The 57061-nt window shown below is 62.1% G+C and carries 50 protein-coding genes, 1 tRNA gene and 1 other RNA gene (1 of these 52 cut by a window edge); 30 read left to right on the top strand and 22 right to left on the bottom strand.

What is annotated here, in order from left to right; genetic code table 11:
- The 3 genes from ACMO9O_RS08820 to ACMO9O_RS08810 form a co-directional block, all read right to left on the bottom strand.
- Window positions 1–820: the 5' portion of a hypothetical protein gene (locus ACMO9O_RS08820; protein WP_418983497.1), read on the bottom strand. 101 nt of this gene lie to the left of the window's left edge; only the first 820 of its 921 coding nucleotides appear in the window; the start codon lies at window positions 818–820; the stop codon falls past the left edge of the window.
- Between the two features lie 581 nt (window positions 821–1401).
- Window positions 1402–2811, bottom strand: coding sequence for a 23S rRNA (uracil(1939)-C(5))-methyltransferase RlmD (rlmD, locus tag ACMO9O_RS08815; RefSeq protein ID WP_418983496.1), 1410 nt, complete (start codon window positions 2809–2811; stop codon window positions 1402–1404).
- Window positions 2812–3082: 271 nt separating this feature from the next.
- Window positions 3083–4219 carry a hypothetical protein gene (locus ACMO9O_RS08810; protein ID WP_418983495.1) on the bottom strand — a complete coding sequence of 379 codons (1137 nt, stop codon included), beginning with the start codon at window positions 4217–4219 and terminating at the stop codon, window positions 3083–3085.
- A gap of 131 nt (window positions 4220–4350) precedes the next feature.
- On the opposite strand from ACMO9O_RS08810, the gene ACMO9O_RS08805 reads away from it, so the two are divergent.
- The 12 genes from ACMO9O_RS08805 to ACMO9O_RS08750 all read left to right on the top strand — a co-directional run bounded on the left by ACMO9O_RS08805 (window position 4351) and on the right by ACMO9O_RS08750 (window position 14411).
- Complete coding sequence (locus ACMO9O_RS08805; RefSeq protein ID WP_418983551.1) at window positions 4351–5019, top strand: MBL fold metallo-hydrolase; 669 nt, start codon at window positions 4351–4353, stop codon at window positions 5017–5019.
- Window positions 5020–5197: 178 nt separating this feature from the next.
- Entirely contained in the window at window positions 5198–5929 is a 732-nt protein-coding gene (locus ACMO9O_RS08800) for an FkbM family methyltransferase (RefSeq protein WP_418983494.1), read from the top strand.
- Window positions 5919–6593 (top strand): tRNA (guanosine(37)-N1)-methyltransferase TrmD, encoded by a 675-nt coding sequence (gene trmD / locus ACMO9O_RS08795; RefSeq protein ID WP_418983493.1) that lies wholly within the window; start codon window positions 5919–5921, stop codon window positions 6591–6593. Before ACMO9O_RS08800 ends, trmD begins: the two co-directional genes overlap by 11 nt.
- A 120-nt stretch (window positions 6594–6713) precedes the next feature.
- Window positions 6714–7841: a lipid-A-disaccharide synthase gene (lpxB, locus tag ACMO9O_RS08790; protein ID WP_418983492.1), complete on the top strand. Its 1128-nt coding sequence runs from the start codon at window positions 6714–6716 to the stop codon at window positions 7839–7841.
- A complete protein-coding gene (locus ACMO9O_RS08785; RefSeq protein ID WP_418983491.1) occupies window positions 7838–8158 on the top strand; it encodes a hypothetical protein in 321 nt (106 codons plus the stop codon). Before lpxB ends, ACMO9O_RS08785 begins: the two co-directional genes overlap by 4 nt.
- A gap of 4 nt (window positions 8159–8162) precedes the next feature.
- Entirely contained in the window at window positions 8163–8786 is a 624-nt protein-coding gene (locus ACMO9O_RS08780; RefSeq protein WP_418983490.1) for a fumarylacetoacetate hydrolase family protein, read from the top strand.
- Window position 8787: 1 nt separating this feature from the next.
- On the top strand, window positions 8788–9384 hold the full coding sequence (locus tag ACMO9O_RS08775) for a Maf family nucleotide pyrophosphatase (protein ID WP_418983489.1): 597 nt from the start codon (window positions 8788–8790) through the stop codon (window positions 9382–9384).
- Window positions 9381–10448 (top strand): hypothetical protein, encoded by a 1068-nt coding sequence (locus ACMO9O_RS08770; RefSeq protein WP_418983488.1) that lies wholly within the window; start codon window positions 9381–9383, stop codon window positions 10446–10448. Before ACMO9O_RS08775 ends, ACMO9O_RS08770 begins: the two co-directional genes overlap by 4 nt.
- Window positions 10449–10459: 11 nt before the next feature.
- Entirely contained in the window at window positions 10460–12448 is a 1989-nt protein-coding gene (locus ACMO9O_RS08765) for a S46 family peptidase (protein WP_418983487.1), read from the top strand.
- A gap of 193 nt (window positions 12449–12641) precedes the next feature.
- A tRNA-Leu gene (locus ACMO9O_RS08760) sits at window positions 12642–12725 on the top strand.
- A 190-nt stretch (window positions 12726–12915) separates the two neighbouring features.
- Window positions 12916–13668: a hypothetical protein gene (locus ACMO9O_RS08755; protein WP_418983486.1), complete on the top strand. Its 753-nt coding sequence runs from the start codon at window positions 12916–12918 to the stop codon at window positions 13666–13668.
- A 152-nt stretch (window positions 13669–13820) separates the two neighbouring features.
- The gene (locus tag ACMO9O_RS08750; RefSeq protein WP_418983485.1) at window positions 13821–14411 is read left to right on the top strand and encodes a hypothetical protein; all 591 of its coding nucleotides are present in this window, start codon (window positions 13821–13823) and stop codon (window positions 14409–14411) included.
- Window positions 14412–15008: 597 nt separating this feature from the next.
- Here the strand turns inward: ACMO9O_RS08750 and ACMO9O_RS08745 are convergent.
- Genes ACMO9O_RS08745 through ACMO9O_RS08715 form a run of 7 tightly spaced genes read right to left on the bottom strand, consistent with a single transcriptional unit; the run spans window position 15009 to window position 21670 of the window.
- Window positions 15009–16139, bottom strand: coding sequence for a glycosyltransferase family 2 protein (locus tag ACMO9O_RS08745; protein WP_418983484.1), 1131 nt, complete (start codon window positions 16137–16139; stop codon window positions 15009–15011).
- Complete coding sequence (locus ACMO9O_RS08740; protein WP_418983483.1) at window positions 16112–16729, bottom strand: lysophospholipid acyltransferase family protein; 618 nt, start codon at window positions 16727–16729, stop codon at window positions 16112–16114. The genes ACMO9O_RS08745 and ACMO9O_RS08740 overlap by 28 nt, the downstream gene beginning before the upstream one ends.
- The gene (locus tag ACMO9O_RS08735; protein WP_418983482.1) at window positions 16726–17388 is read right to left on the bottom strand and encodes a carotenoid biosynthesis protein; all 663 of its coding nucleotides are present in this window, start codon (window positions 17386–17388) and stop codon (window positions 16726–16728) included. The genes ACMO9O_RS08740 and ACMO9O_RS08735 overlap by 4 nt, the downstream gene beginning before the upstream one ends.
- Window positions 17385–18851, bottom strand: coding sequence for a phytoene desaturase family protein (locus tag ACMO9O_RS08730; protein WP_418983481.1), 1467 nt, complete (start codon window positions 18849–18851; stop codon window positions 17385–17387). The genes ACMO9O_RS08735 and ACMO9O_RS08730 overlap by 4 nt, the downstream gene beginning before the upstream one ends.
- Window positions 18848–19354 (bottom strand): isopentenyl-diphosphate Delta-isomerase, encoded by a 507-nt coding sequence (gene idi / locus ACMO9O_RS08725; RefSeq protein WP_418983480.1) that lies wholly within the window; start codon window positions 19352–19354, stop codon window positions 18848–18850. Before idi ends, ACMO9O_RS08730 begins: the two co-directional genes overlap by 4 nt.
- A complete protein-coding gene (locus ACMO9O_RS08720; RefSeq protein WP_418983479.1) occupies window positions 19348–20187 on the bottom strand; it encodes a phytoene/squalene synthase family protein in 840 nt (279 codons plus the stop codon). Before ACMO9O_RS08720 ends, idi begins: the two co-directional genes overlap by 7 nt.
- On the bottom strand, window positions 20168–21670 hold the full coding sequence (locus tag ACMO9O_RS08715; protein WP_418983478.1) for a phytoene desaturase family protein: 1503 nt from the start codon (window positions 21668–21670) through the stop codon (window positions 20168–20170). Before ACMO9O_RS08715 ends, ACMO9O_RS08720 begins: the two co-directional genes overlap by 20 nt.
- Window positions 21671–22323: 653 nt before the next feature.
- On the opposite strand from ACMO9O_RS08715, the gene ACMO9O_RS08710 reads away from it, so the two are divergent.
- Window positions 22324–22902: a GNAT family N-acetyltransferase gene (locus ACMO9O_RS08710; RefSeq protein WP_418983477.1), complete on the top strand. Its 579-nt coding sequence runs from the start codon at window positions 22324–22326 to the stop codon at window positions 22900–22902.
- On the opposite strand, the gene ACMO9O_RS08705 is transcribed toward ACMO9O_RS08710, so the two are convergent.
- The 3 genes from ACMO9O_RS08705 to ACMO9O_RS08695 all read right to left on the bottom strand — a co-directional run bounded on the left by ACMO9O_RS08705 (window position 22899) and on the right by ACMO9O_RS08695 (window position 26049).
- Window positions 22899–23975 (bottom strand): YeiH family protein, encoded by a 1077-nt coding sequence (locus ACMO9O_RS08705; protein ID WP_418983476.1) that lies wholly within the window; start codon window positions 23973–23975, stop codon window positions 22899–22901. The two genes, ACMO9O_RS08710 and ACMO9O_RS08705, sit on opposite strands and share 4 nt — an antisense overlap.
- A gap of 130 nt (window positions 23976–24105) precedes the next feature.
- Window positions 24106–24993 (bottom strand): LysR substrate-binding domain-containing protein, encoded by an 888-nt coding sequence (locus ACMO9O_RS08700; protein WP_418983475.1) that lies wholly within the window; start codon window positions 24991–24993, stop codon window positions 24106–24108.
- A gap of 24 nt (window positions 24994–25017) precedes the next feature.
- Window positions 25018–26049: a DHH family phosphoesterase gene (locus ACMO9O_RS08695; protein ID WP_418983474.1), complete on the bottom strand. Its 1032-nt coding sequence runs from the start codon at window positions 26047–26049 to the stop codon at window positions 25018–25020.
- 431 nt (window positions 26050–26480) lie between these two features.
- Between ACMO9O_RS08695 and ACMO9O_RS08690 the strand changes: the two genes are divergently transcribed.
- The 3 genes from ACMO9O_RS08690 to ACMO9O_RS08680 all read left to right on the top strand — a co-directional run bounded on the left by ACMO9O_RS08690 (window position 26481) and on the right by ACMO9O_RS08680 (window position 28327).
- Entirely contained in the window at window positions 26481–27074 is a 594-nt protein-coding gene (locus ACMO9O_RS08690) for a TetR/AcrR family transcriptional regulator (protein ID WP_418983473.1), read from the top strand.
- A gap of 108 nt (window positions 27075–27182) precedes the next feature.
- Window positions 27183–27896 (top strand): hypothetical protein, encoded by a 714-nt coding sequence (locus ACMO9O_RS08685; protein WP_418983472.1) that lies wholly within the window; start codon window positions 27183–27185, stop codon window positions 27894–27896.
- Window positions 27893–28327 carry a hypothetical protein gene (locus tag ACMO9O_RS08680; RefSeq protein ID WP_418983471.1) on the top strand — a complete coding sequence of 145 codons (435 nt, stop codon included), beginning with the start codon at window positions 27893–27895 and terminating at the stop codon, window positions 28325–28327. Before ACMO9O_RS08685 ends, ACMO9O_RS08680 begins: the two co-directional genes overlap by 4 nt.
- Before the next feature lie 148 nt (window positions 28328–28475).
- On the opposite strand, the gene ACMO9O_RS08675 is transcribed toward ACMO9O_RS08680, so the two are convergent.
- Window positions 28476–29330, bottom strand: coding sequence for an AraC family transcriptional regulator (locus ACMO9O_RS08675; RefSeq protein WP_418983470.1), 855 nt, complete (start codon window positions 29328–29330; stop codon window positions 28476–28478).
- Between the two features lie 121 nt (window positions 29331–29451).
- Between ACMO9O_RS08675 and ACMO9O_RS08670 the strand changes: the two genes are divergently transcribed.
- From ACMO9O_RS08670 to pulA, 3 genes are all read left to right on the top strand, one after another.
- On the top strand, window positions 29452–30081 hold the full coding sequence (locus ACMO9O_RS08670) for a nitroreductase family protein (protein WP_418983469.1): 630 nt from the start codon (window positions 29452–29454) through the stop codon (window positions 30079–30081).
- A 160-nt stretch (window positions 30082–30241) separates the two neighbouring features.
- Window positions 30242–31366, top strand: a complete 1125-nt coding sequence (locus ACMO9O_RS08665; protein WP_418983468.1) for a mechanosensitive ion channel family protein — start codon at window positions 30242–30244, stop codon at window positions 31364–31366.
- 7 nt (window positions 31367–31373) lie between these two features.
- Window positions 31374–33302, top strand: coding sequence for a type I pullulanase (gene pulA, locus ACMO9O_RS08660; protein WP_418983467.1), 1929 nt, complete (start codon window positions 31374–31376; stop codon window positions 33300–33302).
- 932 nt (window positions 33303–34234) lie between these two features.
- Here pulA and ACMO9O_RS08655 read toward each other — a convergent pair.
- The 3 genes from ACMO9O_RS08655 to ACMO9O_RS08645 are packed head-to-tail and all read right to left on the bottom strand — an operon-like array spanning window position 34235 to window position 39135.
- Window positions 34235–35704, bottom strand: a complete 1470-nt coding sequence (locus ACMO9O_RS08655; protein ID WP_418983466.1) for a S41 family peptidase — start codon at window positions 35702–35704, stop codon at window positions 34235–34237.
- A 15-nt stretch (window positions 35705–35719) separates the two neighbouring features.
- Window positions 35720–36451, bottom strand: a complete 732-nt coding sequence (gene nth / locus ACMO9O_RS08650; RefSeq protein ID WP_418983465.1) for an endonuclease III — start codon at window positions 36449–36451, stop codon at window positions 35720–35722.
- Window positions 36452–36498: 47 nt separating this feature from the next.
- Window positions 36499–39135, bottom strand: coding sequence for an ATP-dependent helicase (locus ACMO9O_RS08645; protein WP_418983464.1), 2637 nt, complete (start codon window positions 39133–39135; stop codon window positions 36499–36501).
- Window positions 39136–39239: 104 nt separating this feature from the next.
- On the opposite strand from ACMO9O_RS08645, the gene ACMO9O_RS08640 reads away from it, so the two are divergent.
- The 7 genes from ACMO9O_RS08640 (at window position 39240) to ACMO9O_RS08610 (ending at window position 46784) form a co-directional block, all read left to right on the top strand.
- Window positions 39240–40238, top strand: coding sequence for an AAA family ATPase (locus tag ACMO9O_RS08640; protein WP_418983463.1), 999 nt, complete (start codon window positions 39240–39242; stop codon window positions 40236–40238).
- A 5-nt stretch (window positions 40239–40243) separates the two neighbouring features.
- Entirely contained in the window at window positions 40244–41128 is an 885-nt protein-coding gene (locus ACMO9O_RS08635) for a DUF58 domain-containing protein (protein WP_418983462.1), read from the top strand.
- Window positions 41125–42099: a hypothetical protein gene (locus ACMO9O_RS08630; protein WP_418983461.1), complete on the top strand. Its 975-nt coding sequence runs from the start codon at window positions 41125–41127 to the stop codon at window positions 42097–42099. The genes ACMO9O_RS08635 and ACMO9O_RS08630 overlap by 4 nt, the downstream gene beginning before the upstream one ends.
- A gap of 1 nt (window position 42100) precedes the next feature.
- On the top strand, window positions 42101–42877 hold the full coding sequence (locus ACMO9O_RS08625; protein ID WP_418983460.1) for a tetratricopeptide repeat protein: 777 nt from the start codon (window positions 42101–42103) through the stop codon (window positions 42875–42877).
- A 277-nt stretch (window positions 42878–43154) separates the two neighbouring features.
- On the top strand, window positions 43155–44141 hold the full coding sequence (locus ACMO9O_RS08620) for a vWA domain-containing protein (RefSeq protein WP_418983459.1): 987 nt from the start codon (window positions 43155–43157) through the stop codon (window positions 44139–44141).
- A 13-nt stretch (window positions 44142–44154) separates the two neighbouring features.
- Entirely contained in the window at window positions 44155–45183 is a 1029-nt protein-coding gene (locus tag ACMO9O_RS08615) for a VWA domain-containing protein (protein ID WP_418983458.1), read from the top strand.
- Between the two features lie 161 nt (window positions 45184–45344).
- Window positions 45345–46784: an aldehyde dehydrogenase family protein gene (locus ACMO9O_RS08610; RefSeq protein WP_418983457.1), complete on the top strand. Its 1440-nt coding sequence runs from the start codon at window positions 45345–45347 to the stop codon at window positions 46782–46784.
- 10 nt (window positions 46785–46794) lie between these two features.
- Here the strand turns inward: ACMO9O_RS08610 and ACMO9O_RS08605 are convergent, their stop codons facing one another.
- Window positions 46795–49161, bottom strand: coding sequence for a TonB-dependent receptor (locus ACMO9O_RS08605; RefSeq protein WP_418983456.1), 2367 nt, complete (start codon window positions 49159–49161; stop codon window positions 46795–46797).
- A 483-nt stretch (window positions 49162–49644) separates the two neighbouring features.
- Here ACMO9O_RS08605 and rnpB point away from each other — a divergent pair.
- Both rnpB and ACMO9O_RS08595 read left to right on the top strand, forming a co-directional pair.
- Window positions 49645–50023: RNase P RNA component class A (gene rnpB, locus ACMO9O_RS08600), an RNA gene on the top strand.
- Between the two features lie 227 nt (window positions 50024–50250).
- Complete coding sequence (locus tag ACMO9O_RS08595) at window positions 50251–51714, top strand: MDR family MFS transporter (RefSeq protein WP_418983455.1); 1464 nt, start codon at window positions 50251–50253, stop codon at window positions 51712–51714.
- Here the strand turns inward: ACMO9O_RS08595 and ACMO9O_RS08590 are convergent.
- Window positions 51677–52939 (bottom strand): anaerobic sulfatase-maturation protein, encoded by a 1263-nt coding sequence (locus tag ACMO9O_RS08590; RefSeq protein ID WP_418983454.1) that lies wholly within the window; start codon window positions 52937–52939, stop codon window positions 51677–51679. The two genes, ACMO9O_RS08595 and ACMO9O_RS08590, sit on opposite strands and share 38 nt — an antisense overlap.
- 206 nt (window positions 52940–53145) lie before the next feature.
- Between ACMO9O_RS08590 and ACMO9O_RS08585 the strand changes: the two genes are divergently transcribed.
- Together ACMO9O_RS08585 and ACMO9O_RS08580 are read left to right on the top strand one after the other, a co-directional pair.
- A complete protein-coding gene (locus ACMO9O_RS08585; protein ID WP_418983550.1) occupies window positions 53146–54171 on the top strand; it encodes an acyltransferase family protein in 1026 nt (341 codons plus the stop codon).
- A gap of 124 nt (window positions 54172–54295) precedes the next feature.
- The gene (locus ACMO9O_RS08580) at window positions 54296–54829 is read left to right on the top strand and encodes an STM3941 family protein (protein ID WP_418983453.1); all 534 of its coding nucleotides are present in this window, start codon (window positions 54296–54298) and stop codon (window positions 54827–54829) included.
- Window positions 54830–54846: 17 nt separating this feature from the next.
- Here the strand turns inward: ACMO9O_RS08580 and ACMO9O_RS08575 are convergent, their stop codons facing one another.
- The 3 genes from ACMO9O_RS08575 to ACMO9O_RS08565 are packed head-to-tail and all read right to left on the bottom strand — an operon-like array spanning window position 54847 to window position 56878.
- The gene (locus ACMO9O_RS08575) at window positions 54847–55077 is read right to left on the bottom strand and encodes a hypothetical protein (protein WP_418983452.1); all 231 of its coding nucleotides are present in this window, start codon (window positions 55075–55077) and stop codon (window positions 54847–54849) included.
- Between the two features lie 43 nt (window positions 55078–55120).
- Window positions 55121–56380, bottom strand: coding sequence for a Y-family DNA polymerase (locus ACMO9O_RS08570; RefSeq protein ID WP_418983451.1), 1260 nt, complete (start codon window positions 56378–56380; stop codon window positions 55121–55123).
- Between the two features lie 60 nt (window positions 56381–56440).
- On the bottom strand, window positions 56441–56878 hold the full coding sequence (locus ACMO9O_RS08565) for a LexA family protein (protein ID WP_418983450.1): 438 nt from the start codon (window positions 56876–56878) through the stop codon (window positions 56441–56443).
- Window positions 56879–57061 lie beyond the last annotated feature (183 nt).

Below are 57061 nucleotides of genomic sequence, written 5' to 3'. Positions count from 1 at the left end.
CGGGAACGAGCGGTCCGGCCGTGGTCATGAAGCGGGGGAAAAGCCGGCGGCGAACGGCATAATCCCGCTCCCAGCTCCCGGCGGGATTGGTCTCCAGCCAGTGAACCTGCACCAAGAGCTTATAGTGCTCCCCGTCGACACTTCCGGCGAGCGCGAGCGGCGTCGAGGGGAAAACCTCGTCGCCCTCCTCCACCAGGATATGGTCGGGATCGAGCGTGATATACCAGGCTGTCGTACCGTCGGGATGCTCGACCTGCAGCGAAGTGTCTTCCGTGGTGAAGCTGGCGTCCGGCTGCCCTTTGCGCTGCTGCCGTTCGATCTGCGTGACCACTCCGCGGCGCATGGCATAGACCGTGTCGCCCTTCACCATCGGGAACATGAAGCCCAGACGCTCCTGTTCGGACTCCGCCTTGCGGTATTTGTCCAGCACATTGACGGTGCGGATCACCCGCTGCGGACGGAGCGTGGAGCAGGGCATGCGGTAGACGAAAGCCGTGTCCACCTCGGGGTCCAGCACCCCGTAGTAGTAGCGCCAGGAGTAGTTGTAACCCACGCCGTAACTCTCGTCGTCGGCCTTGAGGCTCAGAAACCGGTAAGCGTCGCTATAAACCTTGAATTTATGCAGCCCGACGGATACGTTGCGGCAGTTGTACAACTCCTTCAAATCGATCAGAACGGTCATCGTACCGGGACGATCCTTGTCTTCGAGGATGAAGTCGACGGACTTTCCGCCGGGTGCTTTTTCGACCCGGATACGCGGCTTGGCGGTCGATGCGGCGACCGCCAGCACGAAGAACAGACAGAGGTAAATTCGTTTCATATCGGTAGTTAAACGGTTAAAAATTTGTTTTTCGCGTGGAGAGGATTGTCTTGCGGCTCTTTGAGCGCGCGGGCCGCAGCCTCGGCTGGCGGAGGCCCGCTCTACGCGTGCACTCCGCAGGCTGCGTCCGAGTACTTTCCGCAAGCACGTCCCTGGCAGGCTGTCCAATCCTTTATTAACCCCTGCGGCGCAAAGCGCCGCACCCACTCGCGCACTTCTGAAAACGGCGGGACTTGCGGCCGGCCGACGCCGAGCGCCCGGAACGAGCGTGCGATATGCTTTAGCTTTCGTGCCCGTTCAGCGAGGAGGAGGACGGCCGACCGTCGTTTTCTGCGTGCGCGGTTCTTTCGCCCTTTCTTGTGAAGAAAGGGCAGGAATGTCCGGCTCGAAGAGCCGCGGGCCGCAGCCTCCGGGCGCGGAGGCCCGCTCAGCGCGTGCTCTCCGCTGGCTGCCGCCCGAAAACTTTCCGCAAGTGTATCCACGCAGGCTACCAGCCGAATCTACCTTTAATCAACCCCTGCGCGCAAAGCGCAGCACCAACCCGCGCACTTCTGGAAACGGCAGAACTTGCGGCCGCCCTTTCAGCGGCGGACGAGCTTCACGACATTCTCCACATGGTGCGTATGGGGGAACATATCCACCGGCTGCACCGCTTCGACCCGGTAATCGGCGTCCAAAAGCGCCAGATCGCGGGCCTGCGTCGCAGGGTTGCAGCTCACGTAGACGATCCGGCGGGGTGCGGCGCGGCGGATCACCTCCAGCACCGGCTCGTCCACGCCGGCACGCGGCGGATCGAGGATAATCACGTCGGGGCGTCCGTTCGCGGCCACGAAGTCGTCGTCGAGCACCGCTTTCATGTCGCCCGCAAAAAAAGTCGCATTGGCGATGCCGTTCAGCGCGGCGTTCGTCTTCGCATCGGCGATCGCCTCGGGAACGTACTCGATCCCCACCACGCGGGCGCAGCGTCCGGCGCAGAAGAGGGCGATCGTGCCCGTTCCCGTATAGAGGTCGTAGAGCACCTCGTCGGGGCGGAGGTCGGCGAACGTGCGGGCCACTTTATACAGTTCGTACGCCTGCGCCGAATTGGTCTGGTAAAACGATTTGGGTCCGATGCGGAAACGCAGCCCCTCCATCTCCTCCACGATGTGGTCGCGGCCCCGGTAGAGCACCGGAGAGAGGTCGCCGACCGAATCGTTGAACTTCTCGTTGACGATATAATAGAGCGACGTGATCTGCGGAAAACGGTCCGTCAGGTGGTCGAGCAGGGCTTCGATCTTCGCCCGGTCGTCCGCGCCGAAGATCACGACGACCATCACCTCGCCCGTGGAGGCCGTGCGCACGATCATGTTGCGCATCAGCCCCGTATGGTTGCGGGCATTGTGGAACGTATAGCCGTGCTCCAGGCAGAAGCGCTTGGTTTCGAGCCGGATGTCGTTCGACGGGTCGGGCTGAAGCCAGCATTTTCGGATGTCGAGCACCTTGTCGAATAGGTTGGGGATGTGGAAGCCGACGGCCGGTCCGGCCTCGAGATCGCTGCCCGCGGCCACCTCCTCGCGCGTAAGCCAGCGGCGGTCGGCAAAGGTGAATTCGAGCTTGTTGCGGTACAGCTGCGTGCGCGCAGAACCCAGACAGGGGACGATCGGAGGCAGCTCGATCTTCCCGATGCGCGCAAGCTGGTCGCGGACCTGTTCGGTCTTGAAGCGCAGCTGCTCCTCGTAGGGCAGGTTCTGCCACTTGCAGCCGCCGCAGACGCCGAAATGCTCGCAGAACGGCTCGGCGCGCAGGGGCGAGCGCTTCACGTAGCGGGTCACGTAGCCCTCCATGTAACGCCGCCGCTTGGAGCGGATCTGCACGTCGACTACGTCGCCCGGAACGGTCATCGGCACGAAGACCACCACGTCCTGCCAGCGCCCCATCGCCTTGCCCTCCGCGGCGAGCGTCGTTATTTCAAGCCCCTCCAGCAGGGGATAATTCGCTTTTTTTCTTGCCATAAGGTTGAGTTTGTAGCTCTGTTAAATTATTTATCCGATCTTGCTTGGGCCGGTCCCGCTCGCGGCCTCAGGCCGCGTTAACGATTCTGATCCCACCCCGCCCCTCCCGGGGAGGGGCGAAGAACCTCAGATACAAAAATTTCCCTTTCATGTCCGGTTTTGCGGCTCGAAAAGCCGGTCGGGCCGCAGCCTCCGGGTTGCACAGGTCCGCCGGTCGCGCCCCGCAGCAGGCCGCCGCCGCAAATCCGAAAGCAAATATAACTCTTTTTCGCTATTTTTCCGCCTTTTTCTCCTGCGCGCGCCGATGCACGCCGCCCAGCCAGAAGCCCAGCGCGAAGGGCACGCCCAGCAGCACGAGCATCCCCAGCACCAGGTAGAGCACCACGCGCCCGACCAATCCCGGCACGGCATCGAGAGCAGTCTGCACCAGTTCCCCGGCCGAGCGGCGCAGTTCGTCGACCAGCACCTCGCGTTCGCGTGACACGTAGCACTGCAACTCGCCCCGCTGGCGGTCGAAATCGGCGAACGCGTTGTCGACCGAAGCGTTGATCGCCCCGATCAGCTGCGACGCCTGCGCACCGAACTCGGAGAGCATCCGGTCCGAAATTTCGGGCAGGTGCTCGGCCACGACCACCAGCCGGTCGAACCCGCGCTCGAGCGAGTCGAGCTGCGCTCCGAGCCGCGTGCGCAGGCTGTCCTGCTGCCACTGCATCTCCAGCATATCCTTCGACCAGCCGACGCTGCTGGAGAGCTGCTGGGTCTGTCCGCTCAGCCGGTCGTTGACATCGGCGATCACCTCGGCGATCGAACCCGTCGCATAGGCGTGCTCCACCCCGTTGCGGTGGAGGAACTCCATCCACGCCAGGGTCGTATTGGCCGCCGCGTCGTCGGCTCCGGAGAGCGGATTGTCGCGGACATACTCCCCGACGAAGCGCTCCATAAGCGCATACCGCTGCGCATCGAGCACCTCGCGCGCCAGCTCCCCGGCCCGCCGGTCCAACCGTTCGGCAGCCGCCCTTGCCAGCGGGCTTTGCGCCCCGAACAGCAGCGAGTCGGGCATCACCGCGAAACCCTCGTGCATACGGCGGCAGAGAATCCACAGGTCGGCCAGCGCCACATCCGGAATCCCCTGCATGGCGGCCGTCACGCCGGCGCGCGTAGCCCGTATCTTCCAGCGCACGGCGGCCAGCCGCGTTTCGAGGCCGGGCGCAGCGGCGACGATCGAATCGGCCGTACGGGTTACTTGGGCGGCCATATCGTAATAGAATCCGCGGGTCATCACCCTTACGTTCATCTCCTGCGCGGAGAGCGGGTCCCCCGTAGCCACCGCGACCTTCAGCAGCGAACAACCCGTCAACGCCGCGGCCGCCAGCAGCGCCGCAGCCACCGCACACACATTCCTTCTCATCCTCTCTCTGTTTCAAAAGACCCGTCCGGGTCCGGTCATTTAACGTTTTTAACCGGCTAAAGGTAGGCAAAATCCGGCAAAAAAGCACTATCTTTGCCTCAACACGAATTTGACAAAACATACCTGCCATGCTGAAAATCGCCTGCCTTACCTTCAACCCCATCCAGGAAAACACCTATGTTGTTTGGGACGACACCCTGGAGTGCATCGTCATCGACGCCGGGAACAGCAACCCGCGCGAGGACGCCGCACTGGACAACTTCATCCTCGAGAAGGGGCTGAAACCTGTGCTGGCCGTCAATACGCACGGCCATTTCGACCATACGCTCGGCGTCGAGCACCTCAAGCAGCGTTACCATATCCCCTTCGCCCTCGCGGGCAAGGACCGCTTCCTGCTGGAGGGGGCTTCGGCGAGCGGCTCGGTCTTCGGCATCGCCGTCGGGAAACTGCCCGAACCGGAGATCGACCTGGACCGAACCGACGAAGTGCGTTTCGGGAAGACCATCCTGCGCGTGATCCGAACGCCGGGCCATACGCCGGGCCATGTGGCCCTCTACGAACCCGAATCCAAATCGCTCTTCACGGGCGACACGCTCTTCCGCGAGTCGATCGGCCGCACGGACCTGCCGGGCGGCGACTATTCGTGGATCATGCGCTCGATCCTCGAACAGATCGTCCCGCTGGGCGACGAGGTGAAGGTCTACCCCGGTCACGGCCCCGAAACCACGATCGGCCACGAGGTGATCTACAACCCCTTCGTCGTCGAAGTGCTGAACGAAGAGGTGAATTACCGGGAATAAACCCGTCATCGATGAAAAGGCTGCTTACCCCGATCTTTCGCTTCCGACCGCTGCCAGCGCGGCGTTCCGCCGCGTTTATAAGGCTGACCTACCCCCGCCTCAGGCAGGGGGTTTGCTCCGCTTGCAGCGGAGAATCGGGATTCGGAAGGTGTGCGAACTGTACCTCGATCCGCTTGATATGACAACCCTTATTCATAAACTGCTCTACCGAACGCTGCCGCTCGAGGGTTACCTGCGGGCCGTGAGCCGCCTGTTCTTCCTCTGGCAGCGGCTCGGCATCGGACGCCGCGCACCCGCCACGGAGTACGTCTACCACCTTGCGCGATTGGTGCGCAAGGGCGACGTTTGCATCGACATCGGTGCGAACCTGGGCTACTACGCCCGCACGCTGGCGCGGCTGGTCGGCCCCGCCGGCAAAGTCTATGCCGTGGAACCCGTGCCGCCGATCCTTCGGGTACTGCGCCGCAACCTGCGCCGCTGCCGCAACGTCGAGATTCTGCCCTATGCGCTCGGCGAGGAGGAGCGGACGATCACGATGGCCAACGACTCGGTCCGCGAAACGGGCTATTTCGGTACGGGCCGCAACTTCGTCGATGCGGACGGGACCGCCGAAGCCTTGCGCTTCGAAGCCCGCATGCGGCGCGGCAGCGAGTTGTTCGGCACCCTGGAGCGGCTCGATTTCATCAAGTGCGACATCGAGGGGTACGAGACGGTGGTCATGCAGCAGATGCGCCCCCTACTGGAGCGCTTCCGACCCACGGTGCTCATCGAGACGGGCGGCGCGAACCGGCCGCAGATCGTCGCGCTCTTCGAGCAGTTGGGCTACGCGGGATTCACCCTCGACGACGGCCGCGAAGTGCCGCTGAACGACGGCAACGAAAAAGACATTATTTTCCGCCATGCGCATTGATATTATCACGGTGGTTCCGGAGGTCGTCCGCTCGCCGCTCAGCGAGTCGATCCTCAAACGGGCCCAGGAGAAGGGGCTGGTCGAGATCGTCGTCCACAACCTGCACGACTACGCCCACGACAAACGCAAAACCACCGACGACTACCCCTTCGGGGGCGAAGCGGGGATGGTCCTCAAGTGCGAACCGGTGTTCGAAGTGATTGAAAAACTCCTTTCGGAACGGGACTACGACGAGGTGATCTACACCTCGCCCGACGGGGTCCGCTACGACCAGCACGAGGCCAACCGCCTCTCGACGCTCGGCAATATCATCATCCTCTGCGGCCACTACAAGGGCATCGACCACCGCATCCGCGAACACCTCATCACGCGCGAGCTGTCGGTGGGCGACTACGTGCTCACGGGGGGCGAACTGGCCGCCTGCATCATCGCCGACTCGGTGGTAAGGATCATCCCCGGAGCCATCGGCGACGAGGCTTCTGCGCTGACCGACTCGTTCCAGGACAACCTGCTCGCCCCGCCGGTCTACACGCGGCCTGCGGAGTTCCGCGGCTGGCGGGTTCCCGACGTGCTGCTCTCGGGCAACTTCGCCGAGATCGAGCGCTGGCAGGACGAGCAGGCGTGGGAGCGCACGAAGCGCCTGCGGCCGGATCTTTTAGAATGAAGAATTAAGAATTAGAATTCCGCATAAATCCGATTCTTGCGATCGATACGACGGAACCGGAAACGAGGCTCCGACCCGCGGAAGCGGTCCGGCCGAACCGAAAAGGAAAGACATACCTCTATGAAATACTACCTCATCGCCGGCGAGCCTTCGGGCGACCTGCACGGCGCCAACCTGATCGAAGGGCTGAAAAAGGCCGACCCCGAAGCGCAGTTCCGCTTCTGGGGCGGGGACCACATGGCCGCGGCGGGCGGTGCGGAGAACCTGCGCAAACACTACCGCGAAACCTCCTTTTTCGGAATCGTTCAGGTGCTCAGAAACCTCTGCACGATCCGCCGTCAGATGCGCGAATGCCAGCAGGACGTGGCGGCCTACGCCCCCGATGCGCTGATCCTGATCGACTACCCCGGGTTCAACATGAAGATGGCCCGCTGGGCGCACGACAACGGCATCCGAACCCTCTATTACATCGCCCCCAAAGTATGGGCATGGCGCGAGTGGCGCGTGAAGGCGATTCGCAGATACGTCGACCGGCTCTTCATCATCTTCCCCTTCGAACGGGACTACTTCCCCCGCCACGGCATCACGCCCGTTTTCGAGGGCAACCCGCTGGTCGACGCCATCGAGGCGCGGCGACCGGCGCTGCCGGCGGCTGAAGAGTTCCGCCGCCGCAACGGGCTGGACAAGCGGCCCATCATCGCCCTTTTGGCCGGCAGCCGCCGGGGTGAAATCCGCGACAACCTGCCGCTGATGGTCCTGCTGTCGAAGCGGTTCCCGGAGCACCAGTTCGTCGTGACCGCCGTGCCGTGGATCGACCGCACGCTCTACGACCGCTACCTCGACGGCAGCGGCATCCGCTGCGTCTCGGACCAGACCTACCAGACGCTTGCCGCCGCGGAGGCCGCCGTGGTGACCTCCGGCACGGCGACGCTCGAAACCGCCCTGCTGGGTGTTCCCGAAGTAGTGGTTTACCGTACGCTGTGGTTCCAGGTCAAGTTGCAGCCCTACGTACTGAAAGTGCCGTGGGTGTCGCTGGTGAATCTCAACCTCGGGCGCGAGGCGGTCGCCGAGATCATCCAGTCGGACCTCTCGGTCGGGCGCGCCGAACGCGAACTGCGCTCGATCCTGCCCGGCGGAGAGAAACGGACGCAGATGCTCGCCGACTTCGATGAGCTGCGCACGGTGATCGGCGAACCCGGAGCCAGCGACCGGTTCGCGCGCCGCATGGTCGAAGAGCTGAAACGATGAATCGATGGGGGGGGGTCCAGGCAGTTATCTCCGTCCTGCTGCTCGCATGCGCCGTTTACGTCTACCTGCGCCCGCAGCATATCTCGACGCTGAACGGCTATTCCGAGGAGCAGCTCCGGAACGTCGACCTGCGGAAAGTCCGCCGCACGGCGGGAGGAGGTCTCGCGCTGCTGGCCGTAGTGATCGGAGGCGGAAGCTGGCTGCTGTCCCGGGCGGGGGTCGCCGACGCGACACTCACCGTGCTGGGCATCATAGTGATTTTCGCAGGGGTTATCACCCTCATGGCCCGCGTCGAAACGTTCAACCGAAACAGATAATACCATGAAGATCATCTGCATAGGACGCAACTACGCCGCGCATGTCGCGGAGCTGCACGACGGCGGGACGATCCCGCCGGAACCGCTCTGGTTCCTCAAGCCCGACACGGCGCTGCTGCGCAACAACGACCCGTTCTACATTCCGGCCTTTTCGCAGGAGGTGCACTACGAATGCGAACTGGTGGTGCGCATCAACCGCGTGGGCAAGGCGATTGCCGAGCGATTCGCCCGCCGCTACTACGACGAGGTGGGCCTTGGCATCGACTTTACGGCCCGCGACCTGCAGCGGGAGGCGATCGCCGCAGGGCTGCCGTGGGAGCGGGCCAAGGCGTTCGACCACTCGGCGGCCATCGCCCCGCACTTCGTGCCGCTCGCCGAGCTGGGCGGCGACGTGCAGGCGTTGCACTTCGCACTCGCGGTGAACGGCGAACGGCGGCAGACGGGCGACACGGCGCAGATGCTCTTTACGGTCGACCGCCTGATCGCCTCCGTGTCGCAGTACATGACCCTGCGCATGGGCGACCTGCTCTTCACGGGAACGCCCTCGGGCGTGGGCGCGGTGCATCCGGGCGACAACCTGCGCGCCGAACTGGAAGGAAGAACCCTATTGGATTTCGACATTCGCTGATATGCTGCTCAAAGACAAACTCGAACCCTACCGCCTGCTGCTCGCCTCGCAGTCCCCGCGCCGGCGGGAGCTGATGACGGGCTGCGGCCTGCCCTACGTGATGGCCCCGAAATACGACTGCGCGGAGATTTACCCCGACAGCCTGCCCGCCGAAGAGGTTCCGTGCTACCTCTCGCGGCTTAAGAGCGAGGCCTGTCCCGAACCGCTCGGTGCGCGCGACATCCTGCTCACGGCCGATACGGTGGTCGTCTGCGACGGGGAGGTGTTCGGAAAACCCCGCGACCGGGCAGCGGCTGCGGCGATGCTCCGCCGCCTCTCCGGCCGGAGGCATACGGTCGTCTCGGGCGTCACGCTGCGCTCGCCGGAGCGGCTGCACACCTTCTCGGCCGAAAGCGGCGTCTTTTTCCGCGTGCTGACCGACGAGGAGATCGCCTACTACCTCGACAACTTCCGCCCTTACGACAAGGCGGGGTCGTACGGCATCCAGGAGTGGATCGGTTACGCCGCCATCGAGCGCATCGAAGGCTCGTTCTACAACGTGATGGGGCTGCCCATCCAGAAAGTATACGTCGAACTCGAAAAATTCTTAGACCGATGAAGAAACTCGCCGCACTCATTGCCGCCTGCTCGCTGGGCCTCGCCGCCGCGGCGCAGGAGGGATTCGTTCCGCTGGAAAAGTGGGACTATACGGCTTTCTGCTCCTATACCAACCTCCACCCCATGCAGGTGGTCGGGGCCGACAACAACTGGCAGATTATGTGGGCGCTGCGGACGGCCGGAACCTCGCGCGACCTTGCGGCGCAGGGCATCCCCTGCACCCGCAGCCAGCTGATGCTGCTCGCAACCCAGCGCCTGCTCACGCGCACGGAGGAGGGGACGCTGAAGACGGCCGTGCCGATCCTCGACAGCCTTGCGACCATGCGGCTGCGGCGCGCCGCGACGGCGACCGCCGCAGCGATGTACGAGGAGCTGGAACCCGAACTGCGGGCGTTCGCCGGGGAGCTGACCCGGGAGGGGTTCGGCGACAACACCTTTTCCGTCCTCTTCTCCCACGTGCTCGACGGCACGGTCTGGGAAGAGTTCGACCGGCGGAAAGTCGTGCATTACGACGGAGACGGATCGGGAGTGTGGAGCGGCTGCCTCTGGTTCTGCTATCCGCGCAGCGAGGCTTTCCGGCCCGGGACCAACACCCTCTCGTCCGACGGACAGTATGCGCTTCACGTCAACTGGGCGGACGGCGACCCCGCATTCGCAGGCCGCATCTACGCGGACGATGCGCAGCGCTTTTTCCGCCAGTCGCTCGCCCGCGAAGAGATCGACAGCGCGGCGACTGCCGTCGGGCGCGAACTGGGATTGCTCAAAGAGGGGCGGCTGGCCGTCCCCGTCATCCGGCGCAACGGTCCGCTCTCGAAGCGGGTCGAGCGGCTCACCCGCTCACTCTGCGAGGCGTTCCTGCGCCATACCGACCTGCGGCAGGTCCGGGAATCGACCGGATGCGATAGCGATGCGGACGCCGCACTGATCCTCTACCACGAAGTGATGTGGCAGCTGAGCGACCGCCTGCTCGCAAGCGGCGTCGTGCGTCTGCCGCACCTGTTCGCCGACCCGGCGCACGCCGTGCCGGGCGATATGTCCGCCGTATGTTTCATCACCGCCGAATAACTTTCAAAACCATGTTCAAACGTACCTTACTGACCCTCGTATTCGCCTTGTCGCTCTTCGCAGTGCGTGCCGACGAAGGCATGTGGCTGCCGAGCCTGATCGCCGAACGCATCGACGACATGCGCGCGAAAGGCTTCCGCCTGACGGCCGAAGACATCTACTCGATCAACCGCGCCTCGATGAAGGACGCCGTGGTGCTCTTCGACGGCGGCTGCACGGGCGAGCTGGTCTCCGCCGAGGGGCTGCTGCTGACCAACCACCACTGCGGCTACGACGCCATCCAGGCGCATTCGAGCGTCGAGCACGACTACCTCACCCACGGCTATTGGGCCCGTTCGCGCGCCGAGGAGCTGCCCAACAAGGGGCTTAACGTCCGCTTCCTGGTGCGCATGGAGGAGATCACCGACCGGCTGGCCGCGGGCGAGCAAAAGGAGGAGATCATCCGCGCCGCCGAAGCCGAAGCTCCCGGCTACAAGGCCTCCGTGGAGCAGATGTACTACGGCAACCAGCAGTTCCTGTTCGTCTACGAGCAGTTCGACGACGTGCGGCTGGTGGCCGCGCCGCCCTCGTCGATCGGCAAGTTCGGGGGCGACACCGACAACTGGATCTGGCCCCGCCACACGGGCGACTTCTCCGTCTTCCGCATCTACGCCTCGAAGGACAACCGTCCCGCGGCCTATTCGCCCGACAACGTGCCCTACCGTCCCAAGCGCCACTTCACGATCTCGACCAAAGGGGTAAAAGAGGGCGACTTCACGATGATCTACGGCTTCCCGGGCAACACGCAGGAGTACATTCTGTCGGACGCCGTGCGGTACATCGCCCAGCGCTCCGACCCGGCCAAGATCGCCATCCGCTCGGGCCGCCTCGACATCATCGCCGCGGCGCAGGCCGCCGACCCCGCGCTGCGCATCCACTACGCCGCCAAGCACGCCACGATCGCCAACGCCTGGAAGAAGTGGCAGGGCGAGGTGCTGGGCATCACCCGCCGCGGCACGATCGACGCCAAACAGGACTACCAGACGCGTTTCGGCATGTGGAGCGCCGAGCACCCCGAGTATGCCGTATTGCTGAAACTCCTATCCGAGTACACCCGGATCGAGGACGCCTACTTCGCCTACGAGATCACGCGCGAAACGCTCGGCACGCTGCCCGAGAGCTACACGCCCGAGGAGCGGGCCGAGGAGTGCTTCGCCCGACGCAAGCCCACCGAGCAGGCCCTCTGGCGACACGCATTCCGCGAGTACCTGCGTTGCACGCAAGTCTACCGCGTACCGGCTTTCATCGACGGCATGGTCCGCCACGGGTGGTCGCCGGAAGCATACGCCGACGAGCTTTTCGAGGCCGTCTGGGCCGGAACCGACAGCGTGGCCATGCAGGAGGCCACGCGGCTGCGACAGGACACCAAACGCATGCTCGACCATATCAAGTGGCTGCTGGGTGATGTTTCGCTGCGCAACCTCAACAGCAAGGTACTCAACGAGTACTACAAGACGTATGTGCGCGGCCTGCGCGAGTGGGACCGCGAACGGGCATTCTACCCCGACGCCAACCTGACGCTGCGCGTGGCCTACGGCTCGGTCGAAGGGTACGAATACGCCGACGGCGAGTACCACAAGCCGCAGACGACGCTCGACGGGATCATCGCCAAGGACAACCCCGAGATCTACGACTACGACATTCCGCAGGCGCTGCGCGACCTCTACGCCTCGAAAGAGTACGGACGCTGGGCAGTCACCGTCGACGGGCGCAAAACCGTTCCCGTCTGCTTCCTGGCCACGAACCACACCACGGGAGGCAACTCCGGATCGCCCGTGCTCAACGCGCAGGGCGAGCTGGTGGGCATCAACTTCGACCGCACGTGGCGCTCGACGATGAGCGACATCGCGTTCGACCCCGCGATCTGCCGCAACATCGCTGTGGACATCCGCTACGTGTTGTTCGTCATCGACCGCATCGGCGGCGCGGGGTATTTGATCGATGAAATGACGCTGCGCTGATCTGGGCGGATTCGACCGTTCCGATATATATTACCCGACCGGGCGCGGCTGTCGGCGATGGCTGCCGCGCCCGGTCTGTCTGAATAGTCGAGGTAAGCCGTGGCCGACAAATCGCGGATATTCTCCCGAAAAATTTGGCGGAATGAAATTTATCCGCTATATTTGCACACCCGAAATCCGAAAGGAGATCAAAGCCCAGGTGGTGAAATTGGTAGACACGCTACTTTGAGGGGGTAGTGAACATTAGTTCGTGCAAGTTCGAGTCTTGTCCTGGGCACTGAAGCAACTCGTTGGAGAAATCCGACGAGTTGCTTTTTTTACCCGAAGGGATTCAATATATTGTTCCTGTTTCCCATTTTGAAATCACATTATTCATAAATATTGCGCTAACTCGTAAACTTAACATTATCTTTATCCTTAGGATGGTATTTATTTTTGGGCGTTGCGAACATTTATTAAACTCTAAGATGAAAAAATTACTGTTCTGTCTTTTCGTATGCAGCTCTCTATACAGTTGTGGGTACTATACGAAAACAGCGGATGGAAAACGAAAGAAAATATCCAGACAAGAATATAAAATAAACAAATGGAGTGAATGCGTAACAAATAAAATCGAGGAACAGTTAGGTATAAACGAAATTCAAGATAGTCTCTTTTCGATTGTAATGGAAAAGAAAGATGATGAACGGACATTTTATCTCTTAGATTCTCTTGGCAGGTTGATTGATTCAGTGTATAAGGTTCAGTACATCGATCAAGATACGGTAGGGGCATCTAAGCTATTTTATTCCGTTTTCAGTAAGGAAATGCGAAAAGCGATCAGAGAATATGTTGACTGTCTGAAAATAGATGGATTCGGGCAAGTTTGGATTCTCTTTTATGAAAAAGACAGAATAAATTATTTTTATTTGATGTCCGGTCCCATTCTTCCGACGGACGCTGATGGATATGCATTGTATAACAATGAAATCCAGATAGCGGTTTTCGATCATAAAGAAGTAGCGAAAGAAGTGCTTCGGATAAAAAAGATGAAAAAATTCCCTTATAACAAATTTATCCAAATCTATTATTCAACAGATGCGGTATTCGATGGTCCCTTGGATGTGTATAGGATTGTTGATAAGGACTCTATCCAATTGATTGGTCGTGGATATTTGGATCGTGATAGAAATTTTTATCCTGCTGATGGTTCAAAACCCACGAAATCAACATCAGGATGATGCCAAAGGAAAAGTGTAGGTCGGACACCAACAGAGTTCATCATAATTTTGAGGTTGACCGCAGCCTGAAGAACAATGCGAAGCACGAACGGGTTATTCGTCAAAACGATCCGGATGCGATTTATGAGAAAGAAATATTAGACTATTGAGCCATGATAAACAGACGATTCACCTTTCTAAAGGCCGGTATCGATCAGGTAAAAGAGGCAATTTTATCCCGGTACAAAACAAGCCAACTTAATTACGAAGTATGCTACGCTCCTCTTACCTTCCAATTTAAAAAGAGGATTTCGTTCCGTGCCTCGGAAACCGAACTGATACTCTGGCAGCCGGAAAATGCTTGCGGGACGGCCATGTTCGGCAATCTTCAGGATGGCTTTGACACTTTGGGGTACAATATCAACCGTTGTTTTCATATCGAGTTGACTCGGATAAGTCTCTCGCTCGAGGATGAAACGGGAGAGTTCAATTATGCCCCGTTCTATAAATTTCAGCATTTTTATCCGGACGGAAGGGAGCGCTACGTGCGGGTCATGTGGGATAACCGTTGGGAATTCTGGGAAAAGGGAGAGCCGATGGCGTTCGAACAGACCGAGAAGTACAACGAGCGTATCCGTCGCAAACGATTGACGAACGATATGGTGCTGGACTATGTCAAAGCGCTTGGATGGGACCTTCGCGACCCTCGTTTCTGGACGTCCCAAAGAGATGCTTGTTTTATTAAAACTATGATGAATAAATGAGTGGGTACTTGGGTAAAATATACTAACGCTTGTGAATGATGAATTATGAAAATATCAATATTCTAATTAGTCGTAAGCTTTTTAAAGGCTTGCAACTCGAAACCTAAACAACCGACAACAGATAATGCTTCAATTTCTGATATCTAAGAACTTATACGGTTTTTGGGTTGGCATATTGACAGTCTTCCTGAATTTGACCATTCATCCCTTACAAAAAACAGTTTAGGGAGATGAAGATAAGACCTTGAATTGGTTTTCGATGAATTATAGTGTGGTAGAGAATTAGTGCTGTGCATGGAATCCAATCGGGTAAGTCCCGATACCCTCTGCCGAATTACAATTTTGTCAACTTTAATTTAAACATTCGGTATATCCGTGCGACAGCAGTACGGTAACGTCAAAGATTTACTTGATTCAACAATTCCATCCTTCTCTGATGGGGAATTATTCCTGAAATTGAAGCGTGTTAAGGATATATTAGTACAATTCGGGGTTAATGAAGATAAAAAGTTCCCTTTAGACACGAGGATTGGATTCTAAACTATATGCGTAACTGTCATAATACAATGATGCTACATTTATTTCGGTGCAATTCTCCTACCCCACCCGATAGATATTCCGCCCTTTCCAGAGCTGGCGCCGGCGGCGTTTGCGGTCGGAGGCCGTGAGGACGATCCATCCGAGAAAAAACTGCTGGGGAATCATGAGCATCAGGTTGGAGGCCACCGACTGGCGGCTCGCCGAACTGACGAAAACGCGGATCAATATGATAGTCAGCAGGTAAAGCAGGCCCGCGAAAACTCCCAATCCCGCGAAAACGACGAACGGAGCCGCCGTGGTTGCGGCAAGGAAGAGGTAACAGACGGTTTCGCTGCCGCCGAAGAAGCTGAAAACGCTCCGCGAAAGGCCCCCGACCGAGTCGCGCAGCCCCTCGTACATGGTGCAAGCAACATCGTCGTCGCCCAACAGCACGGCTACATGCCGTCCACAGCGCTTGTAATAGCGGGCGACAGCCATGTCCTCGACCGCCGACCGACGGAGCGTGCGGTGCGGCTGGAGGGTGCGGTAGACCGCCGCGTCGAAAAAAAGAAACTGCCCGTTCGCCGCGCAAAGCGCCTCCTGCGGCGAGCGGCGCACGGCCGCGAGCGGAAGCAGGCTCAGCAGAATCCAGTTCATCAGCGGCACGGTCAGGCGCGTTCCCGGAGCGGACATCCGCTGCCGCGGAAAGAGCGAGAGCAGGTCGACCCCCGTCAGCCCGACATACCGCAGCGCCCGCACGACGGCCTGCCCGCGGATGCGGACGTCGGCATCGAGAAACAGCAGGCAGCGGCCCGCGGCCTGCTGCGCCAACCGGTAGCAGGCGTGGTTCTTCCCCTGCCACCCCGCCGGAAGCTCCCCGCCCGCAATCAGCCGCACCCGCCGATCCACCCGGGCACAGCGGCGCACGACGGCTGCCGTTGCGTCGGTCGAGCGGTCGTCGTAGACGATGATCTCGCGGATGCCCGTCCGCTCGGCGGCGAGGTCCTCCAGCAGGCGGCCGATCCGCCGCTCCTCGTTGCGGGCCGGGATGAGCACCGAAACCTCCGGCGGTGCGGCGCACTCCGTCCGGCTGCGGGGCAGATAGGGTTTGCCCGCCCAATTCACGAAGCTGACGACCAGCCGCGCCAGGCCGAACGCGAACAGTATCCACCCCAGCACGATCATAACGCGCACTGGCGCTCCCTGCACGCCGCATAGAATCGTTCCCACTCACGGCGCAGCGCCTGCGCATCGGCAAGCTCCTGTCCGGGCAGCGTCCGGAAGTAACCGTCCAGACGCGGTTTTCGCTCCGCCCCGTAATCGGTCAGGTTGACGTTGAGCACCACGTCGCACGCACCCCCGATCCGTTCGAAGAGACGGCCCGCGCCGGCCTGAAAGGCGGGTGTCGGGAGGTGCATGCTTTCGACCGCACCCTGCGGAAAAATTAACAGCATATTGTCCGGTGAGCGGAGCACCTGCGCGCAGTAATCGAGCGTTTCCAGCAGGCTGCGGCTGTTCTTCCGGACCGAAAAACAGCCGCAGCGGGCCAGCAGGGGGTGCTTGGCCAGCTGCTCTTCGAGCATCATCACGTAGAGTTTGCGGCGGAAAAAGGCCCGGTTGAGCCGGTATTGGATGAAGCCGTCCCACCAGCAGAAGTGGTTGGCCAGCATCAGGATCGGCTCCCCGCGGTCGGTTCCCTCGCCGCGGAAGCGAATCTCGCGGAACGCCCTTTGGAGCAGCGGCCCGGCATACAGCTGCGCGATCAGCGCACCGGTAAAGGTATGACGGGCCGGAATCATGCGGGAAAGAGTTGCGCCAAAAGGCCGATCAGGAGGAAAAAGAGCATCTGCAACCCGAACAGCACGCGGGCCGTGCGGTTGTCGCTGCGGATGCCTGCCGCTTCGAACCCGGCGTGGTAGATCACGGACGCGGCGAACCAGACGACGAAGTTGCGCAGCGGCGCGTATCCGTCCTCGAACCGCCACATCCGCATCGGAGCGGCGGCCCACTCCAGCGCCAGATCGTAACCCACCATCAGCAGGCTCGCCGCGACGATGCGCAGCAGCGGACCACGCACCGCCCGGGCGGCCAGATCGTGCGAGGCGTAGACCAGCCACAGCCAGTTAGTACCGATAATCAGCGGCGTTCCGCCCACGAGCGGCGCAAGACCCGGCCCGTAGGCGTACGCACCGAAGAGGCGGCTGTCGTGCACCCCCGCCCACTCCAGCCAGAATGCAGAGAGGGCGATAAAGAGGAACCAGCCGATCGCGGCGCGCGACCAGTCGCGGTGAAAAAGGAACGCCGCGCCGATGGTCAACAGCAGCGACGGGGTGGTGATCGCTACGAACAGGCCGCGCGTCGGGGGCAGCAGCCAGAGCACCGCACCCACCGCATAGAAGCGGGCGAAGAGGGCGGGCAGCGCCCGCTGCTGCATCCGTATGCGGGCGATCCGGATCATCTTCCCGCCGCAATTTCGTCGCACACGATCTTCGCGCTGGCCAGGCAGAGCGGAATGCCGCCGCCGGGGTGGACGCTGCCGCCGACGAAGTAGAGATTCTCGAACATCGAGAGCCGGTTGGGATGGCGCAGGAACGCCGCGAGCCGACCGTTGGACGAGGCCCCGTACAAGGCGCCGCAGGCGCTCATCGTCCGCGCTTCGATGTCGCGCGGCGTGCAGACCCGCTCCGCGGCGATCTTCCCCGCCAGGTCGGTTTGCAGCTGCCGGGAGATTTTACGCACCGTCTGCTCCCGCACGCGGGCGGCCAGCGCATCCCAGTCCTGCCCGCAGTCGGCCGGAGCGTTGACCATTGCGTACCAGTTTTCGCACCCGTCGGGAGCATCCCCGACCACGACTTTGGAGCTGACGAAGAGGTAGACGGTGGCGTCGTCCGCAATCGTCCGGTCGCGGAACAGCCTCCGAAACTCCGTCCGGTAATCGTCTGCAAAGAGGACGTTGTGCAGCCCTAACTGCGGGTAGCGCCCCTCCACGCCCCAGTAGAAGATCAGCGCCGAGGAGGACGGTTCGGCCCGCCGAAGCCGGCCGCGCAGTGGATGCCCGGCAAGCAGCCGTTCCGAAAGATAACACACGTCGACATCGGAGACGATCCGGTCGAAGCGGCAGGTCTCCCCCGCCGCGGTCAGCCCGACGGCCCGTCCCCGCTCCGTGACGATCCGCTCGACGGGAGTGCCGAAGCGGAAGCGTACGCCCTGCCGGAGGGCGAGCCGGTAGAGTTCTTCGGCGATCGCATAGATACCCCGTTCGGGGAACGAGGCCCCGAGGTTGTGCTCCAGATGGGCGATCATGTTGAGCGTCGCCGGAGCGCGGTAGGGGCTTGAACCGTTGTAGGTGGCGTAGCGGTCGAAGAGCTGCACCAGCCGCCGGTCGCGGAAATCGCGGCGGTTCGCGCCGTGCATGGTCCGCAGCAGGTCGAGCCGCCCGAGCTGCGAGGCGATCCGGCGGTAGGGCGGCGTGCGGAAATTCGCCAAACGGTGGAAGTCGCTGAAGAGAAAGACCGGAGCGCTCAGTTCGTACGCCTGCCGCGCATCGTCGAGCCGCCGGGCAACCGCCTCCCCGCCGCCGATCCCCGCGCGCGCGAGTTCCCGCGAGAGCTTCTCCGGATCGTTGTAGCAGGTAAAGGCGCTCCCGTCCGGAAAGAAGTAGCGGCACGAGGCGTCGAGCCTGCGCAGGGGCAGGTGCTCCTCCATGCGCTCCCCGCACAGGTCGAAAAGCTCCGCGACCAGCCCGGGCAGCGTGAACAAGGAGGGTCCCGTGTCGAAGCGCCAGGGGCCCGTGCGCAGCTCGGAGAGTTTGCCGCCCGGCACGTCGTTTCGCTCCCATACGGTCACCTCGTCGCCCGCCGCGGCCCGTCGGATCGCCGCCGCAAGGCCGCCGATTCCGGCCCCTATGACCGCCGTTCTCATGGCACGAGAAGGGTTTGGAAGCGTTCCAGGATGATCCGGAACCAGACCGCGAACCGTTCCGGATGGAGCGCCATCTCCTCGCGCACGGCCGCCGGCGAAAGGTAGCGGCAGGCGGCGACCTCCGCGGGATCGGGCGCGGGCGGGGTGTCGCTCCGGCCGACGAAAAGGTGGTCCAGCTCGTGTTCGGTCATGCCGCCGTCCAGCCGCGCATAGTAGCGCAGCGCGCCCAGCGGATGCAAACAAGCGGCGATGCCCAACTCCTCGCGCAGCCGCCGCTCGGCCGCCGCACCGCTCGCCTCCCCGGGATAGGGATGGGTGCAGCAAGTGTTGGCCCACAGGCCGCCCGAGTGGTATTTGCCCGCGGCCCGGCGCTGGAGCAACAGTTCGCCGCGGCCGTTGAAGAGCAGCACCGAGACGGCCCGGTGCAGCAGCCCCTTTTCGTGGGCCTCCCGCTTGGAGGCGGTTCCGACGGAGTTGTCGTCCCGGTCTACGAGGATCACCATGTGCCGATGAATTTCTCGGTGAGGTAAGCGCGGCCGAACAGCAGCGCCTTGTGCCAGTTGGGAACGCGGATGCGGCGCTCCGCCAGCCGTTCGCAGGGGGTCGCCGCGATCGTCTTCGTCAGCGCGAGGTAGTAGAGGTAGGCGGTGTAGACCCCCAGCCGCGCGCACTCGGGCAGGCGGCGGATACCCTCGCGTGCATGGCGGAAATCGGCGTAAATACCCTCCAGGATGCGTTCTTTCTCCGGCTCGGTCAGCACGCCCTGCTGCAATCCGGGAAAATAGAGGCGGTGCAGCTCCTGCGAATCGCTCCTGAGGTCGCGCAGGAAGTTGACCTTCTGAAAGGCGGCGCCCAGACTGCACGCATAGGGTTTCAACTGCCGGTAGCGCTCCGGATCGCCGTCGACGAAGATCGTAAGGCAGATCAGCCCCACGACCTCCGCCGAACCGTAGATGTAGCGCGCGATCTGCTCAGGGGTGTAGCGCGTCTGATTGAGGTCCATGCGCATGCTGCGCAGGAACGCCTCCACCAGCCGCTCGTCGATCCGGTAGCGGCGCACCACGTCGCAGAAGGCGTGAATCACGGGGTTGGTGCTCACGCCCCGGCGGAGGGCGCGGCGGTATTCGGCTTCGAACTCATCGAGCAGCGCGGCGCGGTCCTGGTCGAGGAACGTGTCGACGATCTCGTCGGCAACCCGGACGAACCCGTAAACCCCGTAAACGGCGTCGCGGATTTCGCGGCCCAGGCAGCGCACGCCGATCGAAAAGGAGGTGCTGTACCGGTGCGTGACGAGCCGGGCGGTGTCGGAACATACCTTATCGTAGCGTGGATCCATAGCTGAACGTTTTGTGGGCAGCCGCTTCGGAACAGCGGGAAAGGGCGCATTCGGCCGCAATCCGGCCCGAAACCAGCGCCGTGGGAACCCCCGGTCCCGGAACGGTCAGCTGTCCCGTATAGAAGAGGTTCCGAAGGCGGCGGCTGCACACCTTCGGGCGCAGGAAAGCGGTTTGCGAGAGGGTGTTGGCCAGCCCGTAGGCATTGCCCCGGCAGGCGTTGTAGTCGCGCACGAAGTCGCGGGCGGCGTACGACCGGCTGAAGAGCACCCGTTCGCGCAGCCGCTCCCCGGTCAGGCACTCCATCCGGTGGATCACCTGCTCGAAGTAGCTGGCCCTCAGATCGGGCGTATCCGTCAGCCCGGCAGCCGTCGGGATCAGCACGACGGCCGTCTCGCACCCTGCGGGGCAGAGCGTCGGATCGCTCTTCGAGGGGAAACTGGCGTAAAACAACGGTTTCTCGGGCCAGCCGGGACGGTCGTACAGCTTCGAGGCATGCGCCTCGAAAGAGGTGTCGAAGAAGAGCGTGTGGTGGCTGACACCCCCGACCCGCCCCCGGAAACCGATGTAGAAGAGCATGGCCGAAGGGGCGAAGACCTTGTGCCGCCAGTAGGTTTCCGAATAGTTGCGCAAGCGCGCCGGCAGCAGGCTCTCGGTATGGTGGTAATCGGCCCCGGAGATCAGGCAGTCGGCATCGAAAAAATCCTGCGGGGTCCTTACGCCGCATACGCGGCTGCGCTCGACGACGATCTCGCGGACCGGATGGCGCGTCTCGATCCGCACGCCGAGGCTTTCGGCCAGCTGCACCAGCGCATCGGCCACGCGGGAGATGCCGCCCTCGACGTGCCAGGTCCCCAGCGCCATGTCGGCGTGGTTCATAAACCGGTAGAACGAGGGCGTCTTATCGGGTTTGGCCCCCAGAAAGAGGGACGGGAACTCCAGCACGCGCCGCAGGCGTTCGTCGCGCACGCCCCGGCGGACCTTATGACCGAGGCTGAACACGAACTGCGGCAGGCGGGCGACGGTTTGCGGCATGACCAGCTCCAGGGGCGAAAGGCCCGGACGGAAGATTACCCGTTCGACGGCCGTGCGGTAGTTGTTCCGGGCCGAGCGGAGAAAGCGCTCCAGAAAACGGCCGCTGCCCGGTTCGACCCGCTCGAAGAGCGCCGCAGCGGCCTCGGCTCCGGCTGGGAGCGCGATCCGGTCGTCCTCCCCGAAAACGATTTCGTAGGAGGGGTCGAGGCGGAAAATCCGGTAGTAATCCTGCGGCCTGCGGCCGAAATCGGCGAAGAAGCGTTCGAACAGATCGGGCATCCAGTAGAAGGTCGGCCCCATGTCGAAGCGGAACTCCCCGCGCACGAACTGCCGGGCGCGGCCGCCCGGCGTGGCGTTCTTCTCCAGCACGACGACCTCGTGCCCCGCCCGCGCCATGTAACACGCCGCGGAAAGGCTTGCAAAGCCCGCCCCCATGATAACTGTCTTCACGATCGGTCGATTTGGGATTCCCTTCCGCAAAAACCGCGCCCGAGCGGAAACGCCTCGTTGTCGGGCTCGTTCCTGACGAACGAGGGGCGGTCATTTGTTTTGCGGCTGTCAAACCGGAGGGCCGCAGGCTCCCGGCGCGGAGGCCCGGGAGGATAATCGCACCGCCCGGTCAGGGATTCCACCAACGTAAATACGCTTTCGACGGCTGAACCTCGCGGCATGCCGCCCCGTCTGCAATTCTGACCCCACCCCCGACCCCTCCCTCAGGGAGGGGCGAAGAGCCTCAGGTATGAATTTCTATCAACTTGGTATATGCGGCTTTAGCCGTACGGCCAAATTCGCTTCGTCCTGTTTTCGACCTTTAGGTAGGCGGGCCGCAGGCTCCGAGCGCGGAGGCCCGCTCAAGCGCGTTCCTCCGCAGGCCGCGTCCCTTTTCACAAGGTCCGGCAGGCCGAACGCCGATTGCAACAGAAAGGCACGAAGGAATCTTTGACAAATCCCTCCCGACCTTTCAGCGGTCACGCTCGCTATCAGCAGCGGGTTTTGTGCGGAATTTGCACTACCTTTGTCCCGAATACGGATTGGCACAGACAGACTGCGTACGAGCGAACCAGGCTTGTGCCTGCGCTGTCTTTGCACAAAACCTACATGCGATGAGAGAAGAAGAACTGCGATTCATACCCTTCCGCTCGTGCTCGGACAAGGGCTGGGCCGAAGCGTGGGCAATCTACCGCACCTCGTTCCCCCAGAACGAGCAGTGGCACGAAGAGGACTATGCCCGTGCCTTCTCCGACCCCCATTTCGAAGCGGACGGCATCTGGCTCGGGGAGCGGCTCGCCGGGCTGCTGTTTCATTGGCATTCCGACACGTTCCGCTACGTCGAACACCTGGCCCTCTCTCCCCGGATGCGGGGGCAGAACCTCGGGTCGCGGGCCTTGCGGGCGTTCTGTCAGGCCGGCGGCCGCGTCATTCTGGAGATCGATCCGCCCGAGGACGAAATCTCGATCCGGAGGCTTCACTTCTACGAGCGGCTGGGCTTCGCGGAGAATCCCTATCTCTACATCCACCCCTCGTTCCACGAACCGTATCTGGCTCACCGGCTGGTGCTGATGAGCTATCCCGACGCCATCACCTACGACGAAGCCCGCCGTTTCGCGGACTTCGTACGAGAGGTCGTACTGCGCTATTCGGGGCACGAAAAACCGACGCTGCCCCGGCTGCCCAAACCTTAGAGGATGCCGACCAGGTATTTGGTGACGAAGTAGCCGCCCACCACGAGCCAGACGTAGAGCAGCCCGGCCAAAACGAACGGTTTCGCCCCGGCCTGCTTGAATTTGGCGAGGTTGGTTTCGGTTCCCAGCGCCGTCATGGCCATCGTCAGCATGAACGTATCGACGTATTCGATGGTTCCGTTCAACGGAATTTCGCGGACAGTCTCCACCCCGAAGAGGTACTGCAGCAGCGAATTGAGGCCGATGACGGCGATGAACCCGAAGGCGAACCACGGCACGGTGATCTTGCCTTTGCCCTTGGCCGTCGCCTCGCCCGACCGCCTGCGGCGTCCGGAGAGCACGAAGCCCATGATGACCAGCACGGGAGCCAGCAGCATGACGCGGATCATCTTGGTGATGGTGGCCGTTCCGGCGATCCCCAGCGCATCGGTGGGGTCCATTGCATTGCCCGCCCCGGCCACGTGTGCCACCTCGTGCAGCGTGCTGCCCGTGTAGATGGCTACGCCCGTATCCGTCAGCCCCGAAAGCATCCCCGTGCGGTACATCAGCGGATAGAGGAACATCGAGAGCGTCCCGAAGATCACGACCGTCGAGACGGCGATGGCGGTCTTATACCCTTCGCACTTCACCACCGGTTCCGCACCCAGCACGGCCGCCGCACCGCAGATGGCGCTGCCCGTCGAGGTCATCAACGCCGTATCGCGGTCGATGCGCAGCAGCCGGCCCAGCAAAACGCCGCCCAAAATGGTCACAGCGACCACGATCACGTCGACCGCCACGGCCGGAATGCCCACGGCAGCCACCTCGGCCAGCGTCAGGCGGAACCCGTAGAGGATGATGCCCCAGCGGAGCACCTGCTTGGTGCAGAGCTTGATGCCCGGGACCCACGTCTCGGGCAGCTTGTTGCGCAGGCTGTTGGCATAGAGCATGCCCAGCACGATGCCCACGATCAGCGGACTGAACGAGAGCCGCCTGACGACGGGAACCTCGGCGATATAGAATGCCGCGAACGAGAAGAGGGCGATCAACAGTACTCCGTGCAGGGTGTTGGCCCGCGTGCCTTTTTCCAACATAATTCGATTTTTAATGCGTAAGAGGATAACCTTTTCTTTGCAACGGGGACAAAGGTCGCCCTTTTAATCGGAATTTCGCCCCAAAAAATCGTTATCCTTAATAACCGAAAGTTATAGCAGCCAACCCCGATTACAAATCGGCCCGGGCAAAGCCGATGAAGCGGCGGGCCAGCTGTCCGGGTTCCGCCCCGTTGTAGACGAAGGCGAATTCGCGCCGCAGCGAAAGCCCCTCGATGTCGACGATGCGGAGCGTACCGCTGCGCAGTTCGTCCACCACGGAGATGACCGACACGATCGCCATCGCGTCGCTGTTTCTCACGAACGACTTGATCCCCTCGGTCGTCCCCAGCCGCATCGCCACGTCGAGCATCTGCAGGCGGACGCCCGCCTGCGCCAGCGCCGCGGCGATCACCTCCAGGGTCCCCGAACCGCTTTCGCGCAGCACGAGCGGAATCGAACAAAGCTCCTGCAGTGAGACCGCCTCCGTACGCGCATAGCGGCCCCCGGTGCGGGCCACCAGCACCAGTTCGTCGGGACGGAACGTCTCGTAGCGAAGCCCCTGCCGGCGGCTGACGCTTTCGACCAGGCCCAGGTCCACGGCATGCTCTTCGAGCGCCTGTTCGACCTGTCCGCTGTTGCCCGAGACGACCGAAACGCGGACCCCCGGAAAGCGGGCCGTGAAGCGGGCCAGTATCGGCGGCAGCAGGTACTGCGCGATGGTCGAACTGGCCCCGAGACGCAGTTCGCCCTCGGTCTGGCCGGTGCAGAGGCTCATGTCGTATTGCAGGCGGCGGTAGCCGTCGAGCAGCCTGTCGGCCCCGTCGAGCAGCGTGCGGCCCGCGTCGGTCAGCTCCAGCCGGCTGCCGCGCCGCTCGAAAAGGCGCACCTTGTAACGGGATTCCAGCTCGCCGATATGCTTGCTTACGGCGGGCTGGGAGATAAAGAGTCGTTCGGCGGTCCGGGTGAAGCTGAGCGTCCGGGCGGCCGTGGCGAAGACTTTGAGCCGGAAATCGTCCATGCGGGAGAGAGGGAGGGGTGGAGGCTATCCGAGGTATCCCTCTTCGGCAAATTCGCGCACCGAGCGGATGTAGTGGTCGATGGTCTGCTGCATCGTGACGAACGACTTGCCGCCCGCGGCGTTCTTGTGGCCGCCGCCGTTGAAGTACTTGCGGGCGAAGAGGTTCACGTCCACGTCGCCGCGCGAGCGCAGCGACACGCGGATGAACTTTCGGTGGGCCAGGAACATGGCCGACATTTTCATCTTCTTGATTGTCAGCGCGTAGTTGACGAACCCCTCGCTGTCGCCCTGCTGGAACTGGAAGCGGCGCATCTCATGCTCCATGAGCGACATGTAGGCCACCGTGCCGTTCTCGATGATCTCCATCTTGCGGTTGATGGCGTAGCCGAACAACCGTGCGCGCCCTTCGGTGTAGGCGTTATAGACGCTGTTGTGGATGTCGGGGATGCGGATGCCGCGCTCGACGAGCACCGCCACGGCGCGGAACAGCTCGGGCGTGAGGTACGAGAAGGCGAAATTACCCGTATCGGTCATCATTCCCACGTAGAGCGCTTCGGCCATCTGCCGCGAAATGGCCTCCACGCCGAACATCGCCTCGATGATGGCGTAGACCACGTAGCACGTGCTCGAGCAGTGGGGGTAGGAGAACGCCGGGTCGAACCCCTCGTCGGGCGAGAGGTGGTGGTCGATCAGCACGCGGCGCGCCGTGGTGTTGGCGGCGATCGTATCGCTGAGGATTTCGAGCCGCGAGACGGCGTTGAAGTCCAGACAGAAGATCGTGTCCGCCTCGGCGATGGCCGCAGCGGCGCGTCCCTCCGTCTCGGTGCGGAAGACGATCACCTCTTCGATGCCCTGCATCCAGTCGAGGAAGTAGGGATACTTGTTCGGCACGACGCACGTGACGCGGTGGCCCATCGTTCGCAGCGCTTCGGCCCAGGCGAGCGACGAACCCACGGCGTCGCCGTCGGGGTTGGTATGGGTGACGATTACGATCCGCTGTTCGGGGGCTGCGAGCAGCTCTTTCAGACGGTCGATCTTTTCGGAGAACAGATCCATAGAAACTTCGGTTTGGTCCGGCTGACTGCGGCGCCCAATGACAGGTCGCCACAGCCCCTCCGGGCGTAAGTTTTCCCGGACGGCGCGTACGCAAGCCGGGTGCAGAACCGAGCGAACAGCCGGTTTGCCGGGGCGCAGCCTGTCCGGGCCGGGGTTTATCCGTACGCAAATATAAGGAAAAAAACGAAAATAAGCGCGGACGGGCGCAAGAAGGATGTAAACAGGGGGTTTGACGGGAAATGAACCGCAGGAACAAAGCCAAGCGAAACCGCCGAAAGCCAACTCAAACCGGAGTTAAAACTTGCCCGAACGGGGAACAACCGCCCCTCGAAGTCGCGCGGTTGGATAAAAAAGAGAGATTTTACATTGAATATTTGGTGGTTTCGTCAAAATGCCCTACATTTGTTCCCGATTGGTAACATACAAATGAAATGAAGAACGCGGAACGAGACCGAGAGGCGACCGAGAAACGTCTGTTGGAAACAGTGGGCAGCATGATTGCCGAAAGGGGATTCGAGCGAATCGGAATCAATGCAATCGCCGCGCAGTCGGGTGTATCGAAGATTTTGATATACCGGTATTTCGGTTCGGTCGAGGGCTTGCTGGCCGCTTACATTCGGCAGTACGATTTCTGGATCAATTTACCGTCCGACATTCCGGAGCGGGACCAGCTGCCTCGATTTTTAAAAACCCTGTTCCGTCATCAGATCAATCGTTTGCGTTCAGATGTGACGCTTCGGCGGCTTTATCGGTGGGAACTCTCCAGCAACAATGAAACGATTGCGAAAATCCGGGAACAGCGGGAAAGAGCGGGAATGGAAGTGATTCGTACGGTTTGTCGGATAAGCGGATTACCGCAGGCCGAAATCGAAACCGTGTCCGCCATGCTTTCGGCGTCGGTTACCTATTTGATCATGCTGAGCGATTTCTGCCCCGTATACAACGGAATCGCTATCGACGACGATTCGGGCTGGGAGCGGATCATACACGGAATAGATTCGATCATCGATAAACTGCTGCCCTGACGGATCGTGGACGTATCCTTATTACTAACCGCTGGATTACAAAATTTTTTACCATGTATGTTCCCGATAAGTAACATATTATTTGCAAGCAGAAAAATGAAAAGAGCCATGAATTTAATGACGCTGTTCCTGACCTTCGCCGGACTGTGCGCCTGCGAAAAGGATTTGATCGAGTACGATACCGGAGATATTCGCGTCCGTATCGAAACGGGCAAAGAGTGGCTGCACGACTTTCCCGTATTTCTGGGAATCAGCAAGAAGAATCCGCCTCAGATCGCCATATGGATAGAGGACACGGAGAAAAACTATCTGTCGACAGTCTATGTGTCGCACAAAATCGCCACGCAGTCATGGCAGATGGCCGGGGGTAATCGCCGAAAGGAGGCTTTACCGCACTGGTGTCATTCGCGCGGAGTGCGGTATCCCGACGGCCTCTACCTGCCAACCGAAAGCGAACCGTTGACCGACGGGATTTCGGGGGCCACACCGCGCAGCGGTTTCGATGTAAAGATCACGCCTGCGGAACCGCTCCGGAAATTCGTCGTGAAAATAGAAATCAATCATTCGACCGATTGGAATGCGTATTATCCCAAGTCAGCAAGCGAAGAGGATCCGAACTATTCCGGCGGCAGGGAGGGAAGCGGACAGCCTGCGGTAGTCTATGCCGCTGTCGTCGATCTTTCGAGCGGACAAAATGAGTTCGAGGCCGAACTGATCGGACACAGTTCGCCGGACGGAAACTCGGGGGATCTTTGCAGCGACGTTTCGGAGCTGACGACAGCCTTGCACATTGTCGAACGTATAACGGTGCATATACAATGAGAAGATTGCTGCTGACTTTCATCGCCTCCGTGCTGTGTATAGGGGTTCATGCGCAAAGGTTTTCCTTTCGGACGACCGTCGGAACGGGTTTCGATTTGTCCACTCCGGCCTCAACCCCCATACTCTGGAGGGTGTCCGGACAGTATCGAATAGTCGAGCGGCTTTCGGTCGGGGCCGGGACGGGATTGTCCTTCTATGAAAAAACATTGATTCCGGTTTTTGCCGCCGTAAAATTCTCGATAACCCGCCCGCGGAAATTCACGCCCTTCGTGGCATGTCGTACCGGATATGCTTTCGCTCCCGCCCGTCATGCCAACGGAGGGTTCTATCTCAACCCCTGCTTCGGTGTTCGGTATGCAGTCGGCCAGCGACACGGCATCTTCGTGGATGTAGGTTATGAATCGCAAAATCTGGAGCGATTGAAAACCTAGGAGAATCGCTATTTAAAAGCCCAATTCGCAGAAAAATTGAGGCATCGGAGCATCGTCGTCGCGTTCGGATTCGAATTTTGAGGCATCGCCTGCCGGAGCGCTTTTCGTCCGCCCGTTCGGAGACCGATCGCTTGAAACCGGTCGGACGCTACCGGAATTGTTTCCGGTAGCGGGTCGGCGACAACCCTACGGTCTTCGTGAAGACCCGCACGAAATGGGGCAAATCGTTGAATCCGACCAGGTAGGCGATCTCCGAGACCTGCTTCTGCGAGTGTCGCAGCAGTTCGCAGGCGGTGTTCAGCCGATATTGCGTGACGAACTGCGAAAAGGTCATCCCCTTGCACCGCTTGAAATAGGAGCAGAACGCCGAACGGTTCATGCCTACTTCCGCGGCTATGTCGTCCAGGGGGATGGCATGGACGTAGTGGGCCATTACGTAGGCCGAAATATGCTGCATGCGCCGCACGTCCCGCTCGATGCGCATCGGCCGACCGGCAAACGTATGATCCGACGCCGTGAAAATGACGGGCAGCAGGCGGAGCATCGCACTCAGGCGCCCCAACTCGTCCATGCCGTTCATTTCGGACAAGGTCCGGCGGATGATCCGTGAACTTTCCGGGCCGAACTTCAGCGCATCGGCCGGAAAGGAGATCCCGGCCAGCCGGTTCCGCACCTCGGGAAACACCTCCATGCACCGCTCCACGAACGTGGGGCTGAAAGCCGCCATCCGGTATCGGACGCATCCGGCGGCATCCGCCGAATCGGGTGCATACTCCCAGCGGTGAAGCATCGCGGGCGGTATCAGCGCCACGTCGCCTGCCGCGAAGGGCTGCACGGTGTCGCCCGCCGTGCGGCTGCCGCAGCCGTAGACCACGTGGTACAGCTCCCACGCATCGTGCCGGTGCAGCTTGGCCTCGATCCGGGGTTCGATGCGCTGGGCGATGAAGAAAAAAGAGTGATTCTGCGTTTCGGGCAGTTCGTAGGGAATGGCGGTGTCTTCCATAAAACAAGGTTTCGTATGCAAATATAAGACAAATAAAAGAGATAATAACACAAATATTGAACAACCACGCGGCGTAACTTTGTAACCGGAAACAGGAAGTATCCCTTAAAAACGTACGGTTATGGAATTTTATGAAGTATTGGAGCGAAGAAAAACCATCCGCGACTTTTCCGATCGGGAAGTCTCGGACGAAGTGTTGGAAAAGATCGTGTCGGCCGCATTCAAGGCCCCGACCAATGACCATCTGCGCCAGCTGGAGTTCGTCGTGGTAAGAGGCCGGGAGAACATCGCCCGCATCGTATCGCCCGTGGCGGAGAACGCCCGGAACATCCAGCAGAGCGGACTCGAAGCTGCCGCAGGCGTCATGGACGAGGACGAATACGCCATGTTCGTCGATGCGCTGCCCAAACAGCAGCGGATGCTCATCGAGAGCAACTGCCTCGTGCTGCCGTTTTTCCGGCAGAAGGATTACCCGCTGTGCCGGCCCCAAGACCAGAGTTCCCTGAACTATTTCGCCTCCGCCTGGGCGGCGGTCGAGAATATCCTGCTGGCAGCGACGGCCGAGGGGTTGGCGTGTGCGTTCCGCATCCCGATCGGCAGCGAGCCGGAACACGTGAAGCGGACGGTCCATGCACCCGAAGGATACGAGTTCGCCTGCCTGCTCGCCATCGGTTATCCTGCCGACAACGCGCATGTCTGCAAGCAGAAAGAGATTCGGGTGGCGGAGAGAATCCACCGGAACACTTGGTAGCGAGCTTAAAGCGGCAAAAACGATGCGGACGGGTTCTTCGTCCGCATTTTTTGTCCGCACTACCCGGCCGATCCGCCTCGCCGTGTGATTTTTTGCGCGCGGCGGCCACTCCGGAAAGAAAATTGCAGATGCGCCCTGACGAAAGTCAATACGAAAAGCTATGTTTGAATACGAAGTTATGGGCAACAGCCTCCAGACATGGATCGTCTCCATCCTGATCGTGCTTGCGGGCATTGTCCTCGTCAAACTCCTGACGCTGCTGGGCCGCAAGGTCCTTAAACCGCTGGTCACCCGCACGGCCAACCACGTGGACGACATCGTCTACTACTCGCTGGAGCCGCCTGTGAAGTTCGCGGTGATGCTGCTGGCGATCTGGATCGCCATCCATAGGCTGGTCTATCCCGACTCGCTGGTGAAGTACGTCGACAATGCCTATCGCATCCTGATCGTGCTCGACATCACCTGGATCCTGGCGCGGCTGTCGAGCGCGCTGCTCGACCACTACTGGGGGCGCAAGTCCAGCTCCCACGTGCAGAAGATGCTGCCCGTGGTGCGGCGCACGATCCTCGTACTGGTGTGGATCATCGGTCTGGTGACGGGCCTGAGCAACGCCGGGGTCGACATCAACGCGCTGTGGGGAACGCTGGGCATCGGCGGCATCGCCTTCGCGCTGGCGGCGCAGGATACCGTAAAGAACGTCTTCGGCGCGATCACCATCTTCACCGACAAGCCTTTCGGCATCGGCGACACGATCAACGTCAACGGGCTGGAGGGCACGGTGGTCGACGTGGGCATGCGCAGCACGCGCATCCTGGGTTACGACCGCCGCATCACGAGCGTCCCCAACTACAAGATCACCGACGCGCAGATCGTCAACATCTCCTCCGAGCCGATGCGCCGCGCGATGGTCAAGGTGGGGCTGACCTACGACACGGGGGCCGACAAGATGAACCGGGCGCTGGAAATCCTCCGTTCGCTCCCCGCGCAGGTGGAAAACGTCTCGTCCAACGCGTCGGACATCACGGCCTTCTTCTCCGACTACGGGGAGTCGTCGCTCAACGTCACCTTCTATTACTACATCACCAAACAGGGGAACATCCTTCAGGTCATGTCGGACATGAACCTGGCGATCCTCGCGGCATTCAATAAGGAGGGGCTCGACTTCGCCTTCCCGACGCGGACCGTTATCGTTCAGGAAGATCAGGCAAATCAGAGTCAGCCGGACGGACAGACCTCCCGACCGCAAACGGACGGCGAAAACCCCACGCCGCAACCACAAAATTAAGAAAGCCATGGAATACGACCGATACCCCGTCTATGAGGGCGACGATCTGGAACTGCGCTACGCGCCCGAGCACTCCGTCTTCACGCTTTGGGCCCCGACCGCCGAGCAGGCGCAGCTGAGCCTTTACGCCGCGGGCGAGGGCGGCGAGGCGGAGGAGCGGATCGAGATGCAGGCCTCCGACCAGGGGACGTGGCGCGTCGAAGTGCCGCGCGACCTGAAAGGCAAGTTCTACACCTTCCGGATCCGGACCGGGGAGGAGTGGCTCGCCGAGACGCCCGGCATCTGGGCCCGTGCGGTGGGCGTCAACGGCGACCGGGCCGCGGTGATCGACCTGCGCAAGACCGACCCGGAGGGTTGGGACGACGATCCGCGCCCCGAGCAGAAAATGTACTCCGACGCGGTGCTCTACGAGCTTCACCACCGCGATTTCAGCATCGCCCCCGATTCGGGCGTTGAACACAAGGGCAAGTTCCTGGCCCTGACCGAGCCGGGAACCCGCTCGCCGGAGGGACAGGCCACCGGACTGGACCACCTCCGGGAGCTGGGTGTGACGCACATTCACATTCTGCCCTCGTTCGACTACTCGACCGTCGACGAAACGCGCCTCGGGGACAACACCTACAACTGGGGGTACGACCCGAAGAACTACAACGTGCCCGAGGGGAGCTACTCGACCGATCCGGGCGATCCGGCGGTGCGCATCCGCGAGTTCAAGCAGATGGTCCGCAGCCTGCACCGAAACGGCATGCGCGTGGTGCTGGACGTGGTGTACAACCACACGGCCACGGTCGAGGGCTCGGCCTTCACGCTCACCGCACCCGGTTACTTCTACCGCCACAACCCCGACGGCTCCTACTCCGACGCCTCGGGCTGCGGCAACGAAACGGCCTCCGAGCGGGAGATGGTGCGGCGCTACATCGTCGAATCGGTCAAATACTGGGCCCGCGAGTACCACATCGACGGTTTCCGCTTCGATCTGATGGGCATTCACGACATCGAGACCATGAACCGCGTGCGCCGCGAACTGTCACAGATCGACCCCACCATCTTCATCTACGGCGAGGGGTGGCTGGCCGCCGATTCACCGCTGCCGCCCGAGCAGCGGGCCGTACGGGACAACGTGGGACAGATGGAGGGGATCGCCGTCTTCTGCGACGATTTCCGCGACGGAGTGCGCGGCAGCACGTTCGACGAGCACGCCGCGGGTTACGCCTCGGGCAATATCGAGGGACATGTCGAAGCGGTGAAGTTCGGCGTGGTCGGAGCCACGGAGCACCCGCAGATTGATTATAACGGGCTGCTCTACTCCTCGCTGCCCTACGCCGCCGCACCGTCGCAGGCCGTGAATTTCGTGGCCAGCCACGACGGCTATACCGTGGTGGACAAGCTCCGCCTCTCGGTCGATGGCGACCGCGCCGAGGAGGAGATCACCCCGATGCACAAGCTGGTCCATGCCATCCTGCTCACGTCACAGGGCGTGCCCTTTATCCGCGGCGGCGAGGAGCTGATGCAGGACAAACAGGGGGTGTCGAACAGCTTCCGGTCGCCCGACGCGGTCAACCGCATCGACTGGTCGCTCAAAGCGCGCAACCGCGCGGTGTTCGACTACATCAAGGACCTGATCGCCCTGCGGCGCGCCCACCCGGCGTTCCGCATCCCGACGCGCGAAGGGGTGCAGCAGGCGCTGCACTTCCTCGACACGGGCGATTCAGGCGTGATCGCCTTCACGCTCGGCGAGTACGCCAACGGCGATGCGTGGCGGGAGATACTGGTGGCCTACAACGGCAACCGCGCCGAAGCTGAGTTCGAAGCGCCCGAAGCCGACTGGCGCGTGGCCAGCCGCGACGGGCGGGTGGATGCCGCGGGAAGCGAGCACCTGTCGGGCGGAAAGATCCCGCTGGCGGCCTCGTCGGCGATGATTCTTTTCCGGGAGTAAGCCGGGCGGGTTTTAAGGGCAGCGGCCTGCGGAGGGGGCGCGTCGGGAGGAAAGGTTCGGATACAGCCTGCGGAGGAACGCGATTCAGCGAGGTTCCGCGGGTTTCGAGAGCCGCAAAACAGACACAAAGCAGATGCCGAAGCCTGCGGAGGACTGCATCAGCGGGCCTCCGCACCCGGAGGCTGCGGCCCGCGCGGCTTGATAGCCGCAAAACAGTTATTACCATCCAGATTGTACGCCATCTCCCTCCCTGAGGGAGGGCCGGGGTGGGGTCAGATTTGTAAACGACGCCGGAGGCGGCGAGGTTTTTACGGTCGGAGCGGATTAACAATCCTGCTGCCCGCAACAGCTTCGAAAGAACAACCTACCCTTTCTTTAGAAGAAAGGGCGAAAGAACCGCGCACGCAGAAAACGGCGGGCGGTTGTCCTCCTCCTCGCTGAACGGGCACGAAAGACTACGCTTTTCGAACACCCGTTCCGGGCGCTCAGCGTCGGACAACCGCAATTCCCGCCGTTTCCAGAAGTACGCGAACTGGTGCGGCGCGCTGCGCCGCAGTAAAAGATTATTGTAAGAGTAGCTTTGTTTTCGGACGCAGCCTGCGGAGGAACGCGACCAAGCGGGCCTCCGCCAGCCCAAGGCTGCGGCCCGCCGACCTAAAGGTCGAAAACAAAACGAAGCGCTTTAGCCGCGCGGCTAAAGCCGCAAACTAAGCAGGTAGAAATTCATACCTGAGGTTCTTCGCCCCTCCCAGAGGGAGGGGTCGGGGGTGGGGTCAGATTTGCAGACGCGACGGCACGCCGCGAGATTCGGCGATGGAAAGCGTATTTACATGGGTACGACCGAAGACCATCCGGGCGACTATCCTCTCGGACCTCCGCTGCCGGAGCGGATTTAAAGGCAAAACGACCGAAACCCGTCCAATTCCATAACGCTATTCATACTCCGGCAGCCGGATCATGCCGTCGAGCGGCCGCGCAGGCGCGGGAACCGGGTGCATTTCCCCGACAGCGCGTGTCTGCGCGGCGGAGCGACCGTCGGGCTTCACGCCCTGCCCGATCCAGGCGAGGGCCGCAGCGAGGAACGCATCCCGCTCGTCGCCCCAGTCGTACGTCGGCACGCTCGCCTCGTCGACCGCCACCTGCGGCGCAAAACCGTCGCCGTAGTCGCGGAATCCCCGTGCATTGGCCGAGTAGAACGTGATGGGGCTGAACTCGTATTCGTAGCCGTCGAAGGTCCGGGTGCGAGGCTCCATACCGACGTTCTTACCGTTGGTCTTGGTTCCGATCAGCCGCACCTCGACATCGAGACCGCGCAGACCGTTGATGACCAGTTCGCTGGCCGACGCCGTACTCCCCGTGCAGAGGATATAGACCCTGTTCAGTCCCAGCGCCGAGGAGAGCGCCGCGGCGATGGGGGCATAGGAGCCGTTGCCGTAATCGGCCGTACCGATGCAGTAGCGGTCGATCCGCTCGCCCGCCGCGGTACGACTGGCGTTATACGACGTGCGGGCGAATACCCCGCCCTGAAGCGCGTTGCCCCCGACGAGCGTAGCCAGGACGGCGCTCGAAACGACGTGTCCGCCGCCGTTGTAGCGCAGGTCGAGGATCAGTTCCTTCACCTGCCGGGAGCGCAGATCGGCAAAGGCGGCGATCAGTGCCTCGTCGTAGTAATAGTTGAACGCATCGTAACAGACATAACCCACCTGCGTGCCGTCGGAAGCCGTAAGCACCTTGCTCGCCCAGACGGGATCGTCGGCGTAGGAAGCCGCAGCGAAGCGCAAATCGACAGTCGCTCCGCGCAGCGACTTGGCCACGGAGACCGTAAGAGTCGACTTAGAATCGCGGAGCAGATCGGCCGCCTTGTCCCATTCGGCGATCGGGGCTCCGTTGATTCGGAGGATATAGTCGCCGCGCACCAGGCCCGCGCGGCCTGCGGGAGCGTGGGGCGACACGGCGCGCACCTGTAGGTAGTAGGGCGCTTTGCCGTCGTTGTTGACCGACCCGTAAAAGAGGTAGGAGACGCCCGTGCCGACGGTCATCTGGTGCGTGCCGCGCGAAAGCTTCGCCTCGGAGAGCGAACGGCGCTCGACGTTGGAGTAGAAATACTTCCGGACACCGTTCTCCCAATGGCCGTCGTCGTGGTTGATGTCGTTCTGCGCGGCGATGTCCCGGAGCAGCCGGGCCAGGAACGCTTCGTAGCCGAGGCTGTAATCGGGCGTCACGCGCTCCATGGCCTCGTTCCAGAGGTAGTGCGAGGTCATGTAGTCGGCCATCCACTTCTCGACCGCTTCGTCGGGACCGGAGGTCGGCGTATCGTCGTTCTTGTCGCTGCACGCGGGAGCCATCCAAAGCATCGCCAGCAGCAGAGCCGGAACGATCCGGCGCATCAATCTATTTTCCATCGGTTCTGAGTTTCGTTACTCGGCCGCGGGTTTCGGACCGCGGCTCCGGCGGGGCACGGCCTTTCCGGCCTCCCCGGTTTTTCCGGCCTTTTCAGCTTTCCCGGCCGCCTTGCGGTCGGCAGCGTACTTGCGACACCACGGGGCGATGCCGCACGCATCGCACTTCGGAGCCCGGGCCACGCAGACGTAGCGTCCGTGCAGGATCAGCCAGTGGTGGGCCAGCGGAAGCAGGCGGGAGGGGATGTTCTTTTCGAGGGTCAGTTCGGTCTGCAGCGGGGTCTTCGAATCGGTCGTCAGGCCGATGCGGTTCGAGACGCGGAAGACGTGCGTATCGACGGGCATCACCTCCCGCTGCCAGAGGACGGCCCCCAGCACGTTGGCCGTCTTGCGCCCCACGCCGGGCAGGCGCTGCATCTGCTCCAGATCGGTGGGAACCTCCCCGCCGAACTCCTCGCACAACATGCGGGCCATACCCGCCAGGTTGCGCGCCTTGTTGTTTGGGTAGGAGATGCTTTTGATGTAGGGGTAGATCTCCTCCGCCGTGGCCCGCGCCATCTCCCAGGGGGTCGGAAACGCCTCGAACAGGGCCGGGGTGGTCATGTTGACCCGCTTGTCAGTGCACTGGGCCGAGAGGATGACCGCCACCAGCAGCTGGTAGGGGTCCTTGTAATGCAGTTCGCTCTCGGCAGCGGGCATGTGCTCCGAGAACCAGGCGATGACGCCTTCGTAACGCTGTTTGGTGGTCATGGTCTCTTGGTTTGGGTTGCGGGCCGGGCGGACCGGTCCTGGAAAAGTCAGAGTTTGGTCAGATGGGCGAATTTGGCCAGCAGGGTCTTTTCGCCCGCATTGTCGAATGCCACGACGAGTTTGTGGTCGCCGGCGAGGGTCTCGATGCGGCGGATGATACCCACGCCGAATTTGGCGTGCTCGACGCGCTGGCCGACGGCGTATTCGCCGCCCGCGGAGGCCGAACTGCCGGACGCCAGCCCGCCGTCCATCGTCTGCCGCACGCCCACGCGGCGCATCCCCTCGGTCGAGGGGCGGGGCGTCTGCACGAGCGCCGGATCGGGCGCGGCCGTATGCGGCGACCGGGCTGAACCCGCAGACCGGCCCGTATAACTCCCCGAACCGCCCGCCGAACCGCCCGGGCCGCCCGCCGGACGCGCATAGCGCCGGGCCGTGCCCGATTCGCCGTCGGAGGGGCGGCCGAACCGGTTGCCGTAGGAGTTGCCGTACGAGCCGGACGATCCGTTCCCGCCCGCACGGTCGCCCGCACCGCGACCCGCATAGCTGCTGCTGCGGCCCGCGGCGCCCGTCCCCTCCCGCTTCTGCTGGAAACGGTAGTCGAAACGGCGGCGCAGCTCCTCGATGGCCGTCGGGCCTTCGCCGCCCTCGCGGAGCGATTCACGCTGCGGCTCGTCGCGGTCGAAGTCGCCGATGACGTACTTCGGGTCAATCTCGCGCAGGAAACAGCTCGGGCGCGAGAACTCCATGTTGCCCCACTTGAAGCGCATTTCGGCATAGGAGATCGTCGCCGAAACCTTCGCGCGCGTAAGGGCCACGTAGAACAGCCGCCGCTCCTCCTCGATGCCGTCGGGCGACTCCGCGGCCCGCTGCGAGGGGAAGAGATTCTCTTCCAGCCCCACGATATATACATATTTGTATTCCAGCCCCTTGGCCGAGTGGACGGTCATCAGCGTCACCTTGTTGCGGTCCTTGGGATCGTCCTTGTCCATATCGGTCAGGAGCATGACGTTCTGCAGCCACTCCTCGACGGTCGCCTCCTCCTCCGCGGGACGCTCCCCGGCGCGGATTTCGGCGTCACGCTGCTCCTTGAAGAGTTGCATCGAGTTCAGCAGTTCCTCGATATTGTCCAGCGCCGAGGTCGCCTCAGGGGTGTTCTCCGCCCGGTAGGCGGCCAGAATGCCCGAACGCGAGGCGATCTCCAGTCCGAAGTCGTAGAGGCTCTTGTCGCTGCGCGAGAGCGACAGCGCCCGAATCATGGCCACGAAATCCGCCACCTTGCGGGCGATGGTCCGCTGCACGGGATCTGCGGCGGGTTCGGCCGCCAGCGCATCGACCGCCTCCCACATCGACACGCCGCGCTCCGCGGCCAGCTGTCCGATGCGCTGCACGGTCGTGTCGCCGATGCCGCGCGCCGGGTAGTTGACGATACGCTTGAACGCCTCGTCGTCGCGCGGGTTGATGACCAGCCGGATGTAGGCGAGCATGTCGCGGATCTCCTTGTGGTCGTAGAACGACGATCCCTTGTAAATCCGGTAGGGAATGCCGCGGCGGCGGAGGTTGTCCTCCAGCACGGCCGACTGGTTGTTCGTGCGGTAGAGGATCACCGCCTCCGACCAGTCATCGCCCGCCGAGCGGACCTTGTCCCTCAGATCGGTCACCACCAGTTCGGCCTCCTCGCGGTCGGTGTAGGCCTTCAGAATCCGTATCTTCTCCCCCTCGTCCCCCTCCGAAAAGCAGTGCTTCTCCATGCGGCGGACGTTGCGGGCGATCACCGAGTTGGCCGCGTCGACGATCGTGCGCGTCGAGCGGTAGTTCTGCTCCAGCTTGAAGATCATGGCGTCGGGGAAGTCCTCCTTGAACTTGAGGATGTTCTCGATCTTGGCCCCGCGGAACGAGTAGATCGACTGCGCGTCGTCGCCCACCACGCACACCTTCGAGTGGTGTTGCGACAGGCGGCGGATGATGACGTACTGGGCGTAGTTGGTGTCCTGGTACTCGTCGACCAGAATGTACTTGAAAAGCTCCTGGTAGCGGGCCAGCACGTCGGGTGCGTCGCGCAGCAGGATATTGGTCTGCAACAGCAGGTCGTCGAAGTCCATCGCCCCGTTGCGTTTGCAGCGCTGGCAGTAAATGTTATAGATGTTGCCGAACTCGGGAATCTGCGCCTGCCGGTCCTCGGCGGCGAAGGTCGCGTTGGCCAGATAGGCTCCGGGGGTCACCAGACAGTTCTTGGCATAGGAGATGCGCGAGGCGAGCATGTTGGGCTTGTAGCGTTCGTCCGCCAGGTTCAGTTCGCGCACGATGGTCTTCAGCAGGTTCTTCACGTCCGACGGCTCGTAGATGGTGAACGACTGCGGGAAGCCGATCCGGTCGGCGTTCTCGCGCAGGATGCGCGAAAAGACCGAGTGGAACGTACCCATGCGGATATAGCGGCTGCGGTTGTCGGGGATCATCTGCGCGATGCGTTCGCGCATCTGGTCGGCGGCCTTGTTGGTGAACGTGAGTGCCAGTATGTGGTAGGGTTCGACCCCCCGCTCGATCATGTAGGCGATGCGGGAGGTCAACACGCGGGTCTTGCCCGAACCCGCGCCGGCGATGATGAGCGACGGGGCGTCGTAGTTGACCACGGCATCGCGCTGGGCGGGGTTCAGGCCCTGCAATATCGGGGAAGCATTGGATTCCATGCCGACAAAGTTAATAAGAATAAAGGAAGATTTTTTCGAATAAAATAATAACTTTGCATAACTTTCGTTAAAAATCTGACGACGACAATATTAAACAACATACCATGAGCGAAGTCATCAACATCAAGGAACTCAACGAACGCATCGAACGCGAATCCGTCTTCGTGGACACGCTCCGCACCGAAATGGGCAAGGTCATCGTGGGGCAGGGCCACCTCATCGACACGCTGCTGATCGGCCTGCTGTCCAACGGCCATATCCTGCTCGAGGGCGTGCCGGGTCTGGCCAAGACGCTGGCGATTACTACGCTGGCCAAGGCGGTCGACGCGTGCTTCTCGCGTATCCAGTTCACCCCCGACCTGCTGCCGGCCGATTTGATCGGTACGCTGATCTATTCCCAGAAAAACGAGGACTTCATCGTCCGCAAGGGTCCCGTCTTCGCCAACTTCGTGCTGGCCGACGAGATCAACCGCTCCCCGGCCAAGGTGCAGTCGGCGCTGCTCGAGGCGATGCAGGAGCGGCAGGTGACCATCGGCGACGAGACCTACCCGCTGCCCCAGCCCTTCCTGGTGCTCGCCACGCAGAACCCGCTGGAGCAGGAGGGAACCTACCCGCTGCCCGAGGCGCAGGTCGACCGCTTCATGCTCAAGGCCAAAATCTCCTACCCCAAGAAGCAGGAGGAGCGCGACATCGTCCGCATGAACCTCTCGGGCAGCGGCATGCCCCAGGTCAACAAGGTCATTTCGCCCGAAGACATCATCAAGGCCCGCAAGGTGGTCGAGGACGTCTACATGGACGAGAAGATCGAGAAGTACATCATCGACATCATCTTCGCCACGCGCGAACCGGGGGAGTACAACCTCGAAAAGCTGCAGAACCTAATCGCCTACGGCGGTTCGCCCCGTGCGTCGATCTCGCTGGCGAAGGCCGCCCGCGCCTACGCCTTCATCCGCCGCCGCGGTTACGTCATCCCCGAGGACGTGCGCGCCGTCTGCCACGACGTGCTGCGCCACCGCATCGGCCTGACCTACGAAGCCGAGGCGGAGAACATCTCCTCGGAGGAGATCATCACCGACATCCTCAACAACGTCATCGTACCGTAACCATCATGGAGCAGACCGAGAACGATATTCTCAGACGCGTCCGCAAGATCGAGATCAAGACCCGCGGTCTGTCGAACGAGATCTTCGCCGGAAAGTACCACACGGCTTTCCGCGGACGGGGCATGTCGTTTTCCGAGGTGAGGGAGTACCGCGCGGGCGACGACGTGAGGGACATCGACTGGAACGTCACGGCCCGCTCGCGCAAGCCGCACATCAAAATCTACGAGGAGGAGCGCGAACTGACGATGATGCTGGTGGTGGACGTCTCCGGCTCGCGCCTGTTCGGTACGACCGACCGCCTGAAGAAGAACATCATCACCGAGATCGCCGCCGTGCTGGCTTTCTCCGCTTCGCAGAACAACGACAAGGTGGGCTGCATCTTCTTCTCCGACCGCATCGAAAAGTTCATCCCCCCGAAGAAGGGGCGCAGCCACATCCTCACGATCATCCGCGAACTGGTGGGCTTCCGGCCCGAATCGACGGGCACGAACCTCTCGGAGGCGGTGCGCTTTTTGACGAACGTCAACAAGAAGCGGTGCACGGCGTTCATCCTCTCCGACTTCCTCGACCCGGAGGCCGACCGCACGGCGCTCGACGACGCGCTGAAGATCGCCCGGGGCCGCCACGACCTGGTGGGCATCCGCGTCTGCGATCCGCGCGAAGAAGAGCTTCCCGACGTGGGGATCATCGAGCTGAAGGATGCCGAGACGGGCCGCAAGGTGTGGGTCGACACCTCCTCGCGCGCCGTGCGCGACTACTATGCCGCCCGGTGGCGGCAACGCACTGAAGCCATCGGCGAGACGCTCCGCCACAACCGCATCGACACGGCGAGGGTCTCGACGGACGAAGATTACGTTACGGAACTCATCAAACTCTTCAAACAGCGATGAAACGACTGCTCGCAACCGCCCTGCTGGCCGGCCTCGGCTTCGCAGCCGCGGCCCAGGAAGCTCCCACCGTGAAGGCGCATATCGAGCCGGACAGCATCGGCATCGGCGATCGCTTCGACTACGTGATCGACGTCGAGAAAGACCTGGTGCAGGTCGTGCGGTTCCCCGCGTTCCAGCAGACCGACGACAAGATCGAGCTGGTCAAGGAGCTGCCCGTGGATACGCTCGAACGCGACGGGCGTCGGCTGAAGCTGCGCAAGCGCTACCGGCTGGCGGCCTTTCAGGAGGGGCGCTTCGATCTGGGACACGCGCAGGTGCTCTACGCCGGCAAGAACGTCGTCGACACGCTCAGCGGCGGCGACTCGCTGTGGCTCGAGGTGACCACCTTCCAGATCGACTCCACCTCGCAGTCGATCTACGACATCAAGGGGCAGAAGACCCTGCCGTTCCGTTTCGCAGAGGTGGCGGGTTACGTCAAATGGGGCATTTTCATCCTGCTCGTGCTGCTCGCCGCGGCCTATGCCCTCCGGCGCTGGCTCGCCGCGCGCGGCAAGGGCTTCGGCGACCTGTTCCGCCCTGCGCCGCCCCTGCCGCCCCACGTCGCGGCGATCCGCGCGCTCGAGGCGCTGCACAACCAGAAGCTGTGGCAGAACAACCGCCACAAGCCCTATTACTCCGGCCTTACGGACATTCTGCGCACCTACATCGCCGGCCGTTGGGGCATCAAAGCGATGGAGATGACCTCCGACGAGATCATCGAAGCGATGCGCGGCGAGGAACTTCCCGACAAGGCGTCGATGGACCTGACGGCCATCCTGCGCCATGCGGACCTGGTGAAGTTCGCCAAGGACACCCCCGGCGCCGAGCAGAACGAGGCCGACTACCTGAAAGCCTACTACTTCGTGGAGGAGACCAAGCTGGTCGACGAAGCGGACGAACCGACGCAGGACACCTTAGAAATTCCGAATTAGCATGTACCGATTCCTATATATCGTGTTGCTTCTCGCCGCCGGCAGCGTCACGGCCCAGCAGCTGCCCGAACGGAGCGAGGTGCGCAAGGGAAACCGCCAGTTCAACAAGGGCAACTACGAGCGGAGCATCGAACGCTACGAGCGGGCGCTGAGCGCCGCACCCGGACAGTTCGAAGCGACCTACGACCTGGGCAACGCCCTCTACAAGGCCGAGCGGTTCGACCGGGCCGAGCAGACCATGCGTCAGGCCGCGGCCGACACGCTGCGCTCGGAGAACGAGCGGGCCGAGGCGTTCTACAACCTCGGCAACGCCCAGTTCAAACAGCAGAAATACAAGGAGGCGCTCGAGAGTTATAAGCAGTCGCTGCGGCTGAACCCCTCCGACATGGAGGCCAAGTACAACTACGCCTACACCAAGCGTCTGCTCGACGAGCAGAACGGAGGCGGAGGCGGCGACGATCAGCAGGACCAGCAGGATCAGCAAAATCAACAGGATCAGAACCAGCAGGGCGGAGAGGATCAGCAGCAGGGTGACCAGCAGGAGCAGCAGGACGACCAACAGCAGGGGCAGGACGAGCAACAGGGGCAGGACGACCAGTCCGGACAGCCCGACAAGGAAGACGAACAGGCGGAGGGCCAGCCGCAGCAGGCCGAGGCGGGTATCTCCGAACAGGAGCAGCAACAGATGCTCGACGCCATCCAGGCGCAGGAGGACCGCACGCAGGAGAAACTCAAGGAGAAACAGGGCGTCGTGGTACGGGGGAAGAAAAATTGGTGAGGTTATGGAGAGCATAATGACGGCATACGATTTAACACCGCATTACACCCTGGCAACTTCTCCTCGCGGCCAGCGGCCGCGTTTACAGATCTGACCCCACCCCAAACCCCTCCCTCGGGAGGGGCTTCATGCCGCAAAAGCGACATATTCGAGTGTCGGAATTATTTAGAAATAAAAACCGCAACATAGGAAAATCCTATAGCTTCGATTGCCGCTCTCATTGTCCTAATAAATGAAAGAACGCAAATAATTTTTAATTCTTAATTTTTAATTAACTGTGCACTTCGCATCCCCATACTACCTCTGGCTGCTGACGCTGCTTGCGCCGATGACCGCCTACTACGTCTGGCGGACCCTCGAGGGCGGAGCTTCGATCCGGATCTCCTCCGTCGACGGGGTGGCCGGTGCGCCGAAGACGGTGCGTTACTGGCTGCGCCACCTGCCGTTCGTACTGCGGGCGGCCGCCGTGACGCTGCTGATCGTGGCGCTGGCCCGGCCGCAGGGGGTCGAACAGCTCTCGCGGACCAACACCGAGGGCATCGACATCATGCTCTCGATCGACGTGTCGGGCTCGATGCTCGCCCGCGACTTCCGGCCCGACCGTATCACCGCCGCCAAGGAGGTGGCCGGATCGTTTATCGCCGACCGCTACGGCGACCGCATCGGACTGGTCGCCTTCGCCGGCGAGGCGTTCACCCAAAGCCCCTTGACCACCGACCAGAGCACGCTGCAAACCCTCCTGTCGCGCATCCGCAGCGGCCTGATCGAGGACGGCACGGCCATCGGCAACGGACTGGCCACGGCCATCAACCGCCTGCTCGAAAGCGAGGCCAAGTCGAAGGTCATTATCCTGCTGACCGACGGCGTGAACAACCGGGGCGAGATCGCGCCCCTGACCGCGGCGGAGATCGCCCGGGCGCAGGGCATCCGGGTCTACACGATCGGCGTCGGTACACAAGGCATGGCCCCCTACCCCGTGCCGGACATTTTCGGCAACATAACCATCGTCAAGCAGAAGGTCGAGATCGACGAAAAGACGCTGCGCGAGATTGCCGAAAAGACGGGCGGCCGCTACTTCCGCGCCACGGACAAAGCCAAGCTCAAAGCCATCTACGACGAGATCAACCAGCTGGAAAAAAGCAAGGTGGAGGTATTCGAACACACCACCTACCACGAATTGTTCCTCCCCTGGCTGCTCGCCGCGCTCGCACTGCTGGCCGCCGAGTTCCTGCTCCGGCAGCTGGTATTGAAACGTATTCCCTAAAAACGGTTATCCCATGTTCCGGTTCGCCAATCCGCAATACCTCTGGTTGTTGTTCGCCCTGCCGCTCTTCGCCGCACTCTTCTGGGCGGCGATGCGCCTCCGCCGGCGGCGGCTCGCCCGCTTCGGACGGCCGGAGACCCTCGAAGAGCTGATGCCCGATGTCTCCAACGCCCGCGTGGTGCTCAAATTCATCCTTTTCTCCGTGGCGCTGGCGCTGCTGATCCTCGCCGCCGCGCGCCCGCAGCTGGGTTCGAAGCTCCGCGAGGAGAAGGCGCAGGGCGTGGAGATGATGCTCGCGGTCGACGTGTCGAACTCGATGCTGGCCGAGGACTTCGAGCCGAACCGCCTCGAAAGGACCAAATACGCCGTCAACAAGCTCTTCGACGGGCTGCGGCAGGACCGCGTGGGCCTTGTCGTATTCGCGGGAGAGCCTAAAGTACAGCTGCCCATCACCTCCGACTTCCGCATGGCCAAGGCGTTCGCGCGCCGCATCGACCCCTCGCTCGTTTCGGTGCAGGGCACGGCCATCGGCAAGGCGCTCGAACAGGCGCTGCTCGCCTTCTCGGGCGACACGGAGCAGACGCACAGCCGAGTCGTCATCTTGATCACCGACGGCGAGAACCACAACGACGATGCCCTCGCGGTAGCCGAACGGGCCAAGCAGATGGGCATCCGCATCTACACGATCGGCATCGGCACGCCCGAAGGTGCTCCGATCGAGATCGACGGCGAGTTCATCAAGGACGAAACGGGCAACATGGTCGTCTCGAAGCTCAACGAGGAGATGCTGGCCCGGATCGCCGAGATCACCGGCGGCGCCTACGTCCGGGCGACGAAGCAGTCGATCGGACTGGACGAGATCGTGGAGAGCATCAACGCCATGGAGCAGACCGAACTCTCGACGCTGCGCTTCGAGGAGTTCAACGAGCAGTTCCAATACCTGCTGGCCGCGGCATTGCTGCTGCTCCTGATCGAATTTCTGCTGCTCGACCGGCGCAATCCGCTGCTGGCCCACCTGAATATCTTCCGCGAACGGAGCTGAAGAACGCTTTCCGGGGAGGCGACCGGTAAGTAAGAAACGGTTAGGACGGACTGGTTGCCGGACCGAGGCGAACAGGTCCGGTCGGCGGGCAAAAGAACGGAGCGGGCAAACGGTCGGTCGGCGGTTCCTGCCGTTCCTCCGAAACTGCCCTGGCACACGGCTTGCTGACTTGCCCGTCGGGACCCGGTCGGATCGGGTCCGCTGACGCCAAAACCCCTGCAACGATGGAAAACACCCCTACCGCGAAGATCGCGGCGCTGGCCGCCGCGCAGCGCGCCTACTTCCGCACGGGAGCCACGCTCCCGGCCGACTTCCGCCGCACCATGCTCCGCCGCCTGGCGAAGGCCCTCGAGCAGTGGGAACAGCCCCTCTGCGACGCCTTGTGGCAGGACCTGCACAAATCGCCCGAGGAGGCCTACCTCACCGAACTGAGCATCGTCCGCGACGAGGTCCGCACCCACCTGCGCCATTTCGAGGAGTGGATGCGGCCCGAGAAGACCTCTACACCCCTCAAGCTCTTTCCCTCCCGCAGCCGGATCATCACCCAGCCGCTCGGTTCGGCACTGATCGTCGCGCCGTGGAACTACCCCGTGCAACTGCTGCTCGATCCGTTGGTCGGGGCGATCTCGGCGGGGTGCACCGCCCTGCTGAAGCCCTCGCCCTACACGCCGCACGTCTCCGACACGCTGGCGCGGATGATCGCCGCGTATTTCGACGAACGCTACATCGCCGTGGTACAGGGTCACCGCGAAGTGAACACGCAGCTGCTCGATGAGCGGTGGGATCTGATCTTTCTGACGGGAAGCCCTGCGCTGGGGCGGATTGCGATGGCCGCGGCGGCCAAAAACCTGACCCCGCTGGTGCTGGAGCTGGGCGGCAAAAGCCCCTGCATCGTCGAACGCGGGGCCGATCTGGAGGTGGCCGCGCGCCGCATCGCGTGGGGCAAGACGCTCAACGCCGGGCAGACCTGCATCGCCCCCGACTACCTGCTGGTGCAGGAGTCGCTGCGCGAACTCTTTGTCGCCGCCTTCGACCGCGCCGTGAAGCGCCTCCTGGGCGACGACCCCGCGCAAAGCCCCTACTATGTGCGGATGGTCAGCGACCGCGCTTTCGACCGGGTAGCGAGTTACCTCGGGCAGGGGACCGTCCTCTCGGGCGGCCGCACCGACCGCGCGCAGCGGTATATCGAACCGACCCTGCTGGGCGATCCCGACCCGGCGTCGCCGGTGATGCAGGAGGAGATTTTCGGCCCGGTGCTTCCGCTGCTGACCTTCCGCGAGACCGACGAGGCAGTCGCTTTCGTCAACGACCGCGAAAAACCGCTGGCGCTCTACTATTTCGGACCCGAAGAGCGGGGCCGCGAAGTGCTTCGGCGCACGACCTCGGGCGGCGCATGCCTCAACGACACGATCGTCCATGTCGCCAACAACAGCCTGCCTTTCGGCGGCGTGGGAAATTCGGGCATGGGCAGCTACCACGGCCGCCGCAGCTTCGACGCCTTTTCGCACCGCCGGGCCGTGGTCACGACCCCCGTGCAGCCCGATCCGCCGTTCCGCTACATGCCCTACCGGATGTTCCGGTGGGTGAAAAAGATTTTATAGGAGCGTCGCGTCAGAATTCGACCGTCAGCCCCAGCGTCGGCAGAAGCGTGCCGCTCGTCTGGTCGATATATTTCATCTTATAACGTGCCGGATCGGACCCGGCGATCACCTCGCCCGTCGACAGGAGGACGTCGGGCTGGCGGAGTTTGCTTACCGTGACATTCTGCAGATCGAGGTAGATACCCAGCATGCAGCGGCGGAAAAAGAAGGTCTTGTCGACGCGCAGGTCCAGCTGGGCAAAGGCGTCGAGCCGTCCCGCATTGTACTGCGAATAGTCGTAATAAGGTCTCCCCTGCGCGTTCCACGCCGCCACGAGCGACGAGCGCTCCACGTCGTAGGGCGTATAGGGCGCGCCGCCGATGCAGCTCAGACGCGCCCCGATGCTCCAGCGGCGCGGCAGGTCGAACGTCCCGCTCACATTGACGATAAAACGATTGTCCCACGCCGCCACGACCAGCGGGGCGTGCTCGTCGTTGCGGTAACGGCTGCGATAGTAGGTCGCCGATCCCACCAGATTGAGCCGTCCGGGAATCTGCCAGCGCGCCATCGCCTCGATGCCGTAGGCGCGCCCGGTCGCCGTGCTGACCAACGCCTCGTCGCCCACCGAACCGTAGTCGGTTCCCTTGCAGGCGAGCGGAATGTCGTCCGTCAGGCTCAGCGGAATATGTCCGTACGCCTTGTAGAACCCCTCCAGCGAAACCACCAGCCGGTCGCGCAGCCGCCAGTCGACCCCGGCGCTGAGGGACGCGACGCGCTGGTAATCCAGCCCGCGGTTCACCAGCGCCCCCGCATTGTCGCGGAACCCGAGCGCCGTGAAGGGCGGCAGCTGGTAGTAAAGCCCCGCCGAGGCGCTTACCGACCATGCCTGTGTCAGCGCATAGCTCACCGATGCGCGGGGCGACAGCTGCCTCCAGAAGCGCTCCGTCAGGGAGGAGTAGTCGCAGCCGTCCGCCCTCAGGCCCGCCGAGAGGGTCAGCCGCTTGTCCGCCGAGGCATACTCGCCCGCGGCGAACAGTCCCCAGCCGACGATCCCCAGATCGGTGGCGTAGCGCTGCATCACCGCATCGGTCGTATAGAGCGCCCGGAGCGTGCGGTTCGTATAGGCGGAGTAGCTCACCTCCACGCCCCCGCGCACGGTCCAGCGGCCCAGGTAGGAGCGGTTCTCGCCCCGCAGCGTGGTCTTCTGCTCGACGCCACGCAGCCGCAGGATCAGATTCTCGTCCCGCGGGTCGTTGTCGCGGTACTTCTCCTCGCGGTTGTTCAGGTAATTGTGGCTCAGGGCGACGGTCTGCACGTGGCGGCCCGCATAGTGGCGGTAGACGGCCCCCACGGTGAAGGTCTCCTGCCGGATGCGGGGCAGGTAGCTCAGCAGGTATTCGGCATCCTCGCCCTCCTCGTCGGTGTTGAGCTTCATCCGGTCGACCCCGAAAAGTCCCAGAAAGGTCAGCTCGTCGTGCGCCGTCAGGCGCGTCTTGATCTTGAGCTGCCCGTCGATGTAATTGGGCAGGAACGGCAGCCCCAGCATCTTGAACAGCAGCTGGAGGTAGGACTGGCGGATCGAGAAGAGGTAGGTGGTGCGCTCCGAAAAGTGGCCGCTGCCGCTCAGCGACACCTCCGAAGCGCCCAGCGTCGCCTTGAACGTCTGCCGCTCGGGGTCACCGTCGCGGAGCCGGAAATCCAGTACGGAGCTCATCGCCCCGGCCCGGTCGGCGGGAAAAGCCCCGGTGTAGAAGCTGATTTCGCGCACCAGATCGGCGTTGACGATGCTCACCGGACCGCCCGTCGCACCCTGGGTGGCGAAGTGGTTGATGTTGGGAATCTCGATGCCGTCCATCCAGAAACGGTTCTCCGACGGACCGCCGCCGCGCACGAGCAGGTCGTTGCGGTAACCCACCGGGGAAAAGGCCACGCCGGGGTAGGAGCGCACGATGCGCGACACGTCGCGGTTGGCTCCGGGGCTCTTTTCGATCTCGCGCACCCCGATCACGCGCATGCTCACCGGGCTTTCGACCGTGCGCCGGAACGGCGTCGGCGTCACCGTGACCGCCTCCAGCCGCGCGGCCTCCTCCTCGATTTCGATCTCGATAAAGGGCGTGGCCGCCGAGACCATGTATTCGGGTGTGTAGGCCGTTCGGTAGCCTACGCACGAGACCCGGAGGCGGTAGATGCCCGGTTCGACGCCGCGGATCGTGAAGCGGCCCACCGAATCGGTCGCATCGCCCCGCTGCTCCTGCCCGTCGAGCACCACGGCGGCGTATTCGACCCCGCGACGGGTCAGGCGGTCGATCACCCGACCGCGCAGCGTGTAGTCAGCCCCCTCGACGCGGCACACCGCACCGACGAGCAGCAATAAAAGTATAATCTTACGCAGTTTCATCTTTCTACCCTTTTCCCGGTTGGGTAAAGGTACGAAGAAATTCGCAGGATTCCGGCAGAAATTTCCGATCGGCATACGGTTCCGCCCGGTCCGGCTATGTGACAGGGGGGGGTGCGACAGGACGGCGGATAGCGTTGTTTTGTTCCGTTCGGCGGGGGCGGTCTATCTGTCGGGATTTCGGGGTCGGGGCACGACCCCGGCACTCCGCAGCCGACGGGGGCGGAGGAGTGCATCAAGCCTGCGGCATGCTGCAACCTCCGCCGGCTGTGAACGCACGAAACAGATTGGCATTGCTCTCGGCTTGCACACTTTGCCGGAGATAAACTCCGGCTTGGATAGGCGGCGCCTCGGCAATGCTCAAATAAATTTGAGCATTGCTCTCGGCTTGCACACTTTGCCGGAGATAACTCCGGCTTAGATAGGCGGCGCCTCGGCAATGCTCAAATAAATTTGGCATTGCTCTCGGCTTGCACTATCTTTGTGCGGCAGGTCCGCTCTGTCGCTGCCGGCCGCAGGCCGGGAGAGGAAAGTCCGGGCAACGAAGAGCACCACGCAAGCTAACGACTTGATACCCGTGAGGGTATGGCAAGCGTAACAGAAAAGAACCGCCCGCAGGCATAACGACCGTTTTCCGGCGGGTAAGGGTGAAAAGGCGGGGTAAGAGCCCACCGCGGGGGCAGCAATGTCGCCCGGCAGTACGTCCCGTGGGTTGCAAGACCGTGTATACCGGCAACTAAGGGTTGCTCGCCCGATGCCGGGGGGTAGGTTGCTTGAGACGGCAGGTGACTGCCGCCGTAGATAAATGACAGAGGCCCGGACTTCGGTCCGGGAACAGAACCCGGCTTACAGGACCTGCAAAACAGGGGGGGGGCATCGGCCCTCCCCCTTCTTGTATGCGCGCACGGGAATCTGCGGCCGAAGACTTCGACCCCGATCCGATGCGGCGGGCGGCGGAATCGCTTCCCGAAAACACCGTCAACTACACCCCCGCAGCCGACAACACGGAGCATCCGACGCCGAAAAGCCGACACGTCCGTTCTCCGGAACGCCGCTGAAAGCATGGCATTTTTTTTGCCTCAGCGTCCACCGATGGCAACTTTTCGAGAACACATCCGACAGAGCCGCGCCTACAAGTGGTGCATCCTCGGGCTGATCATGCTCGGCACGTTCATGGCCGTACTCGACGTGACGGTGGTCAACGTCGGACTGCCGGCGATCATGTCCGCATTCCACATCGGCATCTCCACCGCCGAATGGGTCATCACGGCCTACATGATTACGATGACCGTCATGCTCCCCTCGGCGGGCTGGTTCGCCGACCGCTTCGGCAACAAACGCCTCTACATCCTCGGGCTGGTGCTCTTCACGCTCGGATCGTGGCTTTGCGGCCGTGCGACCAGCGACATCTTCCTCATCTCGTCCCGGGCGCTGCAAGGGTTGGGCAGCGGCATCATCCAGTCGCTGGGTCTGGCGATTGTCACGCGCGAGTTCCGGCCCGAAGAGCGGGGGCTCGCACTGGGTTTGTGGGGCATGGCCGCCGCCGCGTCGATCTCGTTCGGACCGCTGCTGGGCGGTTACCTGGTCGATGCGTACAGCTGGCACAAGATATTCGACGTGAACGTTCCGGTCGGACTGCTGGCCATCGTACTGTCGGTGGTCATTCAGCAGGAGTGGAAAAGTCCGTCGGGACACGCCTTCGATTGGAAGGGGTTCCTGGCCATCGTCGTCTTCATGCCGCTGGCGATCTTCGCGCTGGCGCGCGGCAACTCGCCGACCAACCACGACGGCTGGGCGTCGCCCGTGGTGATCGGCTGTTTCGCGGTGGCGGCGGCGGCGCTCGCCTACTTCATCTATACGGAGCTGCGAAACCCCGCGCCGCTCTTGCAGCTGCGGCTGCTCGGGGAGCGCAATTTCGGGGTTTCGATGGCCGTGCTGACGCTCTTTTCGATCGGCATGCTGGGCGGAACCTACCTCCTGCCGCTCTACATGCAGCGCGGTCTGGGCTACACGGCGCTGATGGCCGGCAGCGTCTTTCTGCCGGTGGGGTTGATTCAGGGAGTGCTCTCGGCGCTTTCGGGACTGATGACCCGCTACGTGAAGCCGCTAATCCCGGTGGCGGCGGGCGTGCTGCTGCTGGCGTGGAGCTTCTGGATGGCCAGCCGCTTCACGCTCCACACCACCCACCACCACATTCTCTTCGTACTCTACGTGCGCGGGTTCGGCATGGGGCTAGCCTTCGCACCGCTGAGCTACTTTTCGCTGCGCAACCTGACGCAGAAGGACATGGCCGCGGCGGCGGGCATTTCGAACAGCATCCGGCAGCTGGCCGGGAGCGTCGGCATCGCCATCCTGACGGCGGTCCTTGCCTCGCGCACGGCGTTCCACGCCACGCACGAAACCGTCCCGGTCGCACAATCCTACGTCGAGGGGGTCACCGACGCCCTGGCGATCGTGGTATGGATCACCCTGGCGGCCCTGCTGCCGCTGTTATGGGTGTTCCGGAAAAAACGCCGTCCTACATCAGTCCCATCCGACGACGGGCGAAAGGCATGACCCAGGCAGGAGCCTGCTGCTGCGACAAGAGGTCGCGCATCCGGTCCATGTAGGGTTCAGCATGGCGGAAATAGCGCAGCAACCCCGCACACAAGGTGTTTTTGCGGCAGCCGTCCGCACCCGTCTCGAAGCGGTGCTTGGGACATTCGCCGCGGCAGGCGAAGTAGTATTTGCAGCGCAGGCACTCCGCCGGCAGCGCATTGCGCTTGGCCAGTCCGAAGTCGATCCGCTTTTTGGAGCGGTAGATCTCCGCCAGCGGAGTTTCGCGGATGTTTCCCAACCGATATTCGGGGTAGACGAAGTGATCGCACGAGAAGACGTCGCCGTTGTGCTCGACCACCAGCGCGTCGCCGCACGTCTCGCCCATCGAGCAGACGCCCGGCTCGACGCCGCACCACTGCGCCAGCGTGGCGTCGAAGAGCTGCACGTAGCAGCGGCCCACGTCGCTGACGATCCATTCGTCGAAGACATCGCAAAGGAAATCGCCGTACCCTTCGGCCGTGACGGACCACTCGGCCGGCCGCGCCCCCTCGCGTTCGGGCGGAACGATCAGCGGACGGTGGAACCCCGGACGGTCGACGACATGCTCCACGGCGGGCAGGAACTGCATGTAGCGGCTGTGCACCGTGTCGCGGAAGAAGCGGTAAATCTCGGCTCCCCGCCCCTCGCAGCGGCGGTTGACCACGCTCAGCGTATTGTACTCCACGCCCGAGCGTTCGAACTGCCGGACCGCCTGCATCACCCGCTCGAACGTGGGCTGGCCGCCCTTCGTCAGGCGGAACGCATCGTGGATGTCCTGCGGTCCGTCGAGCGAAACCCCCACCAGAAAGTTATTCGCCGCGAACAGTTCGCACCAAGCCTCGTCGACCAGCGTCGCATTGGTCTGCAGCGTGTTTTCGATCCGTTTGCCGTCGGCGTATTTTTGCTGTAGGGCCATCGCTTTGCGGTAGAACTCCACGCCCAGCAGCAGCGGCTCGCCCCCGTGCCAGCAGAACCTCACGACCGGGACCTGATTGGCTTCGATATACTGGCGGATGTACAGCTCCAGCAGCTCGTCCGACATGACCGCCTGACGGCCCCCGTACTGAACGGCCTTGTCGAGGTAGTAACAGTAGTGGCAGTCGAGGTTGCACGTCGAGCCGGCGGGCTTGAGCATCGTCGAAAAGGCGACGGGACCCGCCTGCTTCTCCGCATCGCGGAAGGTGAAGATATCTTTGGATTTCATTTTTCGGTCGGGAGTTTATTCTATACAAAGATAATATATGGAGAGCGCAGAAGCAAATTCCAGGTTCTGAAGAACATCTTATCGGAACAGAAAACTACCTGTTTGAAAAAGAATGATTATCTTTGCGTCGACCGCAACATAAACAAAAATAAGCATATGAATCCGATAATTCGCATTCCTCATACTAAAATCGAGGGGGGGGGAGAATCGCCTACATTGATGTAATCAAAGGTCTTCTCTTCGTTTTTGTCTGTCTGGGACATTACACCTTCTTGCCCGATTGGCTGCGCACCACTTCCACTTACCTGATTATCTTTCGCATGCCCACCTACTTCTTTCTCTCCGGCATGCTTTTCAGCGACCGGCGGCACGATACCCTGAAAAAATACGTCATCAGTAAAAGCAAGTCGCTGCTGCTTCCCTACGTTTCGCTATCGGTATTTTTCACCTTATGCGACTACGAACTGTTCAGACACCCTGCCGAAACGATTCTCAGGAATCTGGATTGGATATTCATCCAGGGGAACGGGGCCCCAAAAGCCTATGCGTTATGGTTCGTATTGACGCTCTACCTGGCCAGCATTGCTTATTACATCATCAACAAGTATGTCAAAAAAATCGGATACAAGCTGCTGACCGCCCTTGCGATCTCAACAGCAGGCTATCTTTTAATGCACTGCCAAATCAACACGCCTCTCAAGATCGGAACCCTTTGCGCCGCCGTTGTTTTTCTCACGGCAGGGCATCTGGCCGCAAAATTGAAAAACATCTCATTCGACTGGTCGGTGCAGTTGGTTTCGATTATTTTCGTTTTATTCGGCATCACGATTTTGTGCAGTTATGACTGCATCCACACCGATCGGATCGCGTATCTGGGCATGAACAAACTGCCGCCCTACTGGATTTTTTATCCAGGAGCACTCTGCGGGACCATGGCTACGGTACTGTTTTTCAATCTGCTCGGCAGATATGATTCGGTCCTGTTCCGCGTCCTGAAGTACATCGCCCGGAACGCACTCATCATATTGGCTTCGCACGGATACGCATTGCTCGTGCTCACGCACCTGGTTCGGGTTTTCATCACGGACAACCCCACGATGAATTTCCTGCTGGTCACAATGCTGCTCATCCCGACCGAAGTCGCCATCATCTGCTTCTTCAACCGTTATTTCTATCGTATGTTGGGAAAACCGCGGCAGGAGCTTCTTCAGTCGCTTTCGCTCAACACCTGACGGACCGGCCGTCCCGGAACTGCGACAAAGGGCATAGGCAGGGGTGTTTCCCGATCCTTTCGCGCATTTCGACGCCTTTGGAGAAGAATTTGCACGTACCCGCTGCGGAAACAAGAGTTGCAGCATGGAGCGAGTGATCCGAAAATCGAGAAAAAAGGCGGTGGCGATCACCATCGCGGGGTTTCTCGCGGGCATTGCCGGCGGGTTGATCCTGCACTATGTCCACGACGTGGTGCTGGGGTGGTGTTTCGTGATAACGGCGGGATTCGCCCTCCTCTACGGAATCGGATCGCTGGCGGACCGCAGGCCCTACCTGATTCTTACCGAACGGGGTCTGACCGAGCAGTTCACCGTCCGGCAGGAGATCGCCTGGGAGGCGATTCTGCGTGCGGATGACTTCTATTACCGGGGACAATACTGGCTGCGGCTGCTGCTCGACCGCAACTACAAGCCGCAGATCGGCACGACGGGATTCCGCCGCTTCGACCGGATTTACGAAGCGGAGGGCGTCCGGCCGGTCTACATCCGGACGATGGGGCTGGAGATGGACTCCATGCAGCTGGTCGCGCTAATCCGGAAGATGAAGGAGGCGGACCTGCCGGAGCGGGCCGAACTCCTGAAAAACGCCGCCCCCGAACCCGGTCGGAAACGGCGGTAAGGCTGTTGCGAACGAAGCTATCCCCGGCTCTCCATGCTGTCGAGCGAGGGGTTCACCGTCATCACATCCTGCTCCAACTGCTCCGGTGTGGGTGTTCCGTCGCTTTCGGCGGGACAGATCGGACCCTCGTCGGCCAGCGCGTCGTCGGGGGTGCGCTGGGTGGCGGTCGTCTCGCCCGTGGCCCCGGGATCGGCGGAGGGCTGCCCCGCCTCAATCTGCGTCGTGTCGTTATCGTGCATACGTTCCATCTTCGACTTTTTCCGAAAAGCGCTGCAAAGGTCGTACCGGGCGTCAGGTCTTCACCCGGATAATCTGGTCCCAGTCGGTCGTGAAGCGTTTGGAGAGGTGCTCGCGGTGCATGCGGAAGAACTCCGTGCCGGCAGCCGCCGTGACGACCTTGTGCCGCCCCATCGTGGCGTTCACCCGATCGATCGCCTGCATCAGCTGGTCGTGCCGCGCACGGTCGACCGGATCGTAGAGATCGAGCTGCGTCCCCGTTTTCGAACTCAGGTCCGAAAGAATCACCCCGGCGCGTTTGTAGGCGCGCCCCTTGCGGAAGATCATGCGCAGCGTCCGCACGGCGTGTTCGGTCAGGCAGAGCGTGCTGTCGGTCGGGACCGAAAGCTTCAGCAGATGGCTTTCGCAATGCTGCGGCATGCCCTCCTTGTGGCGGTTCGTCAGCAGAAAGACCGTCATTTCGCCGCACACCGAGTGCTGCGCACGCAGCTTCTCGGCGCACGCGGCGGCATACTGGGCGACGCATCGGCGGATCTGCTCGAAGTCGTCGGTGTCGTGCTCGAACGTGCGCGTGGTGGCGATCCGCTTCCTATCGACGGGGTGCTGCTCGAAACCGATGCACGGCTCGCCGCGCAGCTCCTTCCACATTCGCAGCCCCACGACCGACATGCGTTTGCGAACCCGCTCAGGCGGGAGCTGCGTGAAGTCCCACGCCGTGCGCACACCCATCCCCTCGAGCATCGCGGCCCAGCGGCGGCCCACGCCCCAGACGTCGCCGATGGGGAATCGGCGCAGCACCTTTTCGATATCCTGCGGCCGGTGCATGTAACAGCAGCCATCCAGCCGGGGGTATTGCTTGCAGAGTTTCGAGGCGATCTTGGCCAGCGTCTTGGTGGGCGCGATGCCGATGCTGACCGGGATGCCGGTATGGCGTTTCACCGTGCGGGCGATCTCGTGGCCCAGCGCGTCGAGCGTCGCCGGGTCGATGCCCCGCAGATCGAGGAACGATTCGTCGATGGAGTAGACCTCCGTGGCGGGAACCAGGCGGCGCAGCAGGCTCATCACGCGGCGCGACATGTCGCCGTAGAGGATGAAGTTGGAGGAGAAAACGGCGACCCGGTTGCTGCGCAGCAGGTCGCGCACCTTGAAATAGGGGTCGCCCATCCGGATGCCGAGCTGCTTGGCCTCGTTCGAGCGCGCGATCACGCAGCCGTCGTTGTTCGACAGCACCACCACGGGACGCCCCACCAGCGAGGGGTTGAAAACCCGCTCGCAGGAGGCGTAAAAATTGTTGCAGTCACACAGTCCGTACATCCTGCTGTCCAAACGGAAAAAACCGCCCGGAATTGCTTTGCGGGGACGATTTTAAGTGTTTCAGACACTTTTGAGAATCCACCGCACCACGCCCCAGACCATAAAGCGGCTCTCGGCCGTGACCTCGATGGGCTTGTACTTGGGATTGGCCGCCATGAGCAGGATGCGGTCCGGCTCCATGCGCACGCGCTTGAGGGTGAACTCTCCGTCGATGAACGCCACGGCCAGACAGCCGTCGTAAGGCTCGACCGCCTTGTCCACGACCAGGATGTCCCCCTCCGAAATGCCCTCGCCCTGCATCGAATCACCCTCCACGCGGGCGAAGAAAGTCGCTTCGGGATGCTTCACCACCAGGCCGTTCAGATCGAGCGTCCCGTCGAGAAAGTCGTCGGCCGGCGAGGGAAATCCCGCATGCACACCGCTCTCGGCCAGCGGCAATGCCTCCGGATGGCCGTAATCCGGCTGATACATTTTCAGTCTGTCTTCGGACGGTTCCATCGCCTGTTTTCCGCACACCGTTCAAAAACCGTTCCCGGCGGTTTCTGCAAACGGGGAGGGCAGCTCGCAGCCGGCGGAGGCAAACGAAACGAATGTGGAGTGCAGCCCTCCGCACCGGGCGGCTGCGGGCTGCCGGGGCCGCCTGCGGCCCCTCCGACCTCCGGCCTCGTCCCTCTACCGCCC

It is taken from the genome of Alistipes sp., assembly GCF_048465635.1.
Taxonomy (GTDB): Bacteria; Bacteroidota; Bacteroidia; order Bacteroidales; family Rikenellaceae; genus Alistipes.
Note: the sequence above shows the minus strand (reverse complement) of the source record. Positions and strands in the feature narration are given on the sequence as shown.

Excerpts from the sequence above, each read along its gene's own strand:
- ACMO9O_RS08785 (WP_418983491.1), top strand. The coding sequence starts at position 7,838 with ATGAATCGATGGGGGGGGGTCCAGGCAGTTATCTCCGTCCTGCTGCTC.
- ACMO9O_RS08750 (WP_418983485.1), top strand. The coding sequence starts at position 13,821 with ATGATAAACAGACGATTCACCTTTCTAAAGGCCGGTATCGATCAGGTA.
- ACMO9O_RS08720 (WP_418983479.1), bottom strand. The coding sequence starts at position 20,187 with ATGGATCCACGCTACGATAAGGTATGTTCCGACACCGCCCGGCTCGTC.
- ACMO9O_RS08590 (WP_418983454.1), bottom strand. The coding sequence starts at position 52,939 with ATGAAATCCAAAGATATCTTCACCTTCCGCGATGCGGAGAAGCAGGCG.
- ACMO9O_RS08625 (WP_418983460.1), top strand. The coding sequence starts at position 42,101 with ATGTACCGATTCCTATATATCGTGTTGCTTCTCGCCGCCGGCAGCGTC.
- ACMO9O_RS08770 (WP_418983488.1), top strand. The coding sequence starts at position 9,381 with ATGAAGAAACTCGCCGCACTCATTGCCGCCTGCTCGCTGGGCCTCGCC.
- trmD (WP_418983493.1), top strand. The coding sequence starts at position 5,919 with ATGCGCATTGATATTATCACGGTGGTTCCGGAGGTCGTCCGCTCGCCG.
- ACMO9O_RS08765 (WP_418983487.1), top strand. The coding sequence starts at position 10,460 with ATGTTCAAACGTACCTTACTGACCCTCGTATTCGCCTTGTCGCTCTTC.
- ACMO9O_RS08675 (WP_418983470.1), bottom strand. The coding sequence starts at position 29,330 with ATGGAAGACACCGCCATTCCCTACGAACTGCCCGAAACGCAGAATCAC.
- ACMO9O_RS08640 (WP_418983463.1), top strand. The coding sequence starts at position 39,240 with ATGAGCGAAGTCATCAACATCAAGGAACTCAACGAACGCATCGAACGC.
- ACMO9O_RS08685 (WP_418983472.1), top strand. The coding sequence starts at position 27,183 with ATGAATTTAATGACGCTGTTCCTGACCTTCGCCGGACTGTGCGCCTGC.
- lpxB (WP_418983492.1), top strand. The coding sequence starts at position 6,714 with ATGAAATACTACCTCATCGCCGGCGAGCCTTCGGGCGACCTGCACGGC.
- ACMO9O_RS08575 (WP_418983452.1), bottom strand. The coding sequence starts at position 55,077 with ATGGAACGTATGCACGATAACGACACGACGCAGATTGAGGCGGGGCAG.
- ACMO9O_RS08735 (WP_418983482.1), bottom strand. The coding sequence starts at position 17,388 with ATGATCCGGATCGCCCGCATACGGATGCAGCAGCGGGCGCTGCCCGCC.
- ACMO9O_RS08730 (WP_418983481.1), bottom strand. The coding sequence starts at position 18,851 with ATGAGAACGGCGGTCATAGGGGCCGGAATCGGCGGCCTTGCGGCGGCG.
- ACMO9O_RS08605 (WP_418983456.1), bottom strand. The coding sequence starts at position 49,161 with ATGAAACTGCGTAAGATTATACTTTTATTGCTGCTCGTCGGTGCGGTG.
- ACMO9O_RS08580 (WP_418983453.1), top strand. The coding sequence starts at position 54,296 with ATGGAGCGAGTGATCCGAAAATCGAGAAAAAAGGCGGTGGCGATCACC.
- ACMO9O_RS08570 (WP_418983451.1), bottom strand. The coding sequence starts at position 56,380 with ATGTACGGACTGTGTGACTGCAACAATTTTTACGCCTCCTGCGAGCGG.
- ACMO9O_RS08645 (WP_418983464.1), bottom strand. The coding sequence starts at position 39,135 with ATGGAATCCAATGCTTCCCCGATATTGCAGGGCCTGAACCCCGCCCAG.
- ACMO9O_RS08800 (WP_418983494.1), top strand. The coding sequence starts at position 5,198 with ATGACAACCCTTATTCATAAACTGCTCTACCGAACGCTGCCGCTCGAG.
- ACMO9O_RS08565 (WP_418983450.1), bottom strand. The coding sequence starts at position 56,878 with ATGGAACCGTCCGAAGACAGACTGAAAATGTATCAGCCGGATTACGGC.
- pulA (WP_418983467.1), top strand. The coding sequence starts at position 31,374 with ATGGAATACGACCGATACCCCGTCTATGAGGGCGACGATCTGGAACTG.
- ACMO9O_RS08630 (WP_418983461.1), top strand. The coding sequence starts at position 41,125 with ATGAAACGACTGCTCGCAACCGCCCTGCTGGCCGGCCTCGGCTTCGCA.
- ACMO9O_RS08680 (WP_418983471.1), top strand. The coding sequence starts at position 27,893 with ATGAGAAGATTGCTGCTGACTTTCATCGCCTCCGTGCTGTGTATAGGG.
- ACMO9O_RS08755 (WP_418983486.1), top strand. The coding sequence starts at position 12,916 with ATGAAAAAATTACTGTTCTGTCTTTTCGTATGCAGCTCTCTATACAGT.
- ACMO9O_RS08700 (WP_418983475.1), bottom strand. The coding sequence starts at position 24,993 with ATGGACGATTTCCGGCTCAAAGTCTTCGCCACGGCCGCCCGGACGCTC.
- rlmD (WP_418983496.1), bottom strand. The coding sequence starts at position 2,811 with ATGGCAAGAAAAAAAGCGAATTATCCCCTGCTGGAGGGGCTTGAAATA.
- ACMO9O_RS08775 (WP_418983489.1), top strand. The coding sequence starts at position 8,788 with ATGCTGCTCAAAGACAAACTCGAACCCTACCGCCTGCTGCTCGCCTCG.
- ACMO9O_RS08670 (WP_418983469.1), top strand. The coding sequence starts at position 29,452 with ATGGAATTTTATGAAGTATTGGAGCGAAGAAAAACCATCCGCGACTTT.
- ACMO9O_RS08615 (WP_418983458.1), top strand. The coding sequence starts at position 44,155 with ATGTTCCGGTTCGCCAATCCGCAATACCTCTGGTTGTTGTTCGCCCTG.
- ACMO9O_RS08780 (WP_418983490.1), top strand. The coding sequence starts at position 8,163 with ATGAAGATCATCTGCATAGGACGCAACTACGCCGCGCATGTCGCGGAG.
- ACMO9O_RS08810 (WP_418983495.1), bottom strand. The coding sequence starts at position 4,219 with ATGAGAAGGAATGTGTGTGCGGTGGCTGCGGCGCTGCTGGCGGCCGCG.
- ACMO9O_RS08705 (WP_418983476.1), bottom strand. The coding sequence starts at position 23,975 with ATGTTGGAAAAAGGCACGCGGGCCAACACCCTGCACGGAGTACTGTTG.
- ACMO9O_RS08690 (WP_418983473.1), top strand. The coding sequence starts at position 26,481 with ATGAAGAACGCGGAACGAGACCGAGAGGCGACCGAGAAACGTCTGTTG.
- ACMO9O_RS08635 (WP_418983462.1), top strand. The coding sequence starts at position 40,244 with ATGGAGCAGACCGAGAACGATATTCTCAGACGCGTCCGCAAGATCGAG.
- ACMO9O_RS08595 (WP_418983455.1), top strand. The coding sequence starts at position 50,251 with ATGGCAACTTTTCGAGAACACATCCGACAGAGCCGCGCCTACAAGTGG.
- ACMO9O_RS08695 (WP_418983474.1), bottom strand. The coding sequence starts at position 26,049 with ATGGATCTGTTCTCCGAAAAGATCGACCGTCTGAAAGAGCTGCTCGCA.
- ACMO9O_RS08740 (WP_418983483.1), bottom strand. The coding sequence starts at position 16,729 with ATGATTCCGGCCCGTCATACCTTTACCGGTGCGCTGATCGCGCAGCTG.
- ACMO9O_RS08710 (WP_418983477.1), top strand. The coding sequence starts at position 22,324 with ATGAGAGAAGAAGAACTGCGATTCATACCCTTCCGCTCGTGCTCGGAC.
- idi (WP_418983480.1), bottom strand. The coding sequence starts at position 19,354 with ATGGTGATCCTCGTAGACCGGGACGACAACTCCGTCGGAACCGCCTCC.
- ACMO9O_RS08655 (WP_418983466.1), bottom strand. The coding sequence starts at position 35,704 with ATGGAAAATAGATTGATGCGCCGGATCGTTCCGGCTCTGCTGCTGGCG.
- ACMO9O_RS08665 (WP_418983468.1), top strand. The coding sequence starts at position 30,242 with ATGTTTGAATACGAAGTTATGGGCAACAGCCTCCAGACATGGATCGTC.
- nth (WP_418983465.1), bottom strand. The coding sequence starts at position 36,451 with ATGACCACCAAACAGCGTTACGAAGGCGTCATCGCCTGGTTCTCGGAG.